This window comes from Neomegalonema sp., from assembly GCF_028688855.1.
Taxonomy (GTDB): domain Bacteria; phylum Pseudomonadota; class Alphaproteobacteria; order Rhodobacterales; family Rhodobacteraceae; genus Neomegalonema.
In genome coordinates this window covers 1-53,773 of the sequence record NZ_JAQTXI010000022.1, presented here as the reverse complement: position 1 = coordinate 53,773, position 53,773 = coordinate 1, and the positions used below count along the sequence as shown (strand labels likewise).

Annotated in this window: 39 protein-coding genes and 3 pseudogenes; 19 read left to right on the top strand and 23 right to left on the bottom strand. The window is 67.8% G+C overall.

Going from position 1 to position 53,773, the window contains the following annotated elements; all coding sequences use genetic code 11:
• The first annotated feature begins 114 nt into the window (after positions 1-114).
• The 3 genes from PHN62_RS14535 to PHN62_RS14525 are packed head-to-tail and all read left to right on the top strand — an operon-like array spanning position 115 to position 1,721.
• The gene (locus PHN62_RS14535) at positions 115-1,077 is read left to right on the top strand and encodes an N-acetylmuramidase domain-containing protein (protein WP_300151879.1); all 963 of its coding nucleotides are present in this window, start codon (positions 115-117) and stop codon (positions 1,075-1,077) included.
• A gap of 24 nt (positions 1,078-1,101) precedes the next feature.
• Complete coding sequence (locus PHN62_RS14530) at positions 1,102-1,380, top strand: hypothetical protein (RefSeq protein WP_300151877.1); 279 nt, start codon at positions 1,102-1,104, stop codon at positions 1,378-1,380.
• Entirely contained in the window at positions 1,377-1,721 is a 345-nt protein-coding gene (locus PHN62_RS14525; RefSeq protein WP_300151875.1) for a hypothetical protein, read from the top strand. The genes PHN62_RS14530 and PHN62_RS14525 overlap by 4 nt, the downstream gene beginning before the upstream one ends.
• A gap of 154 nt (positions 1,722-1,875) precedes the next feature.
• On the opposite strand, the gene PHN62_RS14520 is transcribed toward PHN62_RS14525, so the two are convergent.
• Positions 1,876-5,247 (bottom strand): ankyrin repeat domain-containing protein, encoded by a 3,372-nt coding sequence (locus PHN62_RS14520; RefSeq protein ID WP_300151873.1) that lies wholly within the window; start codon positions 5,245-5,247, stop codon positions 1,876-1,878.
• Between the two features lie 141 nt (positions 5,248-5,388).
• Here PHN62_RS14520 and PHN62_RS14515 point away from each other — a divergent pair, with 141 nt between their 5' ends.
• Positions 5,389-6,297 carry a trypsin-like serine protease gene (locus PHN62_RS14515; protein ID WP_300151871.1) on the top strand — a complete coding sequence of 303 codons (909 nt, stop codon included), beginning with the start codon at positions 5,389-5,391 and terminating at the stop codon, positions 6,295-6,297.
• 177 nt (positions 6,298-6,474) lie between these two features.
• Here PHN62_RS14515 and PHN62_RS14510 read toward each other — a convergent pair whose 3' ends face one another.
• The 8 genes from PHN62_RS14510 to PHN62_RS14475 all read right to left on the bottom strand — a co-directional run bounded on the left by PHN62_RS14510 (position 6,475) and on the right by PHN62_RS14475 (position 14,008).
• Complete coding sequence (locus PHN62_RS14510) at positions 6,475-6,732, bottom strand: hypothetical protein (protein WP_300151869.1); 258 nt, start codon at positions 6,730-6,732, stop codon at positions 6,475-6,477.
• Positions 6,733-6,801: 69 nt separating this feature from the next.
• Positions 6,802-7,344 carry a flavin reductase family protein gene (locus tag PHN62_RS14505; RefSeq protein ID WP_300151867.1) on the bottom strand — a complete coding sequence of 181 codons (543 nt, stop codon included), beginning with the start codon at positions 7,342-7,344 and terminating at the stop codon, positions 6,802-6,804.
• 45 nt (positions 7,345-7,389) lie between these two features.
• On the bottom strand, positions 7,390-8,265 hold the full coding sequence (locus tag PHN62_RS14500; RefSeq protein ID WP_300151865.1) for a transporter: 876 nt from the start codon (positions 8,263-8,265) through the stop codon (positions 7,390-7,392).
• Positions 8,266-8,348: 83 nt separating this feature from the next.
• Positions 8,349-9,905: a 4-hydroxyphenylacetate 3-hydroxylase N-terminal domain-containing protein gene (locus PHN62_RS14495; protein ID WP_300151863.1), complete on the bottom strand. Its 1,557-nt coding sequence runs from the start codon at positions 9,903-9,905 to the stop codon at positions 8,349-8,351.
• A gap of 96 nt (positions 9,906-10,001) precedes the next feature.
• A complete protein-coding gene (locus PHN62_RS14490) occupies positions 10,002-10,994 on the bottom strand; it encodes a catechol 2,3-dioxygenase (RefSeq protein ID WP_300151861.1) in 993 nt (330 codons plus the stop codon).
• Between the two features lie 139 nt (positions 10,995-11,133).
• Positions 11,134-11,367, bottom strand: a complete 234-nt coding sequence (locus PHN62_RS14485; RefSeq protein ID WP_300151859.1) for a 2-hydroxymuconate tautomerase — start codon at positions 11,365-11,367, stop codon at positions 11,134-11,136.
• A gap of 187 nt (positions 11,368-11,554) precedes the next feature.
• On the bottom strand, positions 11,555-12,469 hold the full coding sequence (locus tag PHN62_RS14480; protein WP_300151857.1) for a LysR family transcriptional regulator: 915 nt from the start codon (positions 12,467-12,469) through the stop codon (positions 11,555-11,557).
• A gap of 78 nt (positions 12,470-12,547) precedes the next feature.
• The gene (locus tag PHN62_RS14475; protein WP_300151855.1) at positions 12,548-14,008 is read right to left on the bottom strand and encodes a 2-hydroxymuconic semialdehyde dehydrogenase; all 1,461 of its coding nucleotides are present in this window, start codon (positions 14,006-14,008) and stop codon (positions 12,548-12,550) included.
• Positions 14,009-14,236: 228 nt separating this feature from the next.
• On the opposite strand from PHN62_RS14475, the gene PHN62_RS14470 reads away from it, so the two are divergent.
• From PHN62_RS14470 to PHN62_RS14415, 12 genes and pseudogenes are all read left to right on the top strand, one after another.
• Entirely contained in the window at positions 14,237-15,037 is an 801-nt protein-coding gene (locus PHN62_RS14470) for a fumarylacetoacetate hydrolase family protein (RefSeq protein ID WP_300151853.1), read from the top strand.
• Entirely contained in the window at positions 15,034-15,822 is a 789-nt protein-coding gene (gene dmpH, locus PHN62_RS14465) for a 2-oxo-3-hexenedioate decarboxylase (protein ID WP_300151851.1), read from the top strand. The genes PHN62_RS14470 and dmpH overlap by 4 nt, the downstream gene beginning before the upstream one ends.
• Before the next feature lie 24 nt (positions 15,823-15,846).
• A pseudogene (locus PHN62_RS14460) lies at positions 15,847-16,760 on the top strand (acetaldehyde dehydrogenase (acetylating)).
• The gene (gene dmpG / locus PHN62_RS14455) at positions 16,760-17,803 is read left to right on the top strand and encodes a 4-hydroxy-2-oxovalerate aldolase (protein WP_300151849.1); all 1,044 of its coding nucleotides are present in this window, start codon (positions 16,760-16,762) and stop codon (positions 17,801-17,803) included. Before PHN62_RS14460 ends, dmpG begins: the two are co-directional and overlap by 1 nt.
• 182 nt (positions 17,804-17,985) lie before the next feature.
• Positions 17,986-18,597 carry an alpha/beta hydrolase gene (locus tag PHN62_RS14450; RefSeq protein WP_300151847.1) on the top strand — a complete coding sequence of 204 codons (612 nt, stop codon included), beginning with the start codon at positions 17,986-17,988 and terminating at the stop codon, positions 18,595-18,597.
• Between the two features lie 501 nt (positions 18,598-19,098).
• On the top strand, positions 19,099-29,058 hold the full coding sequence (locus tag PHN62_RS14445; RefSeq protein ID WP_300151845.1) for a hypothetical protein: 9,960 nt from the start codon (positions 19,099-19,101) through the stop codon (positions 29,056-29,058).
• Positions 29,055-36,167, top strand: coding sequence for a hypothetical protein (locus tag PHN62_RS14440; RefSeq protein WP_300151843.1), 7,113 nt, complete (start codon positions 29,055-29,057; stop codon positions 36,165-36,167). The genes PHN62_RS14445 and PHN62_RS14440 overlap by 4 nt, the downstream gene beginning before the upstream one ends.
• A 97-nt stretch (positions 36,168-36,264) precedes the next feature.
• Positions 36,265-36,792: a hypothetical protein gene (locus PHN62_RS14435; RefSeq protein ID WP_300151841.1), complete on the top strand. Its 528-nt coding sequence runs from the start codon at positions 36,265-36,267 to the stop codon at positions 36,790-36,792.
• Between the two features lie 432 nt (positions 36,793-37,224).
• A complete protein-coding gene (locus PHN62_RS14430; RefSeq protein ID WP_300151839.1) occupies positions 37,225-37,728 on the top strand; it encodes a periplasmic heavy metal sensor in 504 nt (167 codons plus the stop codon).
• An 87-nt stretch (positions 37,729-37,815) separates the two neighbouring features.
• Positions 37,816-38,508, top strand: coding sequence for a response regulator transcription factor (locus tag PHN62_RS14425; protein WP_300151837.1), 693 nt, complete (start codon positions 37,816-37,818; stop codon positions 38,506-38,508).
• A gap of 4 nt (positions 38,509-38,512) precedes the next feature.
• Complete coding sequence (locus PHN62_RS14420) at positions 38,513-39,733, top strand: ATP-binding protein (protein ID WP_300151835.1); 1,221 nt, start codon at positions 38,513-38,515, stop codon at positions 39,731-39,733.
• A gap of 150 nt (positions 39,734-39,883) precedes the next feature.
• A pseudogene (locus tag PHN62_RS14415) lies at positions 39,884-40,081 on the top strand (transposase); the annotation flags it as partial.
• A 31-nt stretch (positions 40,082-40,112) separates the two neighbouring features.
• On the opposite strand, the gene PHN62_RS14410 reads toward PHN62_RS14415, so the two are convergent.
• The 11 genes from PHN62_RS14410 to PHN62_RS14360 all read right to left on the bottom strand — a co-directional run bounded on the left by PHN62_RS14410 (position 40,113) and on the right by PHN62_RS14360 (position 49,797).
• Positions 40,113-40,652 (bottom strand): SRPBCC family protein, encoded by a 540-nt coding sequence (locus PHN62_RS14410; RefSeq protein WP_300151833.1) that lies wholly within the window; start codon positions 40,650-40,652, stop codon positions 40,113-40,115.
• Positions 40,649-41,623: a VWA domain-containing protein gene (locus PHN62_RS14405; protein WP_300151831.1), complete on the bottom strand. Its 975-nt coding sequence runs from the start codon at positions 41,621-41,623 to the stop codon at positions 40,649-40,651. Before PHN62_RS14405 ends, PHN62_RS14410 begins: the two co-directional genes overlap by 4 nt.
• Positions 41,620-42,186: a hypothetical protein gene (locus PHN62_RS14400; protein WP_300151829.1), complete on the bottom strand. Its 567-nt coding sequence runs from the start codon at positions 42,184-42,186 to the stop codon at positions 41,620-41,622. Before PHN62_RS14400 ends, PHN62_RS14405 begins: the two co-directional genes overlap by 4 nt.
• Positions 42,183-43,193, bottom strand: a complete 1,011-nt coding sequence (locus PHN62_RS14395; RefSeq protein ID WP_300151826.1) for a vWA domain-containing protein — start codon at positions 43,191-43,193, stop codon at positions 42,183-42,185. Before PHN62_RS14395 ends, PHN62_RS14400 begins: the two co-directional genes overlap by 4 nt.
• A complete protein-coding gene (locus tag PHN62_RS14390; protein ID WP_300151824.1) occupies positions 43,190-44,053 on the bottom strand; it encodes a nonribosomal peptide synthetase MxaA in 864 nt (287 codons plus the stop codon). The genes PHN62_RS14395 and PHN62_RS14390 overlap by 4 nt, the downstream gene beginning before the upstream one ends.
• On the bottom strand, positions 44,050-44,916 hold the full coding sequence (locus tag PHN62_RS14385; RefSeq protein ID WP_300151822.1) for a hypothetical protein: 867 nt from the start codon (positions 44,914-44,916) through the stop codon (positions 44,050-44,052). The genes PHN62_RS14390 and PHN62_RS14385 overlap by 4 nt, the downstream gene beginning before the upstream one ends.
• The gene (locus PHN62_RS14380) at positions 44,913-45,941 is read right to left on the bottom strand and encodes a MoxR family ATPase (RefSeq protein WP_300151820.1); all 1,029 of its coding nucleotides are present in this window, start codon (positions 45,939-45,941) and stop codon (positions 44,913-44,915) included. Before PHN62_RS14380 ends, PHN62_RS14385 begins: the two co-directional genes overlap by 4 nt.
• Positions 45,942-45,964: 23 nt before the next feature.
• Positions 45,965-46,285, bottom strand: a complete 321-nt coding sequence (locus PHN62_RS14375; protein WP_300151818.1) for a methanol dehydrogenase [cytochrome c] subunit — start codon at positions 46,283-46,285, stop codon at positions 45,965-45,967.
• Between the two features lie 78 nt (positions 46,286-46,363).
• Positions 46,364-46,927 (bottom strand): cytochrome c(L), periplasmic, encoded by a 564-nt coding sequence (gene moxG / locus PHN62_RS14370; RefSeq protein ID WP_300151816.1) that lies wholly within the window; start codon positions 46,925-46,927, stop codon positions 46,364-46,366.
• Positions 46,928-46,947: 20 nt separating this feature from the next.
• Positions 46,948-47,799 (bottom strand): methanol oxidation system protein MoxJ, encoded by an 852-nt coding sequence (gene moxJ, locus PHN62_RS14365; protein ID WP_300151814.1) that lies wholly within the window; start codon positions 47,797-47,799, stop codon positions 46,948-46,950.
• A gap of 99 nt (positions 47,800-47,898) precedes the next feature.
• A complete protein-coding gene (locus tag PHN62_RS14360) occupies positions 47,899-49,797 on the bottom strand; it encodes a methanol/ethanol family PQQ-dependent dehydrogenase (protein ID WP_300151812.1) in 1,899 nt (632 codons plus the stop codon).
• 326 nt (positions 49,798-50,123) lie between these two features.
• Here PHN62_RS14360 and PHN62_RS14355 point away from each other — a divergent pair, with 326 nt between their 5' ends.
• Genes PHN62_RS14355 through PHN62_RS14345 form a run of 3 tightly spaced genes read left to right on the top strand, consistent with a single transcriptional unit; the run spans position 50,124 to position 52,712 of the window.
• The gene (locus PHN62_RS14355) at positions 50,124-50,624 is read left to right on the top strand and encodes a protein moxZ (protein WP_300151810.1); all 501 of its coding nucleotides are present in this window, start codon (positions 50,124-50,126) and stop codon (positions 50,622-50,624) included.
• Positions 50,581-52,047, top strand: a complete 1,467-nt coding sequence (locus PHN62_RS14350) for a LapD/MoxY N-terminal periplasmic domain-containing protein (protein ID WP_300151880.1) — start codon at positions 50,581-50,583, stop codon at positions 52,045-52,047. The genes PHN62_RS14355 and PHN62_RS14350 overlap by 44 nt, the downstream gene beginning before the upstream one ends.
• Positions 52,044-52,712, top strand: coding sequence for a response regulator transcription factor (locus PHN62_RS14345; protein ID WP_300151808.1), 669 nt, complete (start codon positions 52,044-52,046; stop codon positions 52,710-52,712). Before PHN62_RS14350 ends, PHN62_RS14345 begins: the two co-directional genes overlap by 4 nt.
• 258 nt (positions 52,713-52,970) lie before the next feature.
• Here PHN62_RS14345 and PHN62_RS14340 read toward each other — a convergent pair.
• The 3 genes and pseudogenes from PHN62_RS14340 to PHN62_RS14335 all read right to left on the bottom strand — a co-directional run.
• A pseudogene (locus PHN62_RS14340) lies at positions 52,971-53,134 on the bottom strand (IS5/IS1182 family transposase); the annotation flags it as partial.
• A 23-nt stretch (positions 53,135-53,157) separates the two neighbouring features.
• A complete protein-coding gene (locus PHN62_RS17455) occupies positions 53,158-53,340 on the bottom strand; it encodes a transposase (RefSeq protein WP_367187038.1) in 183 nt (60 codons plus the stop codon).
• A gap of 156 nt (positions 53,341-53,496) precedes the next feature.
• Positions 53,497-53,773: hypothetical protein (locus PHN62_RS14335; protein WP_300151806.1), on the bottom strand; the 277-nt coding region annotated here is incomplete at its 5' end.

The following is a 53,773-nucleotide window of genomic DNA, read 5'->3' as shown; positions in this document are numbered from 1 at the left end:
GCTGCGGAGACAGGTTCGTCGCCGCGATCTCGGCGCCGGAGACGCCTCTTCCCTGACCCTCAAGAGCGCCCTCCAGAACGCTTGCCCTTTCCCCGAGACGTGAGGAAGAACGCAATGGTCGCTGACGTCTTCACGGAGGCCGCCGCTCTGGCCTCCTATGACCCCCGCCTGCTCCGGGCCATCGTTCAGATCGAGAGCGGCGGAGACGTGGCGGCCTGGCGCTTCGAGCCCCATGTCTTCAAACGCAGATCCGCAGGACGGGCGGCGCAGGCGCGCTCCGTCGCGGAGAGGATCGACCTTGAAGCCGCGCTGGAGGCCACCTCCCATGGCGCGCCGCAGATCCTCGGCGAAAACGCGGGGCTGGCGGGCTATCGCTCGGCCTCGGCGCTCATGGCCGATTTCGAGCGGGGCGACTACCGGACCCGTCTGGAGACCCAGCTCATCGCCATGGTGACCTTCTGCGAAGGCGCCGGGCTCGGACCCTCCATGCGCGCCCTCGATCTGGAGCGCGTGGCTCTGCTCTACAACGGGCCTCTCGCGGTCAAGCGCGGCTATCACGCCAAACTCGTCCGGGAATTCCAGCGGCAAGGCGGTTCATCCGCCCGCGTGCTGCGGGCCGGAGCCTTCGGCCTCGAGGTGCGCGTCCTTCAGGAGGCGCTGCTGCGGGCCGCCCATGACGTCGAGGTCGACGGGCGCTTCGGCGCGCAGACCGTGGCGGCGGTCAAGGCGTTTCAGGAGGACCACGGCCTCGCGGTCGACGGCGTGGTCGGGGCCAGGACCTGGGAGGCGCTGGGGCTTTCCGGCTCCGAAGCCGCGACCGAGCCGCCCATGTCGCGCGGAGACGCCCTCAGGGAGCGCGCGGCGGCCAACGGCGGCAAGCTCGGGATCCTCGGGACGATCCTCGCATGGCTGGCGGGAGAGGGGCGGAACGTCGACTTCAGCGGCCTGGCCTCGACGCTCGGACGCCTCCGCGAAAACCTGAACATCGGAGCGGTCGATCCGAAAACGCTCCTCATCCTCGCGCTCGGCGTCGCCGTGCTCTGGCTGCTCTGGCGGGATTCCCGCCGCGCGATCTGACCGCCCAACCCCAAGGAGCCGCCCATGAGCGCCCCCCGAATCGGCTGGACCCTGAACCTGGGCCATATCCTGCAGTTGCTCGCGCTGCTCGTCGGAGGACTCTGGTTCGCCGCCTCCGTCCAGAGCGACCAGGCTGTCATGGCTTATGAAGCCGCCGAAACCAAGCGCCGCCTCGCGGCCGTCGAGACCAGTCTCACCGATCTGGCGAAGCAGAACACGCAGCTGACGATCAGCGTCAACCGCCTGTCGCATGTCGTCGAGAACCGGACGCCGCCCTTGCCGAGCGCCGGGGGAACGCCGTGACGCTCGCGCTCCTCAAGCCCTTCGCGCCCTGGCTCGGGGCGGGGGCGGCTCTGGCGGTCACGCTCGGCGCCGCCGGAGGCTGGCGGGCGCATCGGCTCGCCAGCGCCGGAGCGGTCGAGGCCGCCCAGACCGAGGGCTTCCGCCGCGGCCAAGCCTTCGCGCGCTGCGTCGCGGAGATCCAGACCCGATCCGCAAACCTGACCGCCGAGGAGGCCGAGCATGCTGCGCGCACAGCCATGGACGCCGTTCGCCCTGATCCTGCTGGCGTCGAGCGCCGGTTGCGCGAAGGCGCCTTCCTTCTCGGCCAGCCCTCAGACGCGCCTTGTGCGGATCTGCTCTGAGGTCGAGCCGCTGGAGCCCGACTTCGCCGCGCAGCTCGTCGCGGCGCTGGAGAGCGCTCCGCCGGAGCAGGCCGAAGTCTGGCGGCGGGCTTTGGCCGAATGGGGCGCGCTCAGAGAAAGGGCGAGGGGGTGCGCGAGCTGAACCCTGCCGCCGTCAGGATTCTTGAGTCAGGGCGGATTTCAGCAGCCGGACCACATCTTCATGGCCGTTCTGGGTCGCCAGAGCGAGCGGGGTGGTTCCTGATGGATCATGAGCTTGATCCGCACGCGCCCCAGCCTCGAGCAGTGCTCTGACCACGGCCTCATAGCCGTTCTGGGCCGCCAGCAGCAGCGGGGAATTTCCGCTCTGTTCATTGATCTGGTCGGCATGCGCGCCCGCCTCCAGCAACCTCCCGACCGCGGCCTCATGGCCGTTCTGGGCCGCCAGCAGCAGTGGGACACTCCCGCCCTGCTCATGGGCCCGGTCGACTTGCGCCCCCGCCCCCAGCAGCCTCCCGACCACGGCCTCATGGCCGTTCTGGGCCGCCAGCAGCAGCGGGAAAGCCCCCCCCTTCGGATCGAGTTGATCCGGTGCCGCCCCGGCTTCGAGCAGCCTCCCGACCACGGCCTCATGGCCTTGCGCCGCCGCCACCAGCAGCGGGAAGGATCCATTCTCATGGGCCTGGTCAGGCGCCGCCCCGGCTTCGAGCAACATCCTTATCACGGCCTCACGCCCGTTCTTAGACGCCGTCAGCAGCGGAAAATCCCCGTTCCGTTCACTGACCCGATCAGGCGTCGCCCCGGCCTCAAGCAGCCTCCCGACCACGGCCTCATGACCCTCCTGAGCCGCCAGAAGCAGGGGGAAATTCCCATTCTCATGGGTCTGATCAGGCGCCGCTCCGGCTGCGAGCAGCCTCCCGACCACGGCTTCATGCCCGTTCTCAGACGCGATCAGCAGCGGGAAACCCCCGCCCTGCTCATTGATCTGGTCGGCATGCGCGCCCGCCTCCAGCAGCCTCCCGACCACGGCCTCATGGCCGTTCTGGGACGCCAGCAGCAGCGGGAATAATCCGTCCTGAGGATCCACCTGATCAGCCGCCGCCCCGGTCGCGAGCAGTCTCCCGACCACTGCCTCATGGCCATCCTGAGCTGCCATCAGCAGCGGGAAAGCCCCGTTCCGCTCATGGACCCGGTCGGCCTGCGCCCCCGCCCCCAGCAGCCTCCCGACCACGGCCTCATGGCCGTTCTGGGCCGCCAGCAGCAGCGGGAAAGCCCCCCCCTTCGGATCGAGTTGATCCGGTGCCGCCCCGGCTTCGAGCAGCCTCCCGACCACGGCCTCATGCCCGGTCAGAGACGCCTGAAGCAGCGGGAAAGTCCCATTCCGCTCATTAACCCGGTCGGCTTGCGCGCCTGCCTCAAGCAGCTTCCCGACCATAGCCTCGTGGCCCTCCTGAGCCGCCATCAGCAGCGGGAAAGTCCCGCTCTCAATAGTCTGATCGACCGCCACCCCCTTGGCGAGCAGCATCTCGACCACGAAGGAACGGCCATTCTCCGCAGCGGCGATCAGGGCCAGCCCCAGAGCCTCGGCGGCCTCGGGCCCCTGGCTGCGCGCCAGGACCCGCTCCAGCGCCCCAACCGCGCCGATCCCGGCGAAGAGCGCAATCATCAGGGAGGGAACCTCATAAACCGCGCTCTCTCGAGGCGCGGCTTGCAGCAAAGCCTGCGTCACCTCATGCCGGGGGAAGTCCTCCTGCAGGCGGATCAGAAAGGTGAGGAAGCCCGTGAAATCCTGCGTCCATGCGTCGCGCGCCAGACGCTCGATCCGGCGAAGCTTCTTCGCCCGACCGCCTAAACCGCCATGCAGCAGCCAGATCGCCAGATATTCGCCCAAAAGATCCGGCGTCCGCGCCTCAAGCCACGCCGGGACGCCGGCTCGCGGATCAGGAGAATAGGCGAAGCCGCAGGCGTGCCAGGCGTCCCGCAGAACTTCGGGCTCTTCAAAGTCGTAGAAATCCTCCGGCTCCTCGGGAAACGCCGCCAGACTCTCCGTATTCAGCCCGCCGGTCATGCAGGCCAGAGCCGCCAGATTTCCCGCCGCAGGTTGCGGACCCTCCTTGTCCCGCCAGAACTGCCTGCGCTCCTGCTCCAGCGTCTGACGCAGCAGGTTCTCGAACCCCTCGTCGACGGCTGCGACCGACCCCTCCTGATCGGCGAACATCATCGCCAGCAGAGGCCGCCAGGCTCGGCCCTCGCCCTGACGGGCGCCCTCCAGACCCTTCAGCCGCGCTTCGACCTCGGCCTCGGAGAGGGGCGGCTTCCCTCGCTCCATCCGCCAGGAGCGCATGACCGCCGCCATCTCCTCGCGCGAGAGGGGCTCCACCAGCAACGCCTTGTTCAGGAACGCCGCCCTCTCCAGAGCGGCTCTGGTCCGGGCGTCCGCCAGAGAAGGCTCCAGCCAATCCCGCCGCGCCCCGCGCGCCGCGTCCTTCTCGCTGGAAAGGTCGAAGCCCTCGCGCTCCAGAGCCAGCAGACGCACCCTGGCCCCCAGCCGCCGCGCCTCTCCGAACTCGCCCCGCGCCCGCTGGGCCAGCAGCTTCGCCGCCTCGGCGAAAGCCGCCGCCTTCTCCGGAGCCGCCACGTAATCCACGACGATCAGCGTCGGCTCCGCGAAGCGGATCGTCATCCAATCCGCTTTCGCCAATTGGCTGGCCGGAAGAAAGCCGCCGTCCCATTCGGAGTCGAGATCCTTCAACAACTCAAGGGCGAGGCGGCTCTTGCCCTGACCGCCTGAGCCGCTCGCCTGCCACCAGTGGAACTCCTCCACCGATGCGAGGAAATCCTGCAAGGCCTCGCGTTCGGTCTCGCGCCCGATGAAGCGGGTCATCCGCTGCTCATAGGAGAAGGCGACGAAGGAGCTCTGGGAGTTCCGCCCGGAGCCCTCAGGGGCAGAGGGCCTCCAGAGCGCCAGCCGCCCGCCGCGCAACTCCTGCAGAAGGGCCTCCATCTCTCTCCTGAGAGCCGTCAAGGCTTCGTCCTGCCGCTCCGCCCCCTCAAGGAGGCGCAGAGAGGAGCGCAGCAGACGCGTCAGAGCCTGCGCCTGAAACTCCGCCCGCGCCTCGGGGTCTCGGAGGAAGGCCTCAGTCACGGCTTCGAGCGCCCGCCGGGCCTGCGCCCTGATCCGCTCATCATGGCCGTCGAAAGGCAGCTTGCGAAACAAGGTTCGGACGACGGCCTCGCCGAGGTCGCCCTGTTTGGAGGCCTGAGCCGTCTCGACGAGATCTGCTCCGGTCAGTTGAAAGCGAGCGTCCTCAAAGAGCGCCAGAAGCTGAGCGTCGTCGTCGGGGCGGCCATGATCTCCTGCGACCCTCTGGATCGCCTCCTGACTCGTCTGCTTCAGATCCACCCATTTGGGCGCAGCCCGCCCCAAGGCGGCGAGCTTATATCCCCCCAGAACCATGTCCTTGAGGCTGGCCTTGTCCTTCAAAAGGACGACAGCGAGGAAGCCGACGATGATCGAAGCAATGGCCTCGCGCGCTTCTCGTCCCATGGCTTCCCCGCCTCCGTCCTTGATCCCGTCCGCCCGGCGCGAGCTTGGAGGGAAAGACCGTCTCGGGTCAATCCCCGCGAGCGTCGGAAACCGGATTCCCTCCAGGGCTTGACGCCCGTAGCTCTCACCGAGGTTCAAGAGATGAAATCCCGCTTTCCGCTGCTCCTGGGCGGCCTTTGCGCGCTGGCGCTCTGCGCTGTCCTCCTCCGCCCGCAGGAGCCGCCGCGCGACCCTCCGGCGCCGACGCCTCCGCTTCAGGCCGAGGCCCTGCCGCTGGAGCATCGCCTCGCGGATGCGGGCGCGCGCCTCGTGCGCTCTGTCACCGGCGAGAAGACGCGGCGGCTTGAGCCTCCCCTCTCCCCACCCCTCGGAATCGTCGGAGGGGAGCCCACTGAGACGCCGCCGCATTTCGCCAGCCTCACGATCCGGCTCCGCGGGTCGCTCTGGCGATGGGAGGAGGCGCATTGCGCCGGAGCGCTCTTCGCAGGGGGATATCTGCTGACGGCGGCCCATTGCGTCGACGCGCCTTGGGAATATGTCGAGGCCTCCATCGGCCCAGCCACGCGCGCGGCTTGGGGTCTGGAGCGCGTGAGGTTCGGAGAGGCCGTTCAGAGCGCCTATTGGGAGGCCTGCTCGCCCGAGGAACCTCGTTGTCGGCATGATCTGGCGCTGCTGAAGCTGCCAGAGGCCGTCGCGGCGGCTCTGGCCTGGGCGGCGACGCCTTGGCCGCAGGGACCGCAGACACAGCTTGAGCCCGGCGAGCTGGTGCGCGTCTGCGGCATGGGGCGGATCGAAAGCGGCGAATTGTCGGAGGTTCTGCGCTGCGTCGAGCAGAGGGTCGTCGAGGTCCGGCCCGGCGTGATCCAGCTCGACGGCGGGGCCGGAGGATTCCGGAACGCGGATTCAGGAGCGCTCGTCCTGAGAGCTTCGACCGGAACGCCTGTCGGCGTCGTCTCCTATTTTCACGGCGCCGGACGTGAAGACGAGCAATTCATCATGCCTTGGCCGGGCGCATGGGCCCGAGCCGTCAGGGAGGCGTGGGGCGGGTGAAATCGGTTTTTCAACCCCAGCTCAAGTCATTGAGACCGCTCAGCAAGAACAGGAGCAGAATCTTTGAAAACTCTATTGAAAACAAAGGAATATTAATGGCCTCTGACTCCGTTAGTCTTGGTTCGAATCCAGGTCCCCCAGCCACGGTTTTTCCTTAAATATCAGATCAGTAGCGGATCAGAGATCAACCGTCGTCTGACGGGTTTTGCCATTCGTTTTGCCAATCTCGTTTCGTTCACGTTCGAAGACGTCGGTTTTCAGCCGGGCGACCTCGGTTTTTCGGCGCGCCGCCTTGGCCACGCGACGCTGATTCGCGCCCTTGCTGTAAAGCGCGATCATCGCGGATGTTTCGTGTCCCGTAATCGCCTTGATCTCGGCCTCGGTGCATCCGGCCTCCGCCAGCTCGATGGTCGCGTTCTTGCGCAGGCCATGCAACGAGACGCCCCGCTGGGCGAAATCTTCGAGGCGCTTGACCTGGCGACGTCGCCAGGCGGGCTATGGACCTCACCAGAATCCTTCGCCGAAGGCCGTCATGTGGGCGCTCACGAGGCTCTGTTCGGCGATCTCCCCGAAACTCCCCTTGTGGAAAAGAAGCGGCGGACGCAGCGGCTCGAGGCGAAGACGAAAGACCTCGCCCAGAAAGATCACGTGATCGCCCGCCGGAATCTCCTGCGCCGTCCGGGCGAGGAAGGCCGCCGCCGCGCCGCGCACCACCGGCTCGCCCTCGAGCGACTCGAAGGGCGCCGCGAAGGCCGGATCAGGCTTCCCCGCGAAATGCCAGGCGAGCTTCTGCGTCCCCGCCGCCAGCACGCTCACGCTGAAACGCCCGCTCTCCCGCAGCAGAGGCAGCATCCGCGCCGTCGTCGCGATGGAGATCGCGATGAGCGGAGGAGACAGAGAAACCGACATGAAGGCGTTGGCCGTCATGCCGTGATCCTGAGCGCCAAGGCGCGTCGCGATCACGTTGACTCCCGTGGCGAAGAGGCCGCAGGCGTCGCGCAGGGCCCGCGGATCCACCGGGGAGGTCGGGGAGGAAGAAGGGCTCATGGGGTGCTCTCCAGAACAGCGGCGGGCGATCCTGCGCGCAGGGCCTCAGAAGATCTTGAGCAGGCGAAGTTCCGCATTGAGGTCCTGCCGGAAGCCTCCGGAAGCATGGAGGTCGGTTCCGATCATCGCCTGAAGCTGAAGGGTCGGCGTCACGAAGGCGCTCCCGAAGACCCGGATCTGATCCGCCCGCGTGCGGCTTCCGTCATCCGCCCCGTTCACCGAGCTCGCCCCTCCGAACAGACCCGAATAGCCCAGAGCCAGAGAAACCTTGTCCGTCAGGTTCCGGCGCAGATAGCCCTGAACCTGCCATGCGGGATCGCGTGCGTAGCGGTCGCCGTTCTCGGTGTGGTCGAGCCGGAAGGCGACGTCCAGAGCGCCGTCGAAGAACCAGCCGGGCCCGAGGTTCTGCGTCACGCCGATCTGCGGCGTGAGGGTCCAGGTTCCTGAACCGAGGCTGACCTCGCCCGGATCATAGGCCCCCGTCGGAGTTCCGACATAGAGCGTCGCGCCGAGGCTGGTTCCGTAAGGCTCGGTCATGGCCGTGTTGACCGGAAAGACCGTCGCGGCCAGGGTGAGGTCGCCGAAGCCCTCCGCCGTGGGCGGATTGGCGCCCCCGATCCGGACGTCGGGAATGGCCCCCACCGGCCGGATCGCCTGAACCGCCACGGGCGTTCCGGCGATCTCCTCGTAGCGCACGTAGCGCAGCAGGGCGACCGTCGTGTCCAGCTTCGAATCCGGCACGTCTCCCGCAAGCTCGTTGTGCAGATCGCCGCTCGTCGCGCCCTTGAGATAGAGCAGAAACAGATTCGAGCCCGGCGGCGCTGCGACGTAATCGCCCGGCGCGATGTCCGAGGCCGAAGCCGCAGCGGCGCCATGAAGGAAAGCGCCCGCCGCCAGCGGGGCGAGGGTTGAAAGTCTCATGGAATCCTCCCGGATCGCGCCGCGTCTCTTGCGCGGCTGCGCGAAGAAAGGGCCGGAGAGGATCCCCGGCCCTGCGTCTGCGGTCAGTCCTGGAAGCCCGCCTTCAGGCGGTTGACGTCCCAGGGGTTCACCATGTCGGGAGCGGTCCAGCCGTTCAGGTCGTATTCCGACATGTAGCCCTCCACGAGGCCGCGCATGGCGTCGAGGTCTCCCGTCGCCTGGGCCGCATACATGGTTTCGATGCGGATGTTCTCGTAATTCCCGGCGTAATTGGTTTCGTAAAGCTCGTGGCGCCCGCCGAACTCCGAGCCGATGGCGTCCCAGAGCAGCTTGAGCAGCTTCACCCGGTCCACCGCCGCGATCCCGTTCGAGCCGCGCACGAAGCGATCCAGCAGGGGCCGCATCTCCTCGTTCTGGAAATCCAGCGCCGAGCTGGGCAGATAGATCAGCCCCGAAGCCACATGGCGCTCGATCAGCTCCTTGATCCGGGTGTAGGCCATGGGCGCGAAGACCCGGTAAGCCATGCTGCCGCGCGTGCTCGGCTGGACGTAGCCCTCCGTTCCCGGCCAGGGGTCGGGATTCATCGTCATCGCGTCCGAGAGGCTCCAGAAGAGGTTGCGCCAGGCGATCACCTCGCCGACGGCCGTCTGGGGGCCGCGGAAGCTCTGGGCGCCGGTCGCGTCGAGGGCCTTCGAGAAGAGCCCCGCGATGAAGTCGAGCTTCACCGCCAGCCGCGTGCAGCCATGCAGCGTGAAGCGCGGCACGAAGCCTGAGCGCGGCACGAAGCCGTTGACCTTCTCGACGTCGCCGTAAAGGAAGACGTTCTCCCAGGGCACCAGCACCTTGTCGAAGATCAGGATGGCGTCGTTCTCGTCGAGGCGGCTGGAGAGGGGATAATCGAAGGGGGTGCCCATCACCGCCGCGTTGAGCTCGTAGCTGACGCGGCTGACCAGCTTCACGCCCTGCGCATGCATGGGCACGGTCACGATCAGGGCGTATTTCCTGTCCTTCACGGGAAGGCCGTAATGGGCGATGAAGTTCTGATGCGTCAGGGCCGAGCCCGTGGCCACCACCTTCGCGCCCGAGACCACAAGGCCTGCGTCGGTCTCCTTCTCGACATGCATGAAGACGCCGCCGGTCTCCTCGATGGGAAGATGGCGGTCGATGGGCGGATGCACGATGGCGTGGTTCCAGTAATCGACGCGCTCCTGCGTCCGCGCATACCAGGCGCGGGCGTTGGGGGCGTATTCGCCGTAGAATTCGGCGTTGGCGCCCAGCGTCCCGAGGAAGGAGGCCTTGTAGTCGGGCGAGCGGCCCATCCAGCCGCAGGCGACGCGCTGCGTCGCGGCGATGGCGTCGCGCCCCGCGACGAGCTCGGCGGAGGTCTTCGGGCCCTTGAAGAAGGGATGCGTCCAGCCGCCCGAGCCGGTGTCCGTGGGGACGCCCAGCTTCTCCTTGTCGGCGTTGAGCCGGTCGTACCAGCGCGCGACCATCCGGGCCGAGTTGCGGAAGGCCGGATGCGTGGTCACGTCCTTCACGCGCTCGCCATGCACGTAGACTTCGCGCGCGTCGCGGATGCTGTCGAGATATTCCGCGCCGGTGTAGGGCGCGAGCGCCGCCCCGCTCTTCAGATCTTCCATGTCTTCCTCCCAGATGATTTCCAATGCGCGCAGCCCCCCTTCCGGCGCCCCGCGGAGGCGCGCCGGTCCGGTCTTCCCGTCGTTGCGGGAGGGGCTTCACTCCGCCGGTTCGGACGCCTTCTGCGCGGCCTCGACGATGGGCGTGCCGTAGACGAAGAAATCCTGAGGCAGCTGGCCGCCGTACCAGGTGCCGCCCTTGGTCCAGAAGTTCTGCTCCGTCCAGGTGACGGTCTTCCATTCCGGATCGAAGACGAGATAGCCGCTGTCGCCGAAGAGCTCGATGCGGTTGCCGCCCGGCTCGTAGAAATACATGAAGTAGCCCTGGCTGATGCCGTGCTTGGCCGGGCCGGCCTCGATGTGGATGTCGTATTCGGCGAAGAGGTCGGCGATGTCGAGCATCTGGCCCTGGTGGCCGTACCAGAAGGCGACGTGATGCAGGCGGCCGGGCGTTCCGCTGCGGTCCTTGGTCAGCGCGATCTCGTGCACCAGAGGGCTGACCGACAGCCAGCAGGCCAGTTCGTCGCGGCCGCCGAAGACGACGTTCTCGCGCTTCTGGAAGCCGAGATGCTTCTGGAGGAACTCGGCGTTGCCCGTCACGTCGTCGCACATGAGGTTCACGTGGTCCAGACGCCGGACCGGCACCCCCGACAGCGGACGCTTCTGCGCGCGGCTCAGCAGATTGGAGCGCTGGGACTCGTCGGGCTTGAAATACTCCACGTCCCAGAAGAGATGATGGGTGTGGCCGTCGGGCATGCGGAATTCGTAGGCCCGGCCATAGCCCTTGTGGCCCTCGACCCAGCGCCCCGGCGAGTCGGAGGCCTCGATGGCCGCCACGCGCCGCGCCAGAGCCTGCGGCGACATCGCCCGCCAGGAGATCACGCCGACGCCCGCCTGATCGGCGCGGGTCAGCTTGAGCGAATGGTGATAGCGGTCCTCGTAGGCGCGCAGATAGACGGAGGAGGCGTCCTCGTCGTTCTTGTAAAGGCCGAGGAAGTCCTGGAAGAAGCGCGCGGATTCGTCGAATTTCGGGCTGAAGATCTCCACCATGGCGAGCTGCGCCACGTCATGGATGGGTTCCTGATGACTCATGGTTTCCTCCCTGAAGGACAGGATCGGGCTGAGATCCTCGGCGGGAGCCGGGATCTTCTGGCGTTGATTGAAGCTCGCGGGGCGCGGCGTGGAGCTTCGCGCGCTCTGGAGCGCCGCGTCCCGGATCTGCGTGCGGAGACTATTCGGCGCCGATCCGGAAAGGCTCCGTCCGGGGTCCGGGCTCGGCGCCCTCGGCGAAACGCGGCTCCCCGCCGACGGCGAAATGGCCGGAAGGGATCTCCTGGACGATGATACGCACCGCCTCGGCCCGCACGCCGAGAGTCTCGACCACGGCCTCGGTGACGCGTCTCATCATCGCCTGTTTCTGGTCGGGGCTGCGGCCCTCCATCATGTTGATCTGGATGATCGGCATGTCGCATCTCCCTCCGCCTCTGCGCCCTGGGGCGGGGAGCGGAACGTTTGCGGGAAAGCCGCCTGCGGATTCGCTGCGCGGCTTGCGGGCGTCTTCGCCCTCTGGTCTGGAAAATCTAGGCGGCGCCGGTCCTTGCCTGCAAATACCATTTCAGGCCCTCCTTCATGCGGATCGCGTATGGAGCCCTTCAGGACGGGCGCCGCAGATCCTCCAGCTCCCGGAGTCCTCCGTTGCGGGCGACCTCCAGGAAATTGCGCAGCACCGGCGAGCCGTCGCCCGAGCGGTAGACGCAGCTCAGATCCACCGTCGGCGCCGGGTCGAGGTCGATCTCCAGAAAGACCACGCCCCGCAGGCTCACCGACTTCATGGACTCCGGCGCCAGACAGACCCCGAACCCCGCCGCCGCCAGAGCCAGGCCCGTGAAGGCGTCGCCCACCACCTGCGCCACCTCGGGCTTGAGCCTCTGGCTGCGAAACAGATCCTTCACCACGTCGACGAAGCCGAAGGCCCGGCTCGCGGGAAAGAGGATCAGCGGCTCGCGCGCCAGCTCCGCCAGAGTCGCGCGCCCGAGCCCCGCCAGCGGCCCCTCGCTGGAGACCGCCGCCACGAGCCTCTCGCGGGCGATCTCCTCGATCATCAGGCCCTCCTCCGGATTCATCAGCCGGTTGAAGCCGAGGTCTATGGCGCGGCTGCGCAGGCCCTCCACCTGCTGGATCTTGTCCATGGCGCGCAAGGCCACGTGGACGTTGGGATAAAGCCGCTTGAACTCCAGCACGATCCTCGGGATGAAGCCGATGATGGCCGAGCCGAAGATGGCCACGTCCAGCCGTCCTTCTTCGCCCTGCGCGGCGCGGCGGACGCGTCCGCCCGCCTGATCGAGCAGACCGACGATGTTCTTCGCCTCGGCGAGGAAGATCTCGCCCGCCTGGGTCAGCTCGACGCCGCGCGGGGTGCGCAGGAAGAGCTGAGCCTTCAGCTCCTCCTCCAGCTGCTGGATCTGGCGCGTGACGGGCGGCTGCGAGACGTTGAGACGCGCCGCCGCCCGGCCGATGTTCAGCTCTTCGGCGGCGGCGATGAAATATCTGATCTGCCGGATGTTCATGCGCGCCCTTCCCTTTCACGCCTCCCTTCGCGCTCCCGAGTCTGACAGATCCGCGCCGGGGGCGTAAGGGCGGAGCCCTCAGAGCTTGACGCAGAGATTGCTGCGCTCGGTGTAGAACTCCAGCGAATGGGCGCCGCCCTCGCGCCCGATCCCGGAGGATTTCGAGCCGCCGAAGGAAGTCCGCAGATCGCGCAGGAACCAGGAGTTCACCCAGATCAGCCCCGCCTCCAGACGCCGCCCCACCCGATGGGCGCGCGACAGATTCTCGGTCAGGACCGTGGCGGCCAGTCCATAGCGCGTGTCGTTGGCCAGGCGGATCGCCTCCTCCTCCGTGTCGAAGGGGCGGATGTGGCAGCAGGGGCCGAAGATCTCCTCGCGGATGAGGGCGCTGTCCTCTTCGAGGCCGGTCCAGATGGTCGGCTGGATGAAGAAGCCCTGATCGCGGGAATCGCCGAAATGCGGGACGCCGCCGCCCGTCACGACCTGCGCGCCGAGTTCGCGCGCCTTGTCATAGTAGGACAGCACCTTGCGCCGATGCTCCTCCGAGATCAGCGGCCCGAGAGTCGTGCCCGGATCATCGGGGCCGCCGGGCTTGAGCGCCTCGGCGCCCGCCTTCAGCCGCGCGACGAACTCCGCGAAGATCGGGCGCTCGACATAGAGCCTCTCCGTGCCGAGGCAGACCTGTCCGCAATTGGCGAAGGCCGAGCGCATGGTGACTTCGATGGCCTTGTCCATGTCGCAATCGGCGAAGATCAGGCCGGGATTCTTGCCGCCCAGTTCAAAGGAGACGTCGCGAAGGCCCACGGCGGCCTGTTTCATGATGGCTTCGCCGGTGCGGGTCTCTCCGGTGAAGGTGATGCCGTCCACGCCCGGATGCTGGGTCAGCAATTCGCCCGCCGAGCCGGGGCCGAAGCCGTGGATCACATTATAGACGCCCTTCGGAATCCCGACCTCGTTCATGACCTCGCCGAGCAGCGCGGCCGTGGCGGGGCTTTCCTCCGAGGGCTTGACGATCACGGTGTTTCCGCAGGCCAGAGCCGGACCCACCTTCCAGGTCATCAGCAGGAAGGGCGCGTTCCACGGCGAGATCACCGCGATCACGCCCTTGGGCCGGTGCAGCTCCATGTTCACGGCGCCCTTGCCGTCGGGGGTGTCCATGGGGAAGAACTCGCCGCCGACGTTCTTCAGCAGATTGGCGAAGATCTCGAAATTCGCCGCGCCGCGCGGGATCTCGATGGTTTCGGAGAAATGGCGCGTATGGCCGGTGTCCTGAATCTCGGCCTCGACGAAGTCCGGCGCGCGGCGCTCGATGGCCCGCGCGAGATCCAGAAGGAGATTCGTCCGCTGCTGGAGCGGCATGCGCCCCCAGGGGCCTTCGAGCGCGGCGCGGGCGGCGCGCACGGCCCGGTCCACATCCTCGGCCAGAGCCTCGTGAACCACGGAGATCTGACGCCCGTCCACCGGAGAGATCTTGGCGAAGGTCTTTCCCGAGGCCGCAGGCGCATAGGCGCCGTCGATGAAGAGTTCATGGGTTTTCACAGGCGAAGTCCTCCCTCTGCGCTTTCGAGCGCCTTTCTGGCGCGGCGAGGCTAGCGCGGCGTTCTTCATGCCCGCCAATGCTTTTAAAGGACAGCCTCCATAGGTTTTCCGTATGGCGGGAAGGTCGGAGTCCATACGGAAACCGCATGGAGCCGAGCCGGTCAAAGTATTGGAAGCGTATGTCTTCCGCTTCCTATCCTTTCCGGAAACCAGAAAGGGGGAGGCGGCATGATCGACGAGACGAGGATCCGGACCCTGGGCGACGCGCTTCATGAAGCGATGACGTCAGGCGTCCCCACGGCCAAAATCAGCGAACTGGAGCCGGACAGCACCATCGAGGACGCTTACCGCATCCAGAGCCGGATGCTCGCGCGCCGGATCGCGGCGGGCGATTCCGTGATCGGCAAGAAGATCGGCCTGACCAGCAGAGCCATTCAGGACGCGCTCGGCGTCTATCAGCCCGATTTCGGCCAGCTCACCCGCCAGATGCTCCACCAAAACGGCGAGTCCATCGACCTCGGCAAGCTGATGCAGCCGCGCGCCGAAGCCGAACTCGCCTTCATCCTCAAGCGCGACCTGATCGGCCCCGGAATCACGGCGACCGACGTGATCCTCGCGACGGATTACGTCTCGCCCTGCTTCGAGATCGTCGACACGCGCTTCCAGGACTGGAAGATCAGGATTCAGGACACCGTCGCCGACAACGCCTCCTGCGGCGTCTTCCTGCTCGGCGAGGGCCGGGCCGATCCGCGCGACCTCGATCTGAGCCTCGCCGGACTGGTGATCGAGAAGAACGGCGCCCTGCACTCCACCGGAGTCGGGGCGGCGGTGCAGGGCTCTCCGGTCAACGCCGTGGCCTGGCTGGCGAATACGCTCGGGCGGCTCGGGATTCCGTTGAAGGCGGGCGACGTCATCCTTTCCGGGGCTCAGGCGCCGCTGATCGAGCTTCAGGACGGCGACGAACTGACCTGCGAGATCGCAGGCGCCGGGCGCTGCATGGCGCGATTCACAGGGAGGGCGCAGGCATGAGCCTCGACGCCGAAGCCGTCGCGCGCCTGAGCGAGCGCGTCGAGACGGCCCAGACCTGCGCGCGGGCCATCCGCAAGCTCACCGACGATCATCCCGGCATGACCGTCGCCGACGCCTATCGCGTCCAGACCGCCTTGCGGCGCAGCTACGAGCGGCGCGGACAAAGGGTGGTCGGCTGGAAGGCGGGACTGACCTCGCGGCCCAAGATGATCCAGATGGGCGTCGACAAGCCCGGCGTCGGCTTCCTCACCGAGGCCATGGCCCGGCCCGAGGGCTCGGCGATCACGGTCTCGGATCTGATCCATCCGCGGGTCGAATGCGAACTGGCCTTCGTGACGAAGGCGGAGCTTTCCGGAAAGGTCTCCCGCGCGGAGGTGATGGCCGCGACGGATTACGTGCAACCCGCGCTGGAGATCATCGACAGCCGTTTCACGGGCTTCAAGTTCGACCTCGAAAGCGTGCTGGCCGACAACAGCTCCTCGGCGCGCTTCGTGCTGGGCGGGCGGCCCCGGCGGCCTGAAGCTCTGGATCTGCGCACCATCGGCGTGGTCATGGAGATCGACGGCGAGATCGTCGCGCTCGGGGCTTCGGCGGAGGTGCTCGGCCATCCGGCGGAGGCCGTGGCGATGCTCGTCGGCGTGCTGCACGACATGGGCGAGACCCTGCCCGCCGGAAGCCTCGTGCTCAGCGGCGCGATCACTCAGGCGGTTCCGGTGAAGGTCGGAAACTGCGTCGCGGCGCGATTTTTCGAAATGGGCTCCGTAGGGGCGCGCTTCGTCGCCTGAACCCAGAAGAATGCGGGAGGAACCATGAGCAAGATCAAATGCGCCCTGATCGGATCGGGCAACATCGGCACGGATCTTCTCTTCAAGCTCAAGCGCTCGGAGATTCTGGAGCCGGTCTGGATGGTCGGCATAGACGAAAAATCCGAGGGCCTCGCCAAGGCGCGCGAGATGGGCCTCAAGACCACCCATGCGGGAATCGAGGGCTGCTCCCTCATGTGGCCGCCGACGGAATCCGGATCGCCTTCGACGCCACCTCGGCTTACGTCCACGCCGAGAACAGCCGCAAGCTCAATGAATTGGGCGTGCTGATGATCGACCTCACCCCCGCCGCCATAGGTCCGCTCTGCGCGCCGACGGTGAACCTCCAGGCTCTGGCGGCTCGGGGCGGAGTGGTCAACGTCAACATGATCTCCTGCGCGGGACAGGCCACGATTCCCATCGTGGCGGCGGTCAGCGCGGTGCAGCCGGTCGAATACGCCGAGATCGTCGCCTCGCTGAGTTCGAAATCCGTCGGACCGGGCACGCGGGCCAATCTCGACGAATTCACCTACACCACCTCCAGCGCCCTGGAGAAGGTGGGCGGGGCGAAGAAGGGCAAGGCTCTGGCGATCATCAATCCCGCCGAGCCGCCGCTGATCATGCGCAACACCATCTCCTGCGAGGTGGAGGGCGAGCCCGATCAGGCGGCCATCACGGCCTCCGTGCTGGAGATGATCGCCCGGGTCCAGATCTACGTCCCCGGCTACAAGCTGGTGAACGGGCCGGATTTCGACGGCAACCGCGTTTCGGTCTTCATGGAGGTGGCGGGGCTCGGGGATTACCTGCCGACCTACGCCGGAAACCTCGACATCATGACCGCCGCAGCCGCCCGCACGGCGGAGCTGTTCGCGGAAACCCTGCGCGCCGAAGCGGCGGGCGTCGGAACGGGAGCCCTGTGATGGCGAAGAGCAAGCTCGAAGGCCGCAAGGTCCTCCTCCACGACATGACCCTGCGCGATGGAATGCACGCCAAGCGCGAACAGATCTCCGTGGCGCAGATGGTCGAGATCGGCGCCGGTCTGGATGCGGCGGGGGTGCCCTATCTTCAGGTGACCCATGGCGCGGGGCTGGGCGGCAATTCCCTTCAGCATGGCCGGGCTCTGGCTTCGAACGCGGAATATATCTCGGCGGTGGCGGGAGTCGTGAAACAGGCGACCATTTCGGTCCTGCTGATCCCCGGCCTCGGCACCATGCGCGAATTGCAGGAGGCTTGCGACTGCGGCGCGCGCTCGGTGCATGTGGCGACCCACTCCACCGAAGCCGACACCTCGCCGCAACACATCGCCTTCGCGCGCAAGCTCGGGATGGATGCGACGGGCTTCCTGATGATGTCCCATCTCAACGACGCCAGGGGCCTGACCGGACAGGCCCTGCTCATGGAGAGTTATGGCGCGCAGACGGTCTATGTGACGGATTCGGCGGGCTACATGCTCACGGACGACGTGACCGAGGCCATCGCCCGCATGCGCGACGCCCTGAAGCCTGAAACCGAGATCGGCTTTCACGGCCATCACAATCTCGGGCTTGGAATCGCGAACTCCATCGCCGCCATAGCCGCAGGCGCCAGCCGCATCGACGCTTCTCTGGCGGGGCTCGGAGCGGGGGCGGGCAATGCGCCTCTGGAGGTTCTGGCCGCCGTCTGCGAGCGGATGGGGATCGAGACGGGCGTGGATCTCTTCAAGCTGATGGATCTGGCGGAGGACGTGGTGGTCCCGATGATGGATCATCTGGTGCGCGTCGACCGCGAGGCGCTGACGCTCGGTTATGCGGGAGTCTATTCGACCTTCCTGCTCCCGGCCCGACGCGCCGCCGAACGCTTCGGCGTGCCCGCCCGCGACATCCTGATCGAGCTGGGCCGCAGGAAGATGATCGGCGGCCAGGAAGACATGATCCAGGACGCCGCCATGACCATGGCGCGCGAGCGGGCGAAAGCCGCGTCCTGACTCTCGGGGCGGCGGACCCGATCCCCGACCTGCGCGGCCCGGAGCGGAGACCTCGCGCTCCGGGCCGCTCTCAGGTTCGAGACTTGCGGCGCTTCTCCGAAAGCATCAGGCTGTCCGGCTTCCGGGCGACGGATTCGCGGCGCATCCGGGCCGCCCGCCCTCCAGACGACGGAGCCTTCGCCATGACCTATCACAGCCATCGTCATGCGGGATCCCCTGCGCAGCCCGTGATTCTGGCTCTGCACGGAACCGGCGGCGACGAGCATCAGTTCACGGATCTGATCCGGCGGACGGCGCCGGAAGCCGGGATCGTCGCGCCGCGCGGCGACGTGTCGGAATACGGCGCGAACCGCTTCTTCCGCCGGACCGGCGAAGGCGTCTACGACATGGAGGACCTCGCGTTGCGCACGGGCCGGATGCTGGATTTCGTCCGGGCTGTCCGGGCGGAGAATCCGCCCCGGCCTCTCTTCGCCTTCGGCTACTCCAACGGAGCCAACATTCTGGCCGCGATGCTGTTCCGGGAGCCGAAGCTGTTCGACCGGGCGGCGCTTCTGCATCCGCTGATTCCGTGGGAGCCTCAGGCGCAGCCCGATCTTGCGGGGAGGCCGGTCTTCATCAGCGCGGGCCGCGAGGATCCGATCTGTCCGCTTCCGCAGTCTCTGGCGCTGATCGACTGGTTCTCGCGTCAGGGCGCCCGGGTCGAGAGCCTCATCGAACCCGGAGGCCACCAGATCGGCCGGGCCGAACTGGCCGGATTGCAGCGATTCCTGCAGTCGGGCGATCCGGCGTCCTGAGCTCTGCATATCCGGCAGACCTGAAATCCGTCCCTTCTGGAACAACCCGTTGATCTTTCATCTGCGTGTTGTGAATTCACATGAGGAGGCGCGCGGAGAGGCCGGGCGTCAGGAAGCGCCTGGCCTTGTTTGCGCGACGCCGATCCCTGCTCTGCGCTTCTGGACATGCGGCCAGCAAAGGCCTTCGGATCTCGGGCTCTTCGCTCCCGGATATGGACGCCGAGAGGCGTCCGGCGAAGAAGCGCATGGAAGCTCCAGGTCATGATTGATATTCGGAGCGGCATACACTATAAGGAGCATATCGGAGTCTTCGGAATATTGATCGGACATTTTCATGTCCTGATTGCGCGTGAGAGATGTTTCATGCAAGGCGAGATCTCCTTCTGAGGATTGCGACGCGAACCGGCGAATTCCGATCGACCACCGCAAGACCGGAGGGCCCTGAGGCACAGGGCCGCCGACGACCAGGGTTCACAACCAGGATCGAGCGGGAGGCGCCTGATGACCAGGCTCATCATCTCCGGGAATGGAGAGCTGTCGTTCGCGCTGAACGGCGTCTGCGACGGCGGCTCCTGCGCATTCGACCATCTCACGCTCACGCTGGCGGGAGGCGGCGCCCGGGCCGACCTGACGCTCGACGCTCCGATCCGGATCTCGCAGGCTGATCTTGAAGCGATCTCCCGACCGGAGGAGGCGGACGGCCGGGTCCGCCATCTCGAATCTTTCGACGCCATCGTCAGAAACGGCGCCGGGGTCGCGTTGGCGCGACTGCGCGACGAACTGGCGTCGTTGCGGTTGAAGATGGGCGCCGAAGGGAAATTCTTCGGCGTGGAGGGCGAAGGCTGGACGGCCTGGGCCGAGCTGCGCATTCCGCAGCTTGTGCCAGGCGGGGAGGGGCCTCTGGTCTTCCTCGCCGGAGCGAGGGCGCGCCTCAAGGGCGCCTTCCGTCTGGCCCAGGCGGAGGACGCCCAGCTTGATCTTGAAGCCGATGTCGACGTCGAGATCCTGGTGAAGCTGAGCGGCGCGGATCTCGTCGCCGGACTGGGGCTCCGCACGCCTGATATGTCGCTGTTCAACCTGCGTCTGCCGGAATGGCCCCTGCAAGGGCTCCGGTTGAGCGACTGGACGCCGGATCTGTCCGGACTCGGCTTCCCTCTGGTTTTGCCCCTGCCTGACTGGCTGGGCGAAGTCCAAACGGAATGGTCGGCGCCAGAGGCCCGGATCTCCCTGAAGGATGGCGCTCTCGAGGGCGAGATTGGAGCGGCGGCCATCGTCGTCAGGATCGGGACGACGCAGCTTGTCGCCATCGAGAATCTCCGGATTAAACTTGCGCCGGGCGCCGATAAACCAATCCGGATTTCAGGCGTCGTCATGGCGAGCGCCGAGATCAAGGATCCGCCCGCTGTCCAGCTCGATCATCCGGACCTGGGCCTCCGGATCGCGGCGAAGTCCGAGAAGCTGACGCTGACCGCGCAAGCCGGGACCACAGGCCTGGCGGAGTTCGAAACCTCGCTCATGGGCGTGACGGTCAGCGTGATCCTGGATCCGGGTCCCAAGGCCAGAACGCTCACGATCGCGGGAGATCTGATCCTCACGCTCCGGAACGGCGAACCTCAGTTCAAAATCGACAAGCTCTCCGTCGTCGTCGATGGCCATGAGGCTGCGCTCGACTCGCTGATCGGCAGGCTGGGCGGGCTGATCCGCATCGCCTTCTCGACGGAGGACATCAAGCCCGGCTCCGCGTCGGCAGTTCTGATCCGCCTGGCGTCATGGATCGGGGATCTGCTCGGCCGGATGGCGCGACTGATCGAGAGAGGAGCCGAAGCGACCGGCTCGGCGCTGAACGCGCTCGGGCGGGGAGCGGCGCAGATGCTGGAGGAGGCGATCCGGACGGCGACCGACCTGTCGGATGAGGTCTCAAGCCGTCTGGGCGGTCGGCTGGCCCTGGAGCTTCGCCTCGATCCGGCGGGCTGGCGGCCCGTGCAGATCCTCCTGTCGCGGCAGGTCGCCGCCCCGGAGCCGGGCGGGACGATCCGTCTTGGCGGGCGGGGGCTGAACCTCGTCCTGTCGGCGGATCTGAACCCGGGGCTGATGATCGACCTGCGCGACGACTGGATCGGGCTGGTTCTGCAAGGCGGCGCGGAGAAGGCGCGATTCACGCTCGGCTCCAATCTGTTCCTGGACCGGAGCGGCGCGCCCGGCGCCGCCATCGGCGGCCGTCCGGAGGATGGACAGGCTGGAGAAGACGTCTTGCAGCTGACGGGCCTTCTGGCCAAGGACCGCGTTCTGGCGCCCCTCGTCCTGCATCGCGGGCGCATCCGCTTCTTCCAGACGATCGCAGAGGCCAAAGGCGAGGCGATCACTCTGATCGGCGGCGTCACGTTGCGCAGCCCGAAATCCGCAGGCCCGCTGGAGCCCATGACCCTCGGCCTCTCGGAGGAAGCCGATCTGAAGCTGGACGTCAATCTCGACGAAGAGCGCCTCCTGGCGCTTCTGCCCGCCGGAACGGGCGGAGGCGCCCTGAGCCAGAGCATCGGCGTGACCTTCGGGCAGCCGGTCCTTGCGGGCCGGACCCTGAAGATCAAGGCGAAGCTGACGGTTGCGATCGGCGATTTCAAGACCGGCGGCGAAGTCGATCTGATCCTTGATCTGGACCATATGCGGCTGAGCATGGACGGCGGAGACAGGATCGAGATCAGGAGAGAGACGGCGCTCACGGCGCAATTGCTCGGCCTTGATCTGACGGTGAGGGAAAAGCAGCCTGACGCCTCATCCTTCGTCGCCTTCACCCTCTCCTGGGCCGACGGCGACATGAGGCTGGCCCTGGGCGAGAACGCCAGGGCCGAACTGGTCCACTCCGGCCTTTCCGCCAGCGGCGGCCTGCGCTTTGAAATCACGGAATTCGCCATGGGCCGCGGCGGACTGGATCTGACGGCGGCCGTCGATCCGAGCCATCCGGTGGTGCTGGAGGGCGTGCGGCGGCCTTTCCGCTTCGCCGAAGGCCGGATCAAGGTCGCTTCAGGGCGGCTGCTGGGCGGAACGATCTGGGGATCAGGGACCTTGCCGCCGGAGCTGCTGGGCGAGGCCCTGGCCGAGATCAGCCTGACCTTCGCCGATCGTGGCGGGCGCCTGGCTCTGTCCAGCGCCCATGCGCGCCTCGAAAAGGAGGACGAGCCTCTGTTCTCGACCTCGACCTTCCTGAAAACCGAGCTGCGCGCCATCGGGCTGGGCTACAAGGAGGTGCGCCCCGGCAAGGCGCATTTCTATTTCCTGCTCTGGGGCAAGATCGCTCTGCAGCCCCCCGAGGGGCCGCTCCTCTCGGGGTTGACCAGGCGGATCAGCAATGTCGAGATCGTCTTCGACGAAGCCCCGCTGACCAGCGACGCCTCGGAGTTGCTGCGGCACATCCATTTCCGGGCCGAGCTCGATCCTCCGGTCGAGGCCGGATTGTTCGACGTCTTCGACTTCGAGATCCGGGCGATCTCCTTTCATCCGGCGAGTCCGGCCTGGCCTGATCACCCGCCCGCTTTCGGCCTCGCCGGACAGATCCGTTTCGACGGGCCGGGCGATGCGGTCAGCGTGCAGGTGGACGCTCATGAACTGCTGCTGGCGCCGCCCGACAGGGCGAAATCCGCGCTTCCGCGCCTGCGCGCCGAAGGATTGACCGTTTCGATCTCGATCAGCGGGCTGGCGCGGATCGAGGGCAGCGCGATCGCCGTCGACGGCGACCTGCCGCTGACCGTCGCGCCGCCCGCCGGACAGATGCGCAGCATGAACGGCAAGGGATTCCTGGCGACCGCCCGGATCGGAATCACGGGGTTGGGCGCCTATGGCGCGACGGCGGGCTTCCTGCAGCTGACGCCGCGCGACGGCGGCCCGCGACGGCGCGCCATGTTCATCGCCGGGGAGGCCGAGCAGCTGTCCGAACGGATCGACACGCCCATAGGCCCGCTATGGGTCAGGTCGGCGGTGGTGGCCATGGGCAAGAATTACGATCTGGTGGCGCTGGCGGCGGCCGACCAAGCCAGGACTCCGAGCGAAATGGTGCGCGGGCTCGACGGCGCCACAATCGACCCGATGAATCCGTGGGCCTGGTCGCCGACGGAAAGGGGCGAGACGCTGACTCTGGCGCTGAGCGCGACGATCTCGCTGACCTCGGCCTCCGTGAGCTCCTCCTGGTATGACGAGGAGAACGAGAAGAGCCTGGCCAATCCGCTGTTGATGAACGTCATGATGGCGGTGCGCAGCGATCTGACCTTCTTCGCCGCCGTGCGCGGCTGGATCGCCACGAATTATCATGACTGGGTCGACAGTCCGACCGCAGCCGAATGGAAGTCGCGCCCCGGCCTGCGCGGCTATCTCTATTTTTCGGTTCCCCGCAAGGAGCTGCTGGCGCGGTTCATCGCCGATCCGAAGGGACATATCGGCTCCAGTCCCGATCTTCCGGAACCGATCAGGCAGGCGCTTTCCAGCACGCGCTATTCCGCGACGCTCTATATCCGCCCCGGTCTTTTCCATTTCGAGACCGGCTGGCCTCATGAGCTGGGCTTCGATCTGGGAAGGCCCGAGGACAATTTCCATCTTTCGCTTTCGGGCGGCATGGTGTTGCGCATCGAAGACGCCACGACGCTTTACGGCCTCGCCTTCCGCGCGCGGGGCCATATCCGCTTCGGGGTGGGGGTGGGCTCCTCCAGATTCGGGGCCTCCGTCACGGCGCTGGCCGAATTCGCCCTGGGCGGGAAGTTCATCGCTTGGCTGGCTCCTCTGAACCCACGGGACACCCTCTTCTATGGCGACGTGGATCTGAAGATCACGGTGGTCTTCTCGGTTTCGGTCTGGCTGTCCTTCCGCATCTTCAGGAAGCGGATCACTCTGAGGATCGGATTCTCGATCCGGCTGACGGTGGAGATCGCGGCCGAACTCGTCGTCTCGGGCGAAGGCCTGGGCGGACGGATTCACGCGGCCATCGGCCTGCGCGCCTTCGGACGCAACATTCATGTCGGGCTCGGTTTCTCCTTCAACAATCGTCTGCTGGACAAGGCCCGCAGCCGGGTGGCCCGCTTCCTCGAACTGGGGCTGGGAATCGAGCCTCCGGCCGAAGACGCCCTGCTGGCTCCGGCCCCGGCGCCGGAAGCCTCCCGCAGCGCCCGCGCGCGCATCGCCGACGCCCGCCATGCGCCGGACGAGACGAAAGGTCGGACAAAGGCGACGCCGGAGGAGGAGGACGGGACGGGGGAGATCGCTCCAGAAGGCCGGAAGATCGGGGCGACCGATTTCCGCGCGGTGCTGTTCGACGCGGGCGTTGTCACGCTTCCGGGGGGGAGCCGGATCCGCGGATATCTGATGCAGCTCGTGCCTGGCGACGATCTGGAGGGTCAGAAGCGCGCGCTCTCCACCTTCTTCTGCGAACCCCCGCCCTTGCGGGAGACGGGGGACGGAGATGATCCCGATGCGGCTCCTGTTTTCCAGGAGAACCCCGGAGCCGAATACAGGATCAAATGGCTCGAAGACTCCCAGCCCCGTGAGGATCGGCCTTCGGTCTGGCGGCTGACCGGGAACGGCTTCGAGCGGCCCCTGATCGAGGCTGAGGACAAGACCTCCATCCGGCTCGACCATGATCTGGTCATCGGCGAAGACGAGGGCGGGGAGATCAGCCTCGGCCTGCTGCTGGCGGACTGCTTCCTCGGCGGGACGGGGTCCCGCCCCTACACCGAGCCTTTCGCCATCCGTCTCCAGCCGGAGAAATCCGCCCATGTCAGGACTCGTGACGAATCCCTGCGGCGGCAGTCCTCGCGGACGGAGATGGACGACGCGGCCATGCGTCATTCGCTGCTGGTCGAGGAGCGGCGCGGCTCGGCGATCGCCACGATCGGCGACAGCCTCTTCGTTCTGGCCGAGCGCGCAAGACGGCTGGGCCCGGACATGGGCTGGAGCCGGGACGACGAACTGCAAGCCCTCGGCGGCGGCGGGAAACTGCTGGCGCGCGATTTCGGGCTGACCTTCCTCATCCCGGAGGAGGCTCTCGACAGATTGTTCACCGAGGAGGGCGAGGCCGGATTCGCCCTCTGGAAGGGCTGCCGGACGGAGAAGGGCTGGGAGCATCTGGAATGCGGAGTCTCCCTGCTGGCTCGCCCCGAAGACAGCTTCTCCCGGCGGGAGCCGCGGCTGGCCGGCGCGCGGGTCGAAAAGGGCGCCGACGGCTTCAAGCTGCTCTGGGATCTAGAACCGGCCTTCGGAGCCTCCGGCAGCGCCGGATCCGATCCCGAAGCCATGCTGGCGCATTACCAGATCGAGCGCAGCTTCGAAGGCATGGAGAGAGCCCATGCGGCTGAATTCCGCACCAAGAGCGCGGCCCCCGTCGCTTTCGTCAAGGATGGGCAAGACGGGATCCTCGCGGAGCGCTCGGGAATCCGGACGCATCTCTGCGACGATCTGAGCCTCGGCGGATTGCCGCCCGATCTCCGGGCGCTGCTTCTGGGCACGCCGATTCCCTCCGGCCGCAATCCGCGGGAGGTCTGGCGGAGCCATGTCCTGCCGGGCCGGAGGATCAGCGTGGTCTACAAGGTCGTCGCCGTCGACACGATGGGCGGACGCAGCTCGCTCCGGGTCGTCGAGCGCGAGATCCGGCCCCCGGTCCTGCGCGCCGAGGCGCCGGTCTCGGCGAAGCTGACCCTGCTCTACAAGAGCCAGCCGACTCCCGCCCGCAATGGAGATCCCGACATCCGGCTGGAGCTGGAGTTTGCGGACGAAGCCGCCCTGGAGGCCGCCAGAGCTCCGGGCGCGCAACTGAAGTTGCGGCTGCGCGCAGGAGCCCTTCGCGGCGGAGGCGAATACGGCGTCGACGCGGTGGACGAATTCCGCGCCGTTCCCGGCCAGCAGGAGATCGACCTGAAACAGGTCGGACGCGACAGCGACGTCATCCTGATCGCCGATCCGGACGGAGATTTCGAGGCGGATCTCGGCGTCTCCGGACGTCCCGCGGAGTCGGTCGCATTCCGCCTCCGCCTCGGGAAGGGCGAGAGCCTCAGATCCGGAGTCGCCGCCAGCCTGATGAGCGCCCTGGGCGTGCTGGAAGGCGGTTTCGACCCCGGAAAGCAGCGCGCGGTCAGAGTCTTCGCGCAGCGCTCCGACGCCCCGCCCGACGCCGGAGAATCCGCCGATCCGCCCAGCGCCTGGATCCAGGCGACCATGGCCACCCGCATCCCGGGGGAAGCCGCCGATGCGGAGGCCGCGGATGAAACCGCCCTGATGGAGACCTTCGAACATCCGGTCGATCTGCAGTTCGCAGCCATGGACGCCGGCCAGATCTCCGCCGGGCGGGCCGGTCGGCTTGAGTTTCTGGGGCCGAAGGCGGAGTCCACTCTGGATGCCTTGCTCGACTCCGGCGATTCCGTCCTCCAGCGCGAGCTTGATCCCGACCGCCGCACGGCGATCCGGCTGGAGATCAACGTCAACGCCGCGCGGCTGGTCGAGAGCGCCGCAGGAAACGCCGCTCTGGCTCCGCTGATCGGCGGATTCGACATCTTCGAACTGGATCCCTTGCGGGCAGAGGCGGCCGAGGCCGACGCCGGAGCCGTCGCGGAAATGGCGCGGCTGCGCGGGCGGCTGCGCGTTCAGCCCCGGTCCCTGGCGGGGATGACGCCGGACCGCGTCGCCAGCTTCTCCAATCTGGACGTGCGCTATCCGTCGCACGGTCGACGCGCGGAGCTCGCCGCAGCGCCCTGGAGCGCCCCGCTCGCCGAACGTCCGGCGAAGCCGGGATGGTATGGGCTCGCCGATAATCTGGCGATGTTTCCCGAACCCGTGCTGCGGCGCCTCCTGACGCCGGCGCCTGACGAAACGCTGATCTCCTCCCTGCTGGAGCCAGGCCCCGCGACGAGGATCACGGCCGTCCTCAAGTGGAGCGAGGGCGAACAGGAGATCGGCGTCCTCTCGGCCGATCAGGGGGGGCCGATCTCCGCGCCCGGGCTCCGGTCCTGGATGTCGAAACTCGGATTCGAGAACAGGGAACTCGATCAGGCTTATGCGGAGTGGCGGCGACAGGGCGCGCTTCCCTCCGGTCTGGCGCGATTCGGAGCCAGGCTGACCTTCATCGTCGAGGGCGAGCAGAAAGACGCCGCAGCCTTCGACCCGATCCCCATCTCGCTGGCCACGCCCGTTCACCCGATGCTGGAGGAGATGATCGCCCGGCTGGCCTACGCCAGCTATCAGGAGGGTGCGGAAGGCGCCGAATATCGCCGCTACGAGGTCGTCCGCGAGGAGATCGGGGCGACCGATCCTTCCGGCGGCCACATGGGCTTCCTCGAAGCCCATGCCGAGGCCGCCGATCCCTATGGCTGGGCGGCCCTGCGCTCGATGGGCCTGGCGGTTGGGTTCCGCGTCTATGACATGGAGGAGGGGCGTTTCCTGACCGGCGGCGCCCTGCTGGATCTGGTCCGGCGCGCCCTCGAGGCGGCGAAGGCGAATTACGGCTGCGTGGATCTCGGCGCGCCCTTCGTCGAGCTCGTCGACATCCCCGAGAGCTTCATGTGGATCAGCGGGTTCGACGGCCGCAACGCCTCGAGCGGGGCTGACCGGGAGCGGATCCTGAATTCCGGACTTTCGGTGCTTCAGGTCAGCCTGAGGCCGCGCGCCCTCGCGGAGGCGGGGCCGGGGCGGGTGCGCTACGCCCGCATTGATCCGGCCATCCTGGGTCGGGAGCCGCCCGAGGGTTGGCGGCTTGATCTGGCGCTTGACCACGGGGTCGTCTCCTGGGGCCTGAACGGGCGCGGAACCCTCGAGCTTCTGAAGGCCGCCGAAGGTCGGGCCTGGCCTGCGCGGCTGATCCTTCCCGACGGGCGCAAGGATGAAGCCCTGTCCGCAGGAGGGGAGATACGGTCCTCTGCGCATCCCTCCGTGGACCTGGCCGACGTCTTCGGCGCCTTTCCCGCGCTCGACGGGGGGACGCTGAAGCTTCTGGAGGAGAAAACCGGAGCCTTCGGGCGCTTTCTCTCCTGGTTGCCGCCCGCCGCTCTGAGCGGCGCCCCCGACCTTCGGGCGGAGGGTCTGGAGCCTCATCTGGAGCGCTTCGCCGCCTGGGGCGAGCGCTTCCTGCGCCATGGAGGCGGCGCGACCCGGGCGCAGGCCTCTCCGCCCGTCTGCTTCGCCCTGGCCTCGCTGACCGACGAGGCCGAACAGATCCGCACGCCCGACGGACAGGGGATCGTCAGCGCCTTCTTCATCGACGACCGGGAGATGGGCCGCGAAATCGCCTTCGCCGTGCGGCCGCATGGCCGTTACGCCCGCCTGGCGGCGGCTGTGCGCAGGGAGGATCCGCGCGCCGTCACTCTGGCGGGCGGCTTGCCGGAGGCCTGGCGGAGCGCCTTCGTCACGGTCCGGCTCGCCCGGACCAGGGCGTTGCTGAAGCCCTCGATTCTCTGGGTCGGGGCGACGCAGCCGCGCGAAGGGACCCTGCCGAGCTGCGACCTTCTGGTGGCGCAGCCTGCGGATCAGGTCGTCGGCGACGCCAATCTGTCGAACAGAAGCCGTCTGCAGTCGGCCTGGACAGGCGTGGAGCTGGCCGCCGTCTTCCGCGGCCGGTGGCGCGCCCGGAGGCTGACTGGTCTGGATCTGACGGGTTTCGAGCAGGCCGGAACGATTCCCGATCTTCTCTCGCCGGTCCAGAGCCTGCTGACGGAGGAGGATCTCCGGAGGCTGGGCGTCGACGCGCCCGATTCCTGGCGCGGGGCCTTGCGGTATTCCTTCATCGGCCTGCCGCATTTCTTCGACGTTCAGGCGCTCGTCCACCATTCGGCCGGAGCGGTGGTGTCGGACTTCGTCACGGCTCCATTGCCTGAGAGCCCGGGAATCCTGCGCTTTCCGCCCTTTGCGAAGGAAGATGGCGACATGGAGGTCCGCAGGCTTGCGCGCCCGCCGCGCTGGTCGATCCAGCCGACGAAGGAGGGAGCGGGCATCATGTTCGACATCCCCTTGATCCGCAACATGGACACCACGCCGGGACCCGTTCTCGCGGCCTGGACCGGCGACGGCGCCGTGATCGCGCCTGCGCTGCTGCTGCCCGACGAGCGGGTGAGCTACCGCCTGTCGCTGCTCGGCCCGGACGGCAGCCTCCTGACGCCGGAATTCGACATTCTCCCCACGACGCCGCCTGACGACGACGACGAGCGGCCTGAGCCTTTCACCCTGCTCGCGTCGGGCGAATTCGAGCCCGGAGAGATCGAGGTCGAGGCTCTCGGCCTGGGGGGCGGGCCTCTGTCGGCGCCGGACGACTTCTGGTTCTGGCGTCTGCGTTGCCGCGCCCTGCTCTCCCGCAGGCGCTATCCGACCCTGCCTCTGGACTCCGGAGATCTGGTCGCATGGGCGAGCCGACGCCTCGGGAGCTTCAGATTGACCGCCTATCGCGGAAGCGAAGCCCTGACGATCGATGTCGAGCGACCCGACGATGAAGGAGCGACGTCATGACCTCCACGCAGCTTCGTCATCTCAGCATCGAGGGCCCCTGGATCGCGGCGAACCGGCCGCTCTGGCGGATCGGAACTCAGGTGCGGGCGGGCATGGAGGGGGCTCATCAGGATGGGGGAGACCCTCTGGTCGACCGCAATTTCGCCCTGCGCGCCATGGACCTGCAACAGGATGCGCATGAAGTGGGATGGAGCGAGGACTCCGGAAGGAAACGGGCGATGATCCGTCCTCCCGGGCTGCTGCGCGCCGAACTGGACGCCGGAAGCGCGGAGATCCCGCTCGAACACCCGTCGGACGACAGCTCCCACTCCGGCTCGACGAAGACGACCCGCAGCGGCGATCCGCAGACCCTCCTGCTGGCTCCGACGCGGCGCGGCTGGCCGGATGTCTCCGCCTCGAACGGCGGGAACCAGATCACCATGCCGCGCATGCGGCTGGTCGCCGGAGGAATCCCCCTGAAGATCCCGCTGCGGGTGTGGGACGATCCGGCGGAGGGCTGGAGACACACGCCCTTCGGGATCCTCGTCCATTACTGGCCGCCCGGCTCATCCAGGCTGGTGGATGTCTTCAACGGCGCACGAGGGAGGTTCGACGAGCATGCACTTGAGGTCATGCTGACGCCCGAAGGCGTCGAATTCGACCTTGAGCCGCCGCATCCCCTGCATGACGTCGCCGGTCTGAAGGGCCAGGATCCGCGTCTCGCGGCGCGGGTCCGTCTGGAGCCGGATCCGACGCGCAGACAGGGCCTCCAGCTCCGCTTCCTGCGGGAGCCGGGGGAGAAACAGGAATTCCTGACCGGCTTCGCCGACCATCTGCGCGCGCTCGGCGCCGGAGGCGGCCCTCTGCGCGCCAATCTGGACAGGCGTCCGGGCGTCTCGCCCTTCGTCTGGAAGCTGTTCTGGGGCGGAAGCCGCCAGGAACGGAGCCTGCGTCTGACCGAGGGCTCAAGGGTTCTGTGGCGGATCGTCTTCGATCCTCTGCGGTTCGATCTGCATCTGGAGACCAACCTGAACGCCGAAGGGCGCCTGCCTGCGGTCGCGCGCCTGAGAAACCGCGAAGGAGAAAGCGCGGTCTTCGCCCTGACCCGGTTCAGCGAGGACGGAAAGGCGTCGAAAACGGTTCTCGGCGCCGAGGTGGGCGGCGAGGCGGACTCCGGGGCGGCCTCCGGATCGGAGGCCCTGACGATCGCCTATCCCGCCCGGAAGGATGAAGCGCAGCCTCAGGGAGGCGGCCCGCATCTGGGGATCGTCGATCTGGCCGCACGACTGGCTCTGGCCGAGGCGGCGGCGCGGCGTCGGGGCGACGGGCCGAAATCCGTCTTTCTGCCGACCGTGAACGGAATCCTGCAATTGCCCGTCGCGCCGCCCTCCGGCGGGGAGAAGGCGTCCGGAGCGACGCAGGAGCTCGTCGACCGGACGGCCTTCACAGGCGGCATGATCTTCAGACTCGGCGGCGTCATGGTCGAAATCGACGGGGCGAAGCGGATCAGTCTGGAGCAGACATGGCGCCGTGGGGCGGCCGGAGATCTGTCGATCCGTCTCGACGCCCCCTCCGGAGCCCTGAGGGAGTTTCTATGGACGGCCGAGGAATCCCCGGAACCGGCCCGTCTGCTGCCGACGGGCCGTCGGCATGAGGCCCAGACCCGCGAGCTGATCGCGACCTTCGGCGTTCCCGCCTCGGCCTCCGACTCCCGGATCACGCAGGCCGCCGACGGAAGCGGCGCCCTCCAGATCGAGATCGACGCCTGCAAGGAGGGCTGCGGCGGGAGCAGGGTGTTCTGGACTCCCTTCCATAGCCTGCCCGGGCGTCCCGCTCCGCCCGCGATCTCGGCCATGCCGATGCTGCGCCTGGGCGGAGACCCCGCCGAGCCCGACGATCTGCGCGATCTGATTCCTCTCGACGCAGCCGGAAGGATCACCCTGAGCGCGACTTCGGACTCCACGCCGCCTGCGGTCAGGCTGGAGTCCATCAGGCTTCTGGATCTCTGGCCCTCGCCCTCGACGACGCCGGAATGGGGTCTGGCGGCGACGCCCTTCGCGTCGCCCACCGCGCCCGGCCTGGAGATCATGCCCGGACCGCCCCGGCGCTTCGCCTTGCGCCATGACCTGCCGATCCTGGATGAGCTTTTCGCGCGCCCCGACGCGCCCGCGGATCCGGAGGATGATCCCGGAACCGGAGATCCGGGGGCGCGGGGAGTCATGGATCTGGAGGCCCTGGGACGATTCTGGAAAGGTCAGGCGGTGGAGCTGGCCCTGACCCGCACCCGTCACGCCCGCGCCTCGGATTGGGCCGAATCCGGCGCCCGGGTCGCCGGACCGCAGCATCTGGTCTCGCCCTTTGCGACCGCGGCCTCCATCGTCTTCATGGAGGCTCCCGAGGCCGGAACGGATCTGGCGACAGGCGGATACAGGATCGCCTGGGAGCAGGGCCCCGAAGAAGTCTTCTTCGGCGACAAGGCGCTCAAGGGCGTGACGGGCCGCTTCGGTCTCCGGAACGGCGAGCTGCGGCGCCAGGAGAACGGGTCCATCGCGATCTCCGGCGGGGCCGCCGCGAGCCACCGGATCCATGGCCTCTCCGCCGACGCGCTCGGAACCGCCATGGCGTCGCCCGCGATGGACGACGGCGATCTGATCCGGCGGACGGCGCGAGTCGCTTCCGGCGGAGGCCTCGAGGAAGAGATCGATCTCCTGACTCTGGCGAAGCCGCGAGTCCTGTCCGTCGGCGAGGTCGGCCTGCGCTTCTGGCTGCGCGATCTTCCGCTGGGCAGGGATGGCCTCTTCTCCGGCGAGGACGCGCAGGAGGTCACGCCGCAGCCGCTTGCGCAGGCGCTCCATGAATGGCGCCTCTGGCGGGAGCCTGCCGAAGAGGAAGGCGGCCATGGCTTCACGGTCGGCGCCTTCCATTTCACGCCGCTGCGGCTGCAGAGCTATCGGCGCGACGGCCTCATGCGGCTTCTCTGTCGGGCCGAACTGGCCGGATTGCGCCAGGTCGAGGTCGGGACTCCCTTCGACGACGATCTCACGCCCGAGGAGGGCGCTCTCGTCTCGCTCAGCTTCGACGCCAGGGGAGACTGCACGCGGATCGCCGCCTTTCCTGATCAGGGCGCCGAGGGCGCATTGCGGTTCCGTTTCCCTGCGGCTCTGATCGTCGGGCTTGCGGGCGCGCAGGATGCGGATCCGGAGGCCGCCCGAACGCCGGTCGAGCTGGAGTTCCGGCGGATCACGCCTCAGGCGCGCTTCTCCGGGGCGCGGCTGAAGCTGACCCTGCTCGGCGCCGAGGTCGCGCAGGATCTGTCGGGCGAGGCGGACGCCCTGCGCCACAGCGACGACGCCCCGCCTCGTCCCGGGACCATCCGCCTGAAAAGCCTGGAGCTGTCCTTTGCGAAGGGGCGCGCGCGGATCGAGGCTTGGCTCGCCGGAAGCCTGGCGCTGAACGACCGCGCCTCCGCCCCGGCGGCCCTGTCCTTCGGGCCGGATTCGGCCGCATGGCTGGGCGTCTCCGGGCTCACCTCGGGCCTCCCCGGACTGGATCACGCGCGCGGCGTGATGAACTTCTCCCTGAGCTTTCGCGCGCAAGACGATCTGACGCCCGTCTCGGGGCTGAGCTTCACAGCGCCCGAAGGCGCGCTGGTCGCCCAGTTCGCGCTCGAGCCCCGTCAGGAGGACGGCGGCGTCTGGTCGATCCGCGACGGAACCATTCTGGCCGAGATCAGGCAGGGAGGAGCGGAGGGCGCGCGGCGTCTGCGCATGCGGAGTTCGATCCGGAAGGGGAAGGCCAGCCACCGCCTGTCCCTCGACCTGCCGCCGCTGGAGCGGGTCAGCGGGATCCGCTGGACTCCCGACGGCGTCAGGACGACGGACGACCGGGAGAAGCCGGGACATTCCCTTCGGGTGGAGACCCAGAAGGCGGACGCGTTTCTCGACCACAGGATGCGGATCACGCTCGTCAATCAGCCGATCGCGCCCGAGGCGCTCGCCATGCGGGACGGAAGCGTGGTCCTTGCGGCGCCGCTGGAGCTTCTCGCCCGCGTCGATCACAGGCTGGGCTTCCTGGCCTGGTCCTCCATCGAGCCGACGCTCTTCGTGACGCCCGCCCTCTGGCGCGGAGGCGAAACGCCCGAAACGGAAGAACAGGCGATTCATGTCCATGGATCGCGCTATCGGATCACGAACGCCCGCTATCGCGATCCGGAGACCTCCGGCGGCTTCGTGCCCGTCGCCGGGATCGGCTCCCGCCTGGCCATGCTGAGCGGCTTCGACGACCCCGTCCTGCTGAAGACGCTCGACGCCGGAGACCAGACGCCGATGCTGATCGGCGGCGGCGTCCATCTGGTCTTGCGGGGATCCGCGGCGGTCGTCCTGCCGCTGCCCTGGGTCGCGGGCCTCGTCACGGAGCATCCGCCTTCGCCTTTCGACGCGCTGATGGCCTTCGGGGAATGTCGAACCTGGAGAGCGGCCTGGATCGACGCGCGCGCGCCGCGCATCTTGGCGGCCCTGCCGCCAGGCTCGCCTTTGCCGACGGCCCTCTCCGACGGCGAGGATCTGGCTTGGGCGCTGCGTCAGCCCGGCCCCGAAGCCGGAGACTGGGAGCCGGCGATCCTCCGCTCGGTCGAGCAGGCCTTCTTCGAGCCCTCGCCCGCCGGGCCCGGACCATCGGCGCAGGAATGGCCGTTTTTCCTCCCGACGCTTCTGGCCCTCCAAGCGCTGAACCTGAAGGCGGAGGGCGAGGCTGCGATCCGGACCCTGCATCTGCGGCGATCGCGGGATCGTCTGGCGGCGCAGGTGCTCGACATCGGCGGAGAAAGGGCGCAGGAGCCGCCGGTCCCTGTCCTGAGGGCCGTGCTGCGGGTTCACGACGGAGAGGAGGCACGGGACCTGCCTCTCGATGTCGAGACGACCGGCGCCGTCCCGGTCGCCGATCTCGAGCGGCTCCTCGAGCGCATGACGCGGCCGAGGCTGCGGGCGATGATCCAGGCGGCTGCGGTCCGGCCGCGCATGGCGGCTCTCGCGCTGTTGCGGGAAAGAGAGGGATCCGGCGATCTGCTGGCCTTCCTGCCCCTGGAGCTTCTTCCGGAGCCTGCGGACTTCGGGCGCATCCTTGAGGAAGGTCTCCTCTCGGCGCGCGGCCCGTCGCCTTCGCGCGCGCGCGGCTGGCCGCGAGCCCCTGCGCTGGATCGACGGCGCCCCCTGACGTCGGGCGAGGATCAGGCGGTCGTTTCGGATGAAGCCGGACTCGCGGCGCGCAGCGTCGCGCTGGGGGCGGCGCCGATGCTTCTGGCTCCGGATGCGGCGCGGCTGGCGCTGGTGACTCGCGCCGATACGCTGTTTGCTGCGGCTTCCGCCGCCTTTCGCCTTGATCCCCGACTGCGGCTGCCGACCTCGGCCGCCCGCGAGGCGAGTCTGAAGGCGGCGGGGGTCGCGCCCGGATCCGCCGGAGCGATCTTGCCGCCTCATGTGATCCGCAGCGTTCTGGGCAAGCGCCCCGGCGTGATCGCGACCTTCGTCGACGCCGTGGCCAGCGCGTCCCCGCCGCCCCGCGCGGGCGGGTTCCCGGATCAGCTTGACGAAGGACAGATCCGGTTCGGCGCTCCCGCCGGACTGGAGTCGCCTGTGGCGCGCCAGCTCCGGACGCCGCGCAGCCCGGCCTATCCCCGGTCGGAGGACCCCCTGAAGGGCCGACGCAGCTTCGTATCCGAGGCCGACGGAGACCGGCGGCTGCTCGCCTGCGACGCCGCCGCGACGATCTGGCGGGGCCGATCGACCGAGGGGGAGGCGCATCGTTTCCTCCTGGCGCTGGAAACCCGGGCGATCAATCTGCGCGCGCTCTCCCGCTCGGGGTTGACGCTGTCGCTCCTGCTCGATCACGCAGGGGAAAAGAGCCAGCGCATGCGGATGCTGGCGGCGACCGGATTTCTGCGGTCGGTCCTGGACGATCCCCCCGCCGCCGATCTGGAGATCTGGCTGTCCTTCGGCGCGGCCCGGATCCCGGCGACCCGCATCAAGTGGAAGCTGGACGGCTCGAACGGCGGAGCCCTGCGGATCGCCTTCGACGAGCAGGCCGCGGCGAGGATCGAGGAGCTGCCCGACGATCCTGATCTGCATGGCCGGCTCGTCCTCCGGATGCTGCGCCGCCAGAGCGGGGACGGCGCCTTCGACAGGACCGGCGAGGCTTCGTTGCCCCCGGTCGGGAGCCCCTTCGGCCAAGGCGTCCCCGCTCTTCTGTCCCTGCCTCTGGGCCTCATTCCCCGCGGACGCCGGTCTCTGCCGATTCGGCGCCGCAGCTTCATCTTCGCGGATCCGGCGTATGATCGGCTGTTGATCCAGAACGGCGCCTTCAGCGACGCGCATCACGCAGGCCGACAGTTCCGCCTCGCCTGCGACCGGGGGAAATGCGCGCCCGACGATGATCTGGTCTTCGCCGTCGGGCCTCTGGATGAGGCGGCGGGCCTCTTCGCCGCTGCAGAGGCGGGCGGCTCCTTCCGTCTGGAGATCAGGGCGTTCCGGGGATCGGATCCGGCCGCCTTTCACGTCCTTTCCGTCAAGGGCGAGGCCTTCGCGACGCCCCATGGTCTGGCCCTGGGGAATCTGGGCGCGCCTCTGCAGGCGGGCGACAGCCTCGAACTGAGGGTCGCCATTCCTGCGGAGGGCGGGAGCGCATCCCCTGTCGAGATCGGCCCCCTGAGCATCGAAATCGTCGCGGAGACGGTCGCGCCTGCGACGGCCTCCGTGGTCACGATCCTGGAGGCCCCGGCTCCGGAGGATCCCCGGCTCGCGGTCTTGCTGCACCAGACGGCTCCGGTCCCGACCCGCCTGGAGCATGAGGAGGATGCGCAGCTTCTGGAGGGGCTGGCGCGGGGCGTGATCCGGCGTTCCGGCCTCTTCGTCTGGAGCCGGAACGACCTGGGCGCCCCGCCGGACCAGAAGGCCGCCTATGCGCTGGTCATGACGGATCGATCGGGAGGCGCGCAACTGATCAACGGGCGTGGAGATCTCGCGCCCGTTCTGGCCTTGTCCGGCGGAGGGGAGGCGCGCCTCGACCGGAAATCCGGAGAAACGCCTTCAGGGGCGCAGGACGACCCCGAGGCGGACCAGGACGACGGAGGCGGGTGAGCGCGCCAGAACCCGGCGTCGAGAGGTCGCCTGGGTGCCGCCTGATCCGCCGCCCTGGAGATGATTTCCCCACGTCAATTCTGGAGGTCGGCGTCACATGCCTTCGAAACCCCTGATCATTCCGCTCCTGATCCTGGTCTTCGGAGTTCTCGCGTCCTTCCTGGACGTCGAACTCCAGACCGTCGCCGGCTGGCGAGACGAACTCTGGGCCCGTCTGGCGTTGCTTCTCACGATGACCGTGCTCATAGAGCGGTCGACCGAAGTCTATCTGGTCGCCACCGGGCAGAACGGGCCGGATCGATACAGGGTCTCCCAGAGTGATTCTGAGGGAGCCGACGCCTCGCAACCCGCCGCGATCGCGACTCTCATGCTGGGGATCGCGGTTGCGCTCGTGGGCGTGGGGCTGCTCGACGCCGTGGTGGAGTTCAAGTCGGACACGACGCCCGGCTGGTATGCGAGAACCACCTTCAAGGGCGTCGACGTCGTCCTCTCCGGCGGCTTGATGGCGGGCGGCGCGAAACTGTTCCATGGCCTGGCGACGACCATTCAGGGAGGCCTCCTGACGCTGTCGCACAAGGTGGGGCCGACCGCGCGCAGGACGGATCCCCAGAAAGAGGACGAATAGGTTGTGCAGGGGCTTCTGAAGAATGCAGACCTCAGGCTGGAACGCCTCTTGGGCGCGCGTGTCGTGACCCGGCGCAGAGATGAGGATTCGGGTGTTTCCTGTGTGGAGGACAGGGCTGGACCAGGGCTTCAAGGATCTCTCATCGCGCCTTCGCCACCATGAGAAATCCATCAAATCCAATGCGGCATATGGCGTTGCGGAGACTCGCCATTCGGTCTCCTCCAGTCTGGCGGTGCGTCAGGTTTCGGGACGAGCCTCATTCGGCGCCCTCCAGCGGAATCCCGAGGGCGGGCGTTTGAACACCGAGGCTCGCCGAGGCCGGATCTCCGGCGGCTTCACAAATCTTCACATGGCGCTGGAACAGGCGAAAAGCGGCGGCGTCATCTTCTCCTCATCGCGGCGAGGAAGCCGCTCCCATGAGGAGACGTCAAGATGACGCAGGAAGAAACCTCCGCCCAGACCCCCGAAACTCCGGCCCCCAAGCGCTGCAAGCGCCGCCCGCGCAGATTCTGGCTGATCGGCGCCTTCGCCCTTCTGAGCCTCGGCGCGGCGGCGGGCGCCATCGCGGGCGGAGGCCATGGGCGCGACTTCGCAGGCCATGGAATCGAGCGGGCCTTGCGTTCCGTCGACGCTTCCGAGACGCAGCGTTCGGAGATCCGGGCGATCTATGAAGCGACGCGCGGCGATCTTCTGCCGCTGCGCGACGAGATGGGAGCCCGCCGCGCGCAGGTCGACGCCCTGCTGAAAGCCCAGACGCTCGACCGCGCCGCCTTCGAGACGCTGCGTCTGGAGGCTGTGGCCAAGGCAGACGCCGCCTCGGCCCGCGCCCTGACCGGCTTCCTCGACGCGGCGGAGAAGCTGACTCCCGAACAGCGCGCCGAGCTTCTGGAGCGTCGCGCGGGCTTCCGCCACGGCCCCGGACCGGGCGGGAAGTGATCCATGGGGGGCGCCGGAGGCATGGTCCTCCTGCGCCCGGCGGATATGCTATGGTCGCGCGACGAAGCTGAACGGAGGAATCCGCGCATGGCGGAGCGGCTGCTGATCATCGACGACGACGCGCGGCTCTCGGCCATGCTGAAGGATTATCTCTCCTCGGCGGGCTATGAAGTCCGGACGGCCCTGACCGCCGGGGCTGGTCTGACGGATCTGGCCCGCCATCCGCCCGAGGCCGTGATTCTCGACGTGATGCTGCCGGATCTCGACGGGCTGGAGGCTCTGCGCCGCATTCGGGCGGGCTCCGGGGTTCCGGTGCTGATGCTCACCGCGCGCGGCGACGAAGCCGACCGCATCGTCGGGCTGGAGATCGGCGCGGACGACTATCTCCCCAAGCCTTTCAGTCCGCGCGAGCTTCTCGCGCGGCTGCGGGCGGTTCTGCGGCGCCGCTCCGGCCCCGCCAGCCCCGAGATCCTGCGCTTCGGGCGTCTGGAGATCGACAAGGGCTCCCGCGCGGCGCGTCTGGACGGCGCCTCCTGCGACCTCACGGGGCATCAGTTCGACATCCTCGCGGTTCTCGCGGAGAACGCGGGGCGCATCCTCTCGCGCGAGCGGATTCTGGATCTGGTCCGGGGTGGCGGCGAGGTCTTCGACCGCTCCATCGACGTCCATGTCTCCCGCATCCGGGCCGCCATCGAGGAGGATCCGAAACATCCCCGGCGCATCCTCACGCTGCGCGGGGCGGGCTATCTCTTCGCTCGCCGACAGGATGAAGAGAGCTGACTCCATGAGCCTTTTTCTCCGGATCTATCTGTCTTTTCTGGGCGGCGTGGCGGTTCTGGCTCTGGCTGGCGCGGCCGCGGCGGTTCTGGCCTTCCACGGCGGACGCGACGACGACCGCGGTCTTCTGAGCCGCCGCGAGGAGATCGCTGCGGCCATTCTGCCGCCCTCCGGCGATCCCGCCGAGATTCAGGCGCTTCTGCGTCGGCTCGGCGCGGCGACGGGCGCGGAATGGAGCCTGACGGACGCGCAGGGAGATCTGATCGCGGCCTCGGGGCCTCAGGAGAACCAGCGGCGCAAGCCTTTCCTCACCGTCCTGCCGGACGGCTCCGTCCTCGCCGTGCGGCTTGACGGGGGCGTCTTCGGCGGAGGGGCCCCGCCGGGGGGGGCTCTGGCGGTGCTGCTGCTGGCGGCGGGAGGGATCGCGCTGATCGCCCGGCCTCTGGCGCGGCGCCTGACGCGCCGTCTGGAGCGGCTGCGCTCCGGCGTGGAGGCTTGGGGCGCGGGCGATCTCTCGCGGCGCGTTCCGGCCGAGGGTCAGGACGAGATCGCCGCCGTGGCCGCCAGCTTCAACCGCGCCGCCGCTCAGGTGGAGGCGCTCATGGCCTCCAGACGCGCGCTTCTGGCCAACGCCAGCCATGAACTGCGCTCGCCTCTGTCGCGGCTGCGGATGGGGATGGATCTTTACGAGGTCGATCCGAGCCCCGCCCGCCGCGCGGAGATTCTGCGCAATCTCGCGGAGCTGGACGATCTCGTGGAGGAGATCCTGCTCTCCAGCCGTCTGGAGCATGGGGCGGCGGAGCCCTTTCAGCCTCTGGATCTTCTGGCGCTGGTCGCCGAGGAGGCAGCCCGCGAGGGTCTGGAGGCCGAGGGCGACTCCGTCGAGGTCATGGGCGACGCGCGGCTTCTGATCCGCCTGACGCGCAATTTGATCCTCAACGCCGAACGCCATGGGGCGCCGCCCGTCGCCATCTCGGTCCGGAGGCGCGGGAGTTTCGCCGAGCTGGCGGTGCGGGATCACGGCGCCGGAGTTCCGGCCGGAGAGGGAGAGAAAGTCTTCGACCCCTTCCACCGTCCCGGCGGCCATGGCGAGGCGGCCGGAGGCTGGGGGCTCGGGCTGGCGCTCGTCCGGCAGATCGCGGAGCGTCATGGGGGCTCGGTCCGGCATGAGACGCCGCCCGGAGGAGGCGCGCGCTTCATCGTGGAACTACCGTCGGCCTCTGCGTGAGAGAATCCGGGGCGACCTCATGTTTGGTGATCCGCGCAAATGCTTCGACGTGGATCGCGCTATATCGCGCTATGTAGCAGCATCCTATGCTCTGTTATCATTTGATATATTTCTTATGCTGTGGCTTTCCTCGAATTTTGAGGGCGATGGATGGTGACGGATGAGCACTGGGAGTTTCTTGAGCCTTTGGTCCAGGCCTGCCGTCCGCATACGAAACGCCCGGGCCCTCACCTGCGCCGGACGATCTTCGCGATCCTGTGGCGTCATGCGAACGGAGCGAAATGGGGATCCACCCCTGTGGAGCTTGGGCCCTGGTGGATGGCGGCTCAGACCTTCACCCGATGGTCGCTGCTCGTGACTGAAACAAACGTTAACTGACCTAATGCAGGGCGACGGGCTTTTCGACGGCGGCCTTCAGCCCTGCGAGACCATGATCCACATAGGCCTCCATGGCGGCGACGGCGGCGGCGTCGCTGAAGCGCTCTTCGGGCTCGTTGGTGGTGTCGGCGCGGAAGAAGCTCGCCCGCCAGAGGATCTTCACGCCTTCGCCCTCCGCCGAGACGCTCACGGTGTTGGTGTAGAAGCTGACCGGAAGAGCCTCGTGGTTTTCGGCGGAGAGCCGCCAGCGGATGAGCTTGGTCTCGTCGTTCACCACGTCGATTCCATCCGTCAGCGTCTCGCCGCTGGAGAAAGTCGCTTTGCGCCTGGCGCCGGGGATCTCGCCCTCGACGACGGCTTCCTGAACGTCGGGATGCCATTGGGCGATGGCGGCGGGATCGCGCAGGACTTCCCAGACGACCTCCGCCGGAGCCGCGACGGAGAGCTCGCGGGACAGCTGCTGCGGCGTCGGGCCATGGGCCAGGGTGGGGGCCGACAGCAGCCCGAAGACAAGCGCGGCGGCGAGGCGCGTTCTGATCATGAGGAATCTCCTGAAGCGGAAGGGGAGGAACGAAGGCCGGAGGGCGCGAACCAGCCGACCAGCAGAGCGAGCAGCGCCAGAGCGCCGAAGAAGGGCGAAAGATCGAAGGGCGCCGGGATGCGCCGCATTCTTGCTCCAGTCCCTGCGGCTTTGGGGGCGGCGAAAGCGGCGCTCAGGGCCTGAGGCCCTTCCGAAAGGCGGAGGAAAACCAATCCCCGTCCGGCGGCCAGCTCCTGCAGATGATCCGCCCGCAAGGCGGAAAGATGCTCCGCGCCTTCGAGATCCGCCTCTCCGTAAGGATTGTTGCGCGGATGGAATCCGGGGCGGCTTTCGGCGTCGGCGGGCGGCGGCCCGACCCGCGCCGGAGCATGCTGCACGTCATGGGGGCCGTAAAATCCGGCTTCGCGGCCGAGATCGTCGAATTTCGGGATGGGCGAGGGCGTGTCGCCGCCGACGCCGAGGATTACGCCGCCGGGACTCTCGCCCGCGAAGCGGTTCGGGCCGGAATAGGGCAGAGGCGGCGCCTCATGGCCGTCAGTGACGAAGATCAGCCCCGCCTTCAGTTCCTCCGCGCGTTTCAGCGCATGATCGAGGCCTCGGGAGATCATGCTGTCCCCCTCCCAGGCCATGCGCCAGTCCAGAGCCGCCAGAGCGGCGGAGAGCGTGGCGAAATCCGCGCAGACCTCGACGGGCTCGAAGAGCGTCAGGCTGCGGCGCTCTGTGAAGATCGCGAGCCCCACCCGAGTCCCGCAGGGCTGATCCGCGATCCAGAGGCGCAGCGCGGCGTGGGCGGCCTCCAGACGCGAGAGGCCGTTCATGTCGCGGACGTTCATCGATCGGGTGACGTCCACCGTGATCAGGGCGTCGCGCAAGTCGCGCTGAAGCGGCAGGGAGGGCCCAAGGGCCGCCGTCAGGGCGAAGGCCGCCGCCGCCAGAGGCGGCGCGAGCCGCGCGGAGACCGGGCTTCTCACGGCGCCCCCCGAGGCAGGCCGGGCAGATCCGTCCAGAGCCGACGCGGACGGTTTTCGGGATCCTCTTCGCCGTCCTGGCCCTCGCGGGGCAGATCGCGCAGGAGCCTCATGGCGAGGTCGTAATTCACCTTGGCGTCGAGGTTCTCCGGCCAGGCCCGCAAGGCCCGGCGATAGGCGGCCTTGGCCAATTCGACTTCGGGAAAGGCGTCGTCGAGGCTCATGGTCTCGATGGCGGCGAAGGCGAGGCGCATCCGGGCGTTGGCGATGGCGAGGTGATGAGCCGAGAGCAGATCCGGACTCAATCCGCCCAATTGCGGCGTGAGGGTTTCGGCTTCGGCCAGACGGTCGCGCTCGGCGAGGAAAAGCGCGCGGGCGTGCAGGACGCGCAGATCGGCGCCCGCGCGCGGCGCGACGGCGCGTCCGGCGGCGAAGGCGCGGATGTCGCGAGAATCGCGCAGGTCTCCCCAGACTCCGAAGCCGAACCAGACCGCGCCCGCCAGAGCCAGAACCAATCCCGTCGCCGCGACCAGAACCGGCGCCCGACGCCAAAAGCCGCTTCTCATGGCCGGATCTCCGTCGGGGCGGAGCTTCGGGGCGCGTAAGCGCGCTCCAGACGGCGGGCCGCCGCCAGAACTCCGGCCATGAGCGCCGCCAGCCCATAGAAGATCCAGGCGAGATCGCGCCTCGGCAGAGGGCGCAGGGTCAGGATGGGGCGGCTCTCCAAGTCGCCGATGGCCTGAATCGCCTCGTCCACGGCCTCCGGGCTGTCGGCTTCGAAGGCGCGATAGGGAACCCCGAGGCGTTGAAGGAAGATATGCAGATGGCGTTCCGGGCGAAGCTGGGGCGTGTCGGCTTCTCCGGGGCGGGGGATCTCGAAGATCCCCTTGGCGCCCGCCGTACGCAGGTAGAGCCAATAGAGCCGGACGCCGTTGCGTCGCGCGAGGGCCTGCAAAGCCTCTTGGGTCTCTCTGGCGATCACGCCTGCGCCGTCCGAGACCATCACCACCGCACGGGAATCCGGCGCGGCGGCCTCGTCGAACATGTCCATGGCCATGGCCAGCCCTCGCCCGACGTCGGTCTGCGACAGCCCGCGCTCGCCGAGCGCGGCGATGGCGGCGGCTATGGCGCTGCGGCTCTGAGTGAGCGCCAGAACCTGCATGGGCGCGGTGGAGAAGCCCGCCACGCCGATCCGGTCGTCCGGGCGCTTTTCGATGAACTCGAAGAGCAGGCGTCGGGCGGCGGCGGATTTGCTTTCCTCGTCGCCGTTGGGGGCGCGTCCGGCGAAACTGTCGTCCATGCTGAAGGAGCGGTCGATGAGCAGCACGAGATTCGCCCCATGGCCCTGATGCGGGCGCGTTCCCCCGGGCAGATGGGGTTTCGCCAGCCCGAGGATCAAAGCCGTGATTCCGACCACGCCGACCGCCTTCAGCAGCCGATCCGTCCATGGCGCTTCTCCGCCCGTCCGCAGATCGAGCCTCGGGACGGGCGCGGAGGCCAGCCAGCGGCGCAAGAAAGGCGTCAGCGCCAGAGGCAGGGCCAATAAGGCGAGGGGATGGGCGAAGGCGATCATCGGCGCCTCCGCTCCACGGCGGCGAGATCGCGCGCGAGGGCGCGGATTTCGGCAGGATCCCGCCGCGCGGAGCCTTCGCCGAAGAAGGCGGAATCCGAGGCGGCGAAGAATTCGGCGAGGCGCTCCGCCAGAGGCCGGAACTGGGGCGAGCGGTTCAGGAACTCCCCGAGATCCGCCCCGATCAGGCTGCCTCCATAAGCGCCGTCGAGGCCGCGATGCAGAAGGCGGCGCAAGTCGTCGGCTTCGGCCCTGGGGGCGCGGGCCATGAACCGCGCCGCGCGGGTCAGAGGCCGGTCCGCGCGCTTGCGGAAGGGCGGCCAGGCCTGAGTCCAGGCGAGCGCCGCCGCGCAGATCAGAGCCGCCAGAAGCGAGAGCGCGGCGCCGATCCGGTTCGGGCGCGGATCGCTCAGCCGATAGGGCGGATCGGGCTTCATCTCCTCGGGCGAGGTCGGCGCGAGCAGAGGCCGCAACGGCGAGGCCACGAAGGCGAATCCCGGCAGGCGGGCCTGCGTCGCGACGCCTTGCGCGTCGAGGATGCGGATGGGCGAAGGCGGGACTTCGCGGCGGTCGGCCTGCAAGGCGGCGTAGAAATTCAGCCAGCGCAATTCGACCTCGACCCCGCCGGGGATCTCCCGGGGCCGGACGGCGCTCAGCTCCAGCCAATACTCCACCTCTCGGGGGCGCGGCAGAGAAGCCATGTCGAGCCGCGCGCCCTCCGGGAGGAGAATCCGCAGGCGCTGAACCAGTTCGTCGCCCAGAAACCAGCCGTGGGAGGCGGGATTCTCCGCCGTGATCCGCGCCTGAGCCAGAGCGGTCGTCGCCGCGAGGACCAGCGGCAGAGCGAGCAGGAGCCGTTTCATGGCGGCGCCTCCTCCAGAGCGGCGCTCAACTCCCCGATGCTGATCCCGTCGAGGATCTCGACCGGGCGCAGTCCATGGCGCTCGAAGACGCGCTTCAGCGCGGCGCGGCGCTCGGCGGATGTGCGGCTCTGCGCGGCGGCCCAGGTCTTCGTCGTCAGAACGACGCGCCGACGCCCCGTCTCCGGGTCGCGCAGATCGGCCAGCCCGAAGCCTCCCGGAGGGTTCTCCAGCCCGGAATCCCGCAGCCAGATCGGCAGGAGGGGCCGGGGCCGCAGCGCTGAAAGCAATTCGTCAAGCTCCTCCGGCGCATGTTCGAAATCCGAGATCAGCGCCACGAGGATCCGTTCATGCGGCAGGGCCTCGGTCAGCCGCGCGAGCGCCTCCAAGCCCTCGCCTTGCGGCGCGAGGCTCCGCAGCCGCGCGAAGATCTCCTCCGGGGCGTTCAAGCTGCGGCCGGGCGGGATCTCCAGAGCCTTGCGCCCGCCGCATCCGACGTCGAGCGCGAAGAGGTCGCCGCCGCGCCTTGCGGCCTGCGCGAAGCCGGAGGCCAGCAGCGCGGCCAGCTCCTGACGATCCGCCTGCGCGCCCGTCGCCAGAGAGGCCGAGGCGTCGAGCAGCAGATGAAGGGTCAGATCGGTGCGGGTCTCGAAGCGCCGCACGAAGACCTCGCCGAAGGGGTCGGTCAGCGAGCGGCGCAGATCCAGACGCCGGGGATCGGGATGGCGCGCCAGAGGGGCGACATCCGCGAAGATCTCGCCCGCGCCGCGCGCCAGACCGCGATGCCCGCCGGGCCGCGCGCCGGAGATTCTCTGAGCCAGACGCCAGACGAGGGCCTCGAAGAGATGCGGCTGGGCCGTCGTCATGACGCGGGCGCCGGAACGCGCCTGATCGCGGCCTCGATCAGAGCGGGCATGAGGTCGCCGCGGCGGGGCTCATAGGCGGGATGCAGAAAGGTGCGATGCGCCATGACCGGCGCGAAGACCCGCCGCACGTCCTGAGGCAAGACCGCCTCGCGGCCCTGAAGCCAGGCTTCGGCCCGCGCGACCCGCGCCAGAGCCTGCATGCCGCGCGGGCTGACTCCGCCGCGCACCAGATGCGAAACGTCGGCCTCTTCGAGGCTCAGCCCGGCGCCCGCCGGATCGCGCAAAGCCTCGCAAAGCGCGAAGAGATAGGCCTTCAGCGCAGGGCTGACATGGAGGCTCTCCTGAATCCCGCGCGCGAGGGCGTTCAGATCGCGATAGGGAAGGACTCCCTCCGGCAAGGCGCCGACTAAGGCGTCCACATCGTGGAAACGCGTGTCGAAGGCCAGAGCCATGCGGTCTTCGGGCGCGGCGGGGGCGCGGACGGCGATCTCCATGAGGAAGCGGTCGCGGGCGGCGGCTGGCAACTCGAAGGTTTCGTCGCGCTCGATCTGGTTGCGGTCGGCGAAGACCTGAACATGAGGAAAGGCGTAGTCCCGCTGAAAGGCGGAAAGGCTGCGCTCGGCCATCAAGCGCAGCAGGAGGGCGTGGACCTGGGGTCGGGCCCGGTTGATCTCGTTGAAAAAGAACACCGAGAGGTCCTCGCCTCGGGAGAGGATCGGGCCAGGCTCGACGCGAGGACGTCCGTCCGCGCCGAGATGGGCCGTGTAGAGCAGATCGGAGGGCAGCAGATCCACCGCCCCCTCGATGCGGGTGTAAGGGCCGCCGATCACGCGGGCCACGGCCCGCAGGAGCGTGGTCTTGCCGACCCCCACGTCTCCGGCGAGCAACGCATGGCCTCGGCAGAGCGTCGAGAGCAGCACGAGCCGGATCGCCTCGCCCTGTCCGAGGACCGCGCCTCCTAAAGCCTCTTCGGCCTCCTTGAAGCGCGCGCGCCAGTCAGGGCTGAGCTTCGGCTGAACGTCCATGCTTGCATCCCGCCCGCCGCCGGTCATTGCGCGGGGGGCTTGGCGTCGGCGGCGTAGCCCTCGATCTTCGAGACGTCGTACTGGAAGCTGCCGGTCTTCTTGAGGTGCCAGACGCGCCAGGCGTTGCGATGGTCCATCGCGGCCAGAGAGGCGCCCTGTTTGGAGAGCTCGGCGGGATCGTGCTGCGGATCATATTGCGAGCCCTCGATCCGCTCGGGATATCCCGGCTTGGGCTCCCAGCAATTCCCGGCCTCGCGGCAGGTGGTGCCGTCATAGGCGAGGGCGGGGAAGGCGGACAGAGCGAAGGCCAGACCGACGGCCAGCGTCGCGGCGAAGGTTTTCATGGCGGTTTCCTCCAGATGGGTGGTTTTCTTGATTTCGCGTGAGCCGGAGCCGACGCGGAGGGGACAGGGTCGAAAAGATCAGTCGGATGCGGCTTCGCCTTCCTCCTCGTCCTCCTCGGCGGGGATGCTCGCCTTGGCGGGCGTGAAGGAGGTGAATCCGGCGCGTTTCTCCGGGGTGAGCCATGTGGCGTCCTTGGGATCGCCCGTATAGAGATGGCGCGTCCAGGCCATGACGAGCAGCATCTCGTCGAGCGTCAGAGATCCCCACATGGGGCCCATCTGCCCGGTCAGCCCGCCATAGATCGAGGAGAAGAAGCCTTCATCCGTCTCGTTGCCCATGTAGCTCCAGTAGTCGTCGTTCAGGCCCGGACCGATCTTGCCTTCGCCGTAATGGCCATGGCAGCCCGAGCACATCCCGGCGAAAAGCTCTTCTCCGACCGGCAGGAATTCAGGGGTTTCGTTGTAGATGTTTTCGCCCGTATCCAGAAAGACGCGGACGGCTTCGGTGTCCCGGCCTTCCTCCATCGCCCATTCGAAATCGAGGGGCGAGCCGTCCACCATGTTGTAGAGCATCGGCGCCGCGAAGGCGCTGGTGGCGGCGAGGGCCAGACAGAGGGCGGAGATCTTCGTCAGGGATTTCATGTCGGGGACGCCTTGGCTGTTCAGCTCAGCGGGAGGGTGGGCACGCCCTCTTCCTGCAGGATCGCCTCGATGCGCGCCTTGCCCGAGACGAGCGCGGCCTCGATCTTCGGCAGCAGCTCCGGGCGCGCCCTGGAGACGCCGACGGATTGCTCGTAGCGCAGCGGGATGATCAGTCCGTCCGAGCGCTCCAGGTCGTTGGAGATGAGCGTCAGCTTGAGCGGCGTCCGCGAGTCCCGGACATAGCGCGCGCCTTCGGGAGCGAAGATGATCCCGAGATCCGCATTGCCCTGCGCCACCTCGGAGACCACCAGAGAGGCGGGGATCTGGGTGTATTTGTTGCGCCGATCCTCGAAGTTGCTCAGCGAGGAGTGATAGATGAGATTATACTCATAGCGCCCCGTGTATTTCAGGATCGTCTCGGCGGGGGTGTGATAGCGGAGGGCGAAGGTTTCATAGCCTTCCCGATCCACATCCTGCCATTTCTCGCCGTCGAAGCCGCGATCCTCGCGGGAGATGAAGGCGTAGCCGGATTTGTAATAGGGCGTGCTGGTCAGGAGGCGCGGGTCTTCGGAGTCCACGCCGATCAGCGCGTCGCAGAGGCCCTTGTCCACGCCGTCGCGGACCAGATAGATCGCGTCGTTGTCGATCATGACCAGATCGAGCTTCAGACCCGCCTCTTCGGCCAGCACGGCGGCGATCTTGTTTTCGAAGCCCTGTCCGTTGCGTTCGGAATAGGGGGCGTCCCTGGTCGAGGCGCAGACGCGCAGGACGTTGGGATCGGGCGTCTCGGCGACCTCTTCGGCGAGGGCCGGAGCGCCCGCCGCGGCGGCCAGAACCACCGCCGGAATCAAACGGAGAGCGATGCGTTTCATGATGACCTCATGGCGCTGGAGGTGGAGCGATGGGGGCGAGGAGGCCGCTCCGCCGCGCGAGCCTGCGGCTTCGGAGAGGGAGCGGCTCCATCCGGAGCGTCAGAGCTTCTCGGCGGCGCCGATCACTTCATATTCGCCCACGCTCGGGTCCGAGTAGGGGCCTTCGCCGTCCAGCGAGAAGACCATCACGCCGCCGCCCATCTGGGTGTATTCCGCCAGACGCCGGAAGGCGCCCACCGAACCCAGACCCGCGGTCGGATCGGCCAGATCGAAGACCAGCCCCACGCCCGGCCAGCCGCCCACGCCGTAATAGATCGCCACATACTGGCGGCCTTCATGGGTGTAGGTCATCGGATGGCCGATCACCCCGGAGGGGAGCTTGTGCTTCCAGAGCAGTTCCCCGGTGTCGCTGTCCCGGGCCTTGATGAAGCCGTCGAGCGTGCCGTAGAAGGTGAGGCCTCCGGCGGTGGCCATGGTGCCGCCCCAGACCGAGAAGCGTTCCATGACCTCCCATTTCATCTCGCCGGTGATGGCGTTATAGGCCTTCATCTGGCCGAGGCCGAGGTTGTTCTGACGGTCGCCCTTGGGGCCCGGATACATGCTCAGCGTCGCGCCGACGAAGAACTGGCCCGCGCGATAGGGCAGCATGAAGGGCTCCCAATCCATGCAGATGTGGTTGATGCCCAGCATGAAGAGCTTGCGCTCCGGATCGTAGCTGTCGTGGCCCTGGTTGTGATAGCCCATGGCCGAGGGGCAGATGTCGCGGGCCATATGGTCCATGCGGGTGCCGAATTCGGGATCGCGCACGGGCAGGCCGGTGTCGAGCTGGACCTCCTTCACCCAGTTGACGGTGTCGTCCATCTTGTCGGCGGAGACGAGGTCGCCGTTGGTGCGGTCGAGGGTGTAGATGATGCCGTTGCGGTCGGGGTGGGTCAGAAGCTTGCGCATCTTCCCCTCCTTGTCCTCCTGCTCGGAGAGCATCATCACGTTGACGCCCGCATAATCCCATTCGTCGTGGGGCGTCTTCTGATAGGCGAATCTGGCCTGTCCGGTCTGGGCGTCGCGGCCCCAGATGGCCATGGTCCATTTGTTGTCGCCCGGACGCATGGTTTCATTCCAGGGCGCCGGATTGCCCGAGCCGTAATAGAAGAGCTTCTCCGTGGGGTCGTAGGCGTACCAGCCCCAGTTGGTGCCGCCGCCGATCTTCCAGGCGTCGCCCTCCCAGGTGCGCGTGCCGAGGCCGAAGCGCCCGTAATGCGGATTGGCGAGGTTGAAGTCTTCGCCCAGCAGGATCTCTTCGTCGGGTCCGGTGGCGAAGGCCCGCCATTTCTGCTCGCCCGTCTTGACGTCATAGGCGGTGACGTAGCCGCGCACGCCCAGCTCGGCGCCCGAGGAGCCCACCAGCACCAGGTCGTCGATGACGTAGGGCGCGATGGTCAGCGTGGCGCCGACGCGGATGTCGGCGTTCTCCATGGACCAGCGGGTCTCGCCGGTGTCGGCGTCGAGGGCCGCGATATGGCCGTCGAGCTGGGTGCGGAAGATCAGGGCGCCCGACTCGCCGTCGCCCGGCCAATAGGCGAGGCCGCGGTTGACCACGTCGCAACAGGCCACCGTGCGGGCGGTGGGCATCTGGCGCGGCTTGTTCTGCCAGAGGATCTTGCCGGGATCCTTCAGATCCACCGCGAAGACCGTGTTGGGAAAGGGCGAATGGATGTACATCCGGCCGTTCACCACGAGCGGCGTGCCTTCATGGCCGTGGAGCACGCCCGTCGAGAAGGACCAGGCCGGCCGCAGGCGACGAACCGTCTCCTTGTTGACTTCGGTCAGAGTGGAGTAATTCGCGGCGTCGTAGTCGCGGCCGGTCATCACCCAGTTGTCGGTGTTCTTGGCCAGATCGACCAGGGCCTCATTGGCCTTGACGGGCGCCGCCACGAAGGCGAGGACCACGGCGAGCGCCGAAGCCGAAGCCTTCAGGCTGATGCGAGGGGTGTCTCTCATGTCTGGATCGCCTCCCTGGGCGCGCGAGCTTTCCCGGAGCCTTTCCGGACGTTCGCGCAGATCTTTGGTTTGCTCCGCGGCTTTCCGACGCGGCTAACGGAGAGAATAGGAACACCGAAGTCCGGGCTTGTCTTTGGGCGGCCTGGCCTGAGTTTGGCGGGGAAAATTCCCCGACTCTTCCGGGGAGAACTGCTCCCCTTCGCACATGCATTCATACCATTGGGGGAGAGATCGGCGATTGTCGGGGAGGAAAGCCCGGATTTACCCTTTCTCAAGGGCTTCGGCTCATCCGAATCGCTGAGGCGGTCGCAGAGAGGGAGGCGGAGATGCGGTTTTCGACTTGCCTGGAGCCTCGCCGGGCGATGATTTTCGCCGCGCTTCTGGCGGGCCTCTTCGGCTGTTCCGAAGGCGAGGAGGAGATCCCCGGCGCCCGCGCCGCCGCCCAGGCGGAGCACGCCGCCCGGAGCCTCGCCGCCGACGAATGGCTGAATGTGGACGAAGGCGTTCCGCCTGCGCTCTTCCTCGCGCAAGCGACGGGCGCCGACGCGGCGGAGCTGGCGGCGCCTCTGGAGAAGCTCGCCGCCCGTTACCGGGAATCTCCCCGGATGATCGTCAATCGTCTGATCCAGCTTTGGCGGGCCGCGCGCGACGACGATCCCGAGCTGACCCCGCTCCGGCTGATCGAGGACTTCACGCCGGAGGATCGGGATGCGGCCCGCCCTCTGGAGAGCCTCGGACCCGTGGCGCAGCATTATCTCGTGGCGAGGGGGCAGGGCCTTGATCATGAAGCCGCCCTGGCGGCGGCCTTCGGGCGGGCTGAGCCATGAAGCGCGCGCCATGAGGGATGCGCCGCATCTTCCGCCCCCGGAAGCCGCCCTGCGCCCGGACGACCCCCGCCTGGAGCCCAGGGCTCCTGCGCCGCGGCGGATCCGGCTGAAGATCCTGACGCCGGTGGCTGCGGCGGTCGGCGGAGTCCTGATCTGCGTTCTGGTGGCGGCGGCCTTGATCCGCAACGCCCAGACGGCCGTCAGCCAGGAGCTGGACGCCGCCTTCCAGATCGTCCGGGCTCATGCGGTCATGCGGATGCCTCCGCCCTTCAGCAGCCGGGACACGCTCGGCGAGGCGGTCCGGCTCGCCGAAGAGATCGACGCGCAACGCCATGTTTCGGCGGTCCTGCTGAATCCCCAGGGCGTCCGGCTCAGCCGCTCCCCGACCGATGAGGGCTCCGAAGCGCCGCGCTGGTTCCTGCGCCTGCTGGAGCCCGAGATCCAGACCGAAATCTTCGCCGTGACGCATTATCCGAACGTGCTGGGGGCTCTGCGCCTCGCTTCCGATCCGCGCGACGAGATCGAGGAAGTCTGGGAGGATTTCCGCGTCATCCTGCCCCTGCTGGCCTTGACTTCTCTGGCTTTGTCCGGGGGAGCGGTCTTGTTCAACATGTTTCTGCTACGCCGTCTGGACATGGCGGTTCAGGCCGTGGCGCGGATGCGCGGCGGAGACCTCTGCGTCCGGGCGCCCGAAGGCCGGCTGGCCGAACTGGCGGCGCTCTCCGAGGGGGTGAACGCCCTCGCGCGGCGGCTTCAGGAGGGGCGCGCCGAAAACACCGAGCTGCAACGCCGCTTGCTGAGCCTCTCCGAAGGGGAGCGCGCCCGCATCGCTTCGGATCTGCATGACGAGATCGGGCCGCAGATCTTCGGGCTTCAGGCGGCGGCGCGTCAGGCGGCCTTGCTGGCGAAGGGCGATCCTGCGGCCGACCCGCAGCTCGCCGAGGCGCTGGAGGCGGTTTCGCGCCACGCCGAGGCTCTGCGCCGGGGCGTCCGGACGGCGATTTCGGATCTGCGGCCCATGGCGGCGGGCGGCGTCTCGCTCGCGGAGCTGCTGCAGGAGCTGGCCGCCGATTTCGCCGATCTCCATCCGGGCCTGACGATCCGTCTGGAGGTCGATCCCGAGGCCTCGGCGGACGAGCTCCGGGAGATAGCCGTCTATCGTTTCGTGCGGGAGAGCGCGCTGAACGCCCTGCGTCATGGCGGCGCCGGACGCCTCTGGGTCGAGGTCGGGCTTTCGCCGGAGCGCGACGCGATCCTCGCGCGGGTCTCCGACGACGGTCGGGGTCCGTCCTCCGATCCGCCGAGTCCGCATCTGGGGCATCTGGGGATGCGAGACCGCGCTCTGGCGCTGGGGGCCGAATGGTCTCCGCCGCGCCGCGAGGGCGGGCGCACCCTGACCGAATTGAGGACGCCGCGCCCATGAACATCGCCGCCGACCCCGCCGCTTCACGCCGCGTCCTGATCATCGACGACCATCCTGTCGTTGCGGAGGGCTGGGGGCGAATCCTGCGCAGCTCGGCGCCCTGCGAGATCCTGACCGCCGCGACCGCTCTGGAGGGCTGGCGGCTCTGGCGCCATGAGCGGCCGCATATGGTGGTCGTGGATCTGACTCTGGGCGACAACAAGATCGCGGGCATCAAGCTGACGGCTCGCCTGCGCTCGGTGGATTCCACGACGCCCATTCTGGTCTTCACGATGCACCGCAGCGCGGTTTTCGCGATGCGGGCGCTTCAGGTCGGGGCGAACGGGTTCATCCACAAGGATTCTCCGCCTGAGGAGATCTGCGCCGCCTTCGCCGAAGTCGCGCGCGGCGGCTATTACGTCGACAGCCGCCTTGCGAAGCAGATCACGCTGATGAGCGTCCATGGCGCGACCGGCGACGCCCGGCGACGCCTGACCAGCCGCGAGGAGGAGATCCTCAGCATGATCGCGGAGGGATTGACCTATCAGGAGATCGCAGAGCGGGCTTGTCTGAGCTACAAGACCGTGACCAACGTCACCTTGACGCTGAAGGAGAAGCTGGGCGCCAAGAGCCTTGTGGATCTGGTCGTCCGGTCGATCCGCTATTTCGAGGGCGGGCTTTCCTGATGTTCATGTTGTGATCCCTCTATGATTCTCAAAAGTTTGCTCATTTCCAGATTCTTTCATTTACGGTTTTCGAGTTTCTGCTTGTGACTTTTAATGAAGGGGAGCGCGAGAGACGCCATACGCGAGCACATGGTTCCAGCCATGGCTGAGCAACGACGCCAGCAGAAATCTGATCATCAAGGACGGTTGATGGAGGCCCTCAACTCGTGGATTCCGGTTGCGTCCGTCAGGAGGGCGTGAAAGGCGCTTGTTGACTATCTGGCCTCCCGTCAGGTCGAAGGCGAGCGGATGGCCGTCGAGATCGGTCTTGAGGTGGATTTTGGTCGAGAAGCCGCCCCGCGATCGGCCAGGGGCCTGATCTTCCTGCCCCCTTTTGCGCCCACCGCCGAGACATGGGCCCGCACCAGCGTGCTGTCGAACATCTGGACCAGATCCCGAGAGGCGCTCAGGCTCGCCAGACGCTGTCCCGCTTCCCGAACCGTTCCGGCAGAGCCCGCCAGGTGATGTTGTGGACGGCGCAATAGTGCAACGCCTCCAGAAACAACCGGTTGTCGCGGCCCCTGTCTCCTCGCCGAGGCAGCGAGGCGCGAAACACCTCAAGAGCGACAACCCAATCCCCATCGGTCATCCGCGTCGACATCCTCAAACCTCCGGATCCTGAAGTCCCCGAGGACACAAAACATCAGCATCCCTGAACCAATCGGAAATCCATCCACACGGCCTAACACACGAAATTGAGTGCGATGAGGATGAAGTCTCCTTCAATAGGGCCTTGCCCAAGATTTCAAAATCTCAATCGCCTTCGCTGCAAAAGCCCGGCGCAAGCGCGCCAGAAAAACAAGAACGGAGACTTGTATGGCCGCCACTCAGCTTTGGTGGTTCGATGTGCAAAATATATAATCTTTTTCAAAATAGGTAAAAAAGAGAACATGAGATTTAGGGTCTGTTGACGTTCAGGATTTTTCCTGAGCTTTTGAGCCTCCCCATCTTCGTGTGAAGGAGGCGTCCTTGATCCGTCTGTCATTGAACGACGCTCAATGGGCGTTGATAGCGCCGCATTG

Coding starts and splice junctions, on each gene's coding strand:
- PHN62_RS17455 (WP_367187038.1), bottom strand. CDS start 53,340: ATGACCGATGGGGATTGGGTTGTCGCTCTTGAGGTGTTTCGCGCCTCG.
- PHN62_RS14390 (WP_300151824.1), bottom strand. CDS start 44,053: ATGAAACGGCTCCTGCTCGCTCTGCCGCTGGTCCTCGCGGCGACGACC.
- dmpH (WP_300151851.1), top strand. CDS start 15,034: ATGAGCCTCGACGCCGAAGCCGTCGCGCGCCTGAGCGAGCGCGTCGAG.
- PHN62_RS14495 (WP_300151863.1), bottom strand. CDS start 9,905: ATGGAAGATCTGAAGAGCGGGGCGGCGCTCGCGCCCTACACCGGCGCG.
- PHN62_RS14375 (WP_300151818.1), bottom strand. CDS start 46,285: ATGAAAACCTTCGCCGCGACGCTGGCCGTCGGTCTGGCCTTCGCTCTG.
- PHN62_RS14520 (WP_300151873.1), bottom strand. CDS start 5,247: ATGGGACGAGAAGCGCGCGAGGCCATTGCTTCGATCATCGTCGGCTTC.
- PHN62_RS14425 (WP_300151837.1), top strand. CDS start 37,816: ATGGCGGAGCGGCTGCTGATCATCGACGACGACGCGCGGCTCTCGGCC.
- PHN62_RS14470 (WP_300151853.1), top strand. CDS start 14,237: ATGATCGACGAGACGAGGATCCGGACCCTGGGCGACGCGCTTCATGAA.
- PHN62_RS14355 (WP_300151810.1), top strand. CDS start 50,124: ATGCGGTTTTCGACTTGCCTGGAGCCTCGCCGGGCGATGATTTTCGCC.
- PHN62_RS14400 (WP_300151829.1), bottom strand. CDS start 42,186: ATGAGAAGCGGCTTTTGGCGTCGGGCGCCGGTTCTGGTCGCGGCGACG.
- PHN62_RS14350 (WP_300151880.1), top strand. CDS start 50,581: ATGAAGCCGCCCTGGCGGCGGCCTTCGGGCGGGCTGAGCCATGAAGCG.
- PHN62_RS14360 (WP_300151812.1), bottom strand. CDS start 49,797: ATGAGAGACACCCCTCGCATCAGCCTGAAGGCTTCGGCTTCGGCGCTC.
- moxG (WP_300151816.1), bottom strand. CDS start 46,927: ATGAAATCCCTGACGAAGATCTCCGCCCTCTGTCTGGCCCTCGCCGCC.
- PHN62_RS14430 (WP_300151839.1), top strand. CDS start 37,225: ATGACGCAGGAAGAAACCTCCGCCCAGACCCCCGAAACTCCGGCCCCC.
- PHN62_RS14445 (WP_300151845.1), top strand. CDS start 19,099: ATGACCAGGCTCATCATCTCCGGGAATGGAGAGCTGTCGTTCGCGCTG.
- PHN62_RS14385 (WP_300151822.1), bottom strand. CDS start 44,916: ATGACGACGGCCCAGCCGCATCTCTTCGAGGCCCTCGTCTGGCGTCTG.
- PHN62_RS14500 (WP_300151865.1), bottom strand. CDS start 8,265: ATGAGACTTTCAACCCTCGCCCCGCTGGCGGCGGGCGCTTTCCTTCAT.
- PHN62_RS14485 (WP_300151859.1), bottom strand. CDS start 11,367: ATGCCGATCATCCAGATCAACATGATGGAGGGCCGCAGCCCCGACCAG.
- PHN62_RS14530 (WP_300151877.1), top strand. CDS start 1,102: ATGAGCGCCCCCCGAATCGGCTGGACCCTGAACCTGGGCCATATCCTG.
- PHN62_RS14480 (WP_300151857.1), bottom strand. CDS start 12,469: ATGAACATCCGGCAGATCAGATATTTCATCGCCGCCGCCGAAGAGCTG.
- PHN62_RS14410 (WP_300151833.1), bottom strand. CDS start 40,652: ATGATCAGAACGCGCCTCGCCGCCGCGCTTGTCTTCGGGCTGCTGTCG.
- dmpG (WP_300151849.1), top strand. CDS start 16,760: ATGGCGAAGAGCAAGCTCGAAGGCCGCAAGGTCCTCCTCCACGACATG.
- PHN62_RS14440 (WP_300151843.1), top strand. CDS start 29,055: ATGACCTCCACGCAGCTTCGTCATCTCAGCATCGAGGGCCCCTGGATC.
- PHN62_RS14395 (WP_300151826.1), bottom strand. CDS start 43,193: ATGATCGCCTTCGCCCATCCCCTCGCCTTATTGGCCCTGCCTCTGGCG.
- PHN62_RS14380 (WP_300151820.1), bottom strand. CDS start 45,941: ATGGACGTTCAGCCGAAGCTCAGCCCTGACTGGCGCGCGCGCTTCAAG.
- PHN62_RS14450 (WP_300151847.1), top strand. CDS start 17,986: ATGACCTATCACAGCCATCGTCATGCGGGATCCCCTGCGCAGCCCGTG.
- PHN62_RS14535 (WP_300151879.1), top strand. CDS start 115: ATGGTCGCTGACGTCTTCACGGAGGCCGCCGCTCTGGCCTCCTATGAC.
- PHN62_RS14435 (WP_300151841.1), top strand. CDS start 36,265: ATGCCTTCGAAACCCCTGATCATTCCGCTCCTGATCCTGGTCTTCGGA.
- PHN62_RS14490 (WP_300151861.1), bottom strand. CDS start 10,994: ATGAGTCATCAGGAACCCATCCATGACGTGGCGCAGCTCGCCATGGTG.
- PHN62_RS14505 (WP_300151867.1), bottom strand. CDS start 7,344: ATGAGCCCTTCTTCCTCCCCGACCTCCCCGGTGGATCCGCGGGCCCTG.
- PHN62_RS14345 (WP_300151808.1), top strand. CDS start 52,044: ATGAACATCGCCGCCGACCCCGCCGCTTCACGCCGCGTCCTGATCATC.
- PHN62_RS14420 (WP_300151835.1), top strand. CDS start 38,513: ATGAGCCTTTTTCTCCGGATCTATCTGTCTTTTCTGGGCGGCGTGGCG.
- PHN62_RS14515 (WP_300151871.1), top strand. CDS start 5,389: ATGAAATCCCGCTTTCCGCTGCTCCTGGGCGGCCTTTGCGCGCTGGCG.
- moxJ (WP_300151814.1), bottom strand. CDS start 47,799: ATGAAACGCATCGCTCTCCGTTTGATTCCGGCGGTGGTTCTGGCCGCC.